The organism is Pseudomonas sp. GD03944 (assembly GCF_029839275.1).
Lineage (GTDB): Bacteria > Pseudomonadota > Gammaproteobacteria > Pseudomonadales > Pseudomonadaceae > Aquipseudomonas.
Genome location: NZ_JAOCAH010000011.1, coordinates 1 through 55,257, shown reverse-complemented (window position 1 = coordinate 55,257; position 55,257 = coordinate 1). Strand labels below are relative to the sequence as shown.

Below are 55,257 nucleotides of genomic sequence, written 5' to 3'. Positions count from 1 at the left end.
AGCTCAACGGCGCGGCCAGCAGGATCAGCAGCGCCGTGGCCGGGCCGATGAAGCGCAGCCGGGCACCGGGCGGCGTGCCGGCCAGGGCAGGCAGGCTGAGGACCAGGTGATTGACCAGCGCGGCGCCGATCAGGACGAAAATGAACTCGCTCATGCGCGTGGGGCGTCGCTGCTGATGGATCGTGTACGTAATGTGGCTGGAAAGCATGCGCCGGAGCCATCGGGCTCCGGCGCAGGTCAGCGTATCCAGCGGCGGGCGGCTTACTTGACGCGCTGGCCCGGCTTGGCACCGCTGTCCGGGCTGAGCAGGTAGATTTCCTCGCCGCCAGGGCCGGCTGCCAGCACCATGCCTTCCGACACGCCGAACTTCATCTTGCGCGCGGCCAGGTTGGCCACGTACAGGGTCAGGCGGCCTTCCAGTTTGCTCGGGTCCGGGTACGCCGACTTGATGCCGGAGAACACATTGCGCTTCTCGTCGCCGATATCCAGGGTCAGGCGCAGCAGCTTGTCGGCGCCTTCCACGAACTCGCATTTCTCGATCAGGGCAATGCGCAGGTCGACGGCCGCGAAGGCGTCGAAGGCGATTTCGGCGGCCAGCGGGTCTTTGACCAGTTCGCCATTGCCTTTGGGGGCGCTGGCTTCGGCGGCCAGGTCTTCCTTGGACGCTTCGATCATGGCGTCGACTTTCGCTGGCTCGATACGGGTCAGCAGCGGGTTGAACGGGTTGAGCTGGTGGTCGGCCAGCGGTGTGCTCAGGTCGTTCCAGGTCAGAGCCGGCACGTTGAGGAAGGCCTCGGCGTCGGCCGCCAGGTTCGGCAGAACCGGCTTGAGCAGGATGATCAGCTGGCGGAACAGGTTGATGCCCAGGGCGCAGATTTCCTGCACCTCGGCCTGCTTGCCGTCGACCTTGTTCAGCGCCCACGGTGCCTTGTCTGCGATCCAGGCGTTGGCACGGTCGGCCAGGGCCATGATTTCGCGCATGGCACGGGAGAAGTCGCGTGCCTCATAGGCGTCGGCGATGCTCGGTGCGGCGGCCTGGAAGGCTTCCCACAGCTCCGGTTCCGGACTGGCGGCGACCAGCACGCCGGCGTTGCCCTTGTGGATGAAGCCCGCGCAGCGGCTGGCGATGTTGACCACCTTGCCGACCAGGTCGGAGTTGACCTTCTGCACGAAGTCCTCGAGGTTCAGGTCGAGGTCGTCCACGCCGCGGCCGAGCTTGGCTGCGTAGTAGTAACGCAGGTACTCGGGGTTCAGGTGCTCGAGGTAGGTGCGGGCCTTGATGAAGGTGCCGCGGGATTTCGACATCTTCTGGCCGTTGACGGTCAGGTAGCCGTGCACGTTGATCGCGGTCGGCTTGCGGTAGCCCGCGCCTTCGAGCATGGCGGGCCAGAACAGGGCGTGGAAGTTGACGATGTCCTTGCCGATGAAGTGGTACAGCTCGGCGGTGGAGTCCTTGTTCCAGAACGCATCGAAGTCCAGGTCCGGGCGGCGGGCGCAGAGGTTCTTGAAGCTGGCCATGTAGCCGATCGGCGCGTCCAGCCAGACGTAGAAGTACTTGCCTGGCTCGTCGGGAATCTCGAAGCCGAAGTAGGGCGCATCGCGGGAGATGTCCCACTCCTGCAGGCCGCTGTCCAGCCACTCGGAAAGCTTGTTGGCCACGGCGTCCTGCAGGGTGCCGCTGCGGGTCCACTGCTTGAGCATGGCTTCGAAGTCGGGGAGCTTGAAGAAGAAGTGCTTGGAGTCACGCAGCTCCGGCACTGCGCCGGAAATGGTCGAGCGCGGGTTCTTCAGGTCGGTCGGCTCGTAGGTGGCACCGCACTTCTCGCAGTTGTCACCGTACTGGTCCTCGGACGCGCATTTCGGGCAGGTGCCCTTGATGAAACGGTCGGCCAGGAACATGCCCTTCTCGGGGTCGAAATACTGGGTGACCGAGCGGGTGGTGATGTGGCCGGCGTCGCGCAGCTTGAGGTAGATCGCGGCGGACAGCTCGCGGTTCTCCTCGGAGTGGGTCGAATGGTAGTTGTCGAAATCGACCAGGAAGTCCGCGAAGTCGGCGCTGTGCTCGGCCTTGAGGCCGTCGATCAGCTGCTCCGGCGTGATGCCTTCCTTTTCCGCCCGCAGCATGATCGCCGAGCCGTGGGCGTCGTCGCCGCAAACATAAACGGCCTGGTGGCCACGCAGTTTCTGGAAGCGCACCCACATGTCGGTCTGCACGTACTCGAGCATATGGCCGATATGGATCGAACCGTTGGCATAGGGGAGGGCGCTGGTAACGAGAATCTTGCGGGCTTCGGTCATGGGGATCGGCTGCACTGGGTAACTCGGGAAGCCGCTAACTATATAGGCCTGAGGCTTTTTTTTCACCCTTGGCGGCAAACCCGTGCTCTGGGCCGCGAGCGACGCCGGGCGGCCGGATGTTGCCCTGCGGTCCCATGCCTCAGCGGCGCCGCTGCGCTTTCCGGGGCAGGCCTGGGGTAACATGGGCACCTGCCTTGTTCGGCCTTTCGGAGCTATTCATGACTGTGGTTACCCGCGCAGCGATCGAAGCTGTTCTGTCGCAATACACCGACCCCCACCTGAACCAGGATCCGGTCAGCGCCGGCTGCCTGCGCGAGGTGGACATCCAGGGCGGCACGGTGCGCGTGCGCCTGGTGCTGGGTTATGCCGCCGACCTGTTCAAGAACGGCTGGGCGCAGATGCTGCAGATGGCCCTGGAGGGCGTCGCCGGCGTCGAACGCGCCCAGGTGCAGATCGACTGCGAGATCGAGGCCCACAAGGCGCAGGACCAGGTGCCAGCGCTGGCCAACGTGAAGAACGTGATTGCCGTGGCGTCGGGCAAGGGCGGGGTCGGCAAGTCGACCACTGCTGCCAACCTGGCTCTGGCCCTGGCGCGCGAAGGCGCACGGGTCGGCATTCTCGATGCGGATATCTACGGACCGAGCCAGGGCATCATGTTCGGCATTCCCGAGGGCACCCGGCCACAGGTCAAGGACCAGAAGTGGTTCGTGCCGCTCAAGGCCCATGGTGTGGAGGTCATGTCGATGGCCTTCCTCACCGACGAAAACACCCCGGTGGTCTGGCGTGGCCCGATGGTGTCCGGGGCGCTGATCCAACTGATTACCCAGACCGCCTGGAATGACCTGGATTACCTGGTGGTGGACATGCCGCCGGGCACCGGCGATATCCAGCTCACCCTGGCGCAGAAGGTGCCAGTGGCCGGCGCGGTGATCGTGACCACGCCCCAGGACTTGGCCCTGCTGGACGCCAAGAAGGGCGTGGAGATGTTCCGCAAGGTGAACATCCCGGTGCTCGGCGTGGTGGAGAACATGGCGGTGCACATCTGCTCGAACTGCGGCCATGCCGAGCACCTGTTCGGCGAAGGGGGTGGCGAGCGGCTGGCGGCGCAGTTCGATGTCGACCTGCTGGCCTCGCTGCCGCTGTCCATGGCCATCCGGCAGCAATCGGACGGCGGCAAGCCGACCACCGTGGCCGACCCGGAAAGCCAGATCGCCATGATCTACCAGGCGACTGCCCGCAGCGTGGGTGCGCGTATCGCGCAGGGTGGGGCGCAGCAGGCGATGCCGACCATCATGGTTAGCGACGACTGAAGCCTGCGTGTGGTGCCGGACCTGGCGGTTCGGCACCCATGGCCCGCCAGGTTATCGCAGGCATAAAAAAGCCCCGCACGAAGCGGGGCTCTTTTTTCAAGCAGTCAGTGCAGGTTAGATAACCTGAACTTCCTCAGCTTGCATGCCTTTCTGACCACGGGTGGCCACGAAGGAAACTTGCTGGCCTTCTTTCAGGCTCTTGAAGCCGTCGCTCTGGATGGCTTTGAAGTGTACGAAGAGATCGTCACCGGATTGCGGGGTGATGAAGCCGTAGCCTTTCTCATCGTTGAACCACTTAACGGTGCCAGTCTGACGATTGGACATGTGATGTCTCCTAACAAAAGTAATAGCAGCCCTGGAAAAGCCCAGGCCGGGACTGAGTGCAACGAGTACTAGGAGTCGGACGATGTTTGGATCGAAATCTAGGCATCTGGTAGCGATTCGCGGTGACACATGCAGCACAGTGGAAACACCATACTCGCTTTTAACGCTAAGCGCGAATGCTCTGTGCACCTTTCTGTTATTTATCGTTTGTCGCCGCGAATGCAGGCTGCGCGACCGCCCCGGACAACAGGCTTTGAACCCTGTGGCCGGCCCCGGTAAGATGCGCTCACTTTTTCACCTTCAGCCCAATCAGGACGCCCGCCATGAGCATCAAATCGGATAAATGGATTCGCCGCATGGCCCTCGAGCACGGCATGATCGAGCCGTTCGTGGAGCGCCAGGTGCGTACCGAAGGTAACGAGCGTCTGATCTCGTACGGGGTCTCCAGCTACGGCTACGACGTGCGCTGCGCCGACGAATTCAAGGTGTTCACCAACATCAACTCGGCCACGGTGGACCCGAAGAATTTCGATGAAAAGAGCTTCGTCGACATCAAAAGCGATGTCTGCATCATCCCGCCGAACTCCTTTGCCCTGGCCCGCACCGTCGAGTATTTCCGCATTCCCCGCGACGTACTGACCATCTGCCTGGGCAAGAGCACCTATGCCCGTTGCGGCATCATCGTCAACGTGACCCCGCTGGAGCCGGAATGGGAAGGGCACGTGACCCTGGAGTTCTCCAACACCACCACACTGCCGGCAAAGATCTACGCCAACGAGGGCGTTGCGCAGATGCTGTTCTTGCAGTCCGATGAGGCTTGTGAAGTGTCGTACGCGGATCGCGGCGGCAAGTACCAGGGCCAGTTGGGCGTGACCCTGCCCAAGGCGTGAGTCGGGCGATGTGAAAAAAACCGGGCCATGGCCCGGTTTTTTTGTGCCCGTGCTTTCAGGTGGGCAAAAAAATAGGCGCCTGAGGCGCCTGGAGAATCAATCGATGCACAGTCTCTGAGTGCCACCAGCCGCAGAAGTTCACGGCGGTGATATTTTTTTGCCAGTATTCGGCGCTTGGGTTTCGATCGGTTTTGCCGGTTCATCGAGAACGGCTCGCCAAATTGCGGGCAAAAGAAAGGGCACCAAAGGCGCCCTTAAATCGATGATCTATGGAGTAAGTCCACTTTCTCAGAGCCGGCCCGGACGGGTTTGGTTCATTCGAAGCCGACGAACGGTCGTTATTTGCCCGGTGTGAGCAGCAGGCGTTTGGTGCCGTAGGCTTTCTCCAGGTTCTGCGACTGGAAGGGGAAGGTCATGTATTGCCCCTTTATCCAGGCGTCGATGCCGTCGGCGTAGTGCTTGCTGGCCGGGTTGCCGGACTGGCCAGAGCTGTTGAGGCCGATCAGCGGCTCGGCACGGCCGAAGTCCACGATGATGCGCATGGCCGGAATCAGCCAGGTGTCGAAATCCTGCCCCCACTGATACGCCGAGACGTTCAGGGTGGTGTGGTCGCCGCCGGCGGGGAAGGGGCCGCGGTCCAGGTAACCCTGCAGCGAGTTGATGGTCGCACGCTGGCTGGCGCTCATGTACGGCGCCAACTGGGTGGTCTCGGTGCGCCAGTTATAGGTGTGCAGCTTGCCCCACTGCCAGGCGTTGCGATCGGCACCCAGGCGGCTTTCGAGGTGGGTCACGGCGGCCGCCAGGCTGCGCGCCAGAATCGCGGGCTTGTCGTCGGTGCCGGGCGTGCGCACGTCGTTCCAGAACGGGCTGTCTTCACGGCCCAGCAGGTGATCGGCCTGGGCCGAGTAGGAACTGTTGGCGGTCTCCACCAGGGCCTTCCAGGCAGGGCTGGTTTCCGGACCCAGCTCGTCGAGGAAGATAGCCCGGGCGCTTTCATGCAGGAAGGCACCGTACAGCGCAGCATTGGCCGAGGTGGCAGCCAGGTTGCCGTCGAAGGCCATCAGGCGACTGAGGGCTTCGCGGGCCTTGGCCCGGTCCAGCTCGGGCAGGGCGTCGATGGCCTTCTTCAGCGGTTCGGCCATGCCGGGGGCTTCGAACATGGCCTGCAGCTTGGCGACGAAGGGTGAGGTCTGGTCGTACTGCATGGCGATCATGCTTTTGGTGTCGTGCTTGCCGCTGCCGGCCAATTGCGCCAGGCGCTCGTAGCGCTCCGGGTAGTACCAGGAATTGGACAGCTGCATGCCGTAGCCGCGTGGCGCCGTGCGGTGGTTGGCGGTGCCCAGCCAGCCTTGTGGAGGATCCTGGTCGTAGGGGTGCAGCATCGGGTCGGCGAAGCCATCCCAGTCGAAGCGGCCCTCCCAGCCCGGAGAGGGCACCAGGCCCAACCCTTCGCGGCGGTTGGGGAAGCGGCCGGTCACCTGCCAGCCGATGTGCTGGGCGTCGGCGAAGACGATGTTCAACGCCATGGCGCGGACATCGCGCGTCGCCTCGAAGGCCTGCTCCACCGATTGCGCGCGGGACAGGTCGAAGAACGCGTCCAGGGTCTTGTCCGCTTCGAACTGCGCGGTTTTCAGCGCCAGGCCATAACCACTGCCGAGTTGCAGCGGCTGCAGCATGTGCTTGCGTTCGCCCAGCACGGAGTTGAGCAGCGGGCCGTGGCGGGTTTCGTACACGGTTTCGCGAATCGGCCGCTGGCCCTTGATGAAGAAGGTTTCCTGACGCTCCTGGGCGGCCTGCCATTTGCCGTCGGCGAGGTAGTAGAGACGGCCGTTTTCGCGTTTGACCTTCTCCAGGAACAGGTCCTGGTTGTCGCCCATGACCATGGTCATGCCCCAGCCCAGCTTGCCATTGAAGCCGGCCACCACGGCAGGCACGCCGGCGATGGACACGCCAGCCGCCTGGAATTTCGGGGCGCGGATGTGCACGAAGTTCCAGGCCGAGGGCATCGACAGCGGCAGGTGGGTGTCGTTGGCCATCAGGCTCTTGCCGCTGCGGCTGCGTTGCGGGGCGATGGCCCAGTTGTTGGACGCGGCGACACCCAGCATGTGGGCCTGGGCGAACTGGCTGGTGGCCTGACTCACGGCATTCAGGCCGGCGATCTGGCCACCCAGCGCCAGGCCCTTGAGCTTGTCCGCTTCATCGAAGGGCAGAGGCTCGTCCGAGTAGGTCGGCAGCAGCCAGGCGAGCTTGTCGCTGCCCACTTTCTGCGCCATGACCAGGGCGGCGATTTCTTCCTGCAGGTTGACCGCCAGGCCGAAGTTCAGCAGGCAGAAGATCAGCACCGAATCTTCGGGTTTCCAGTAGGCCGGGCGATAGCCGGATTCGGCGATGTCCATCGGCAGCTTGTCCCGGTACTGGAACAGGTAGGCGTTGACGCCGCGGGCGTAGACCTCGAAGAAACGCTTCAGGCGCGGCGAGGCGTCCTTGTACAGCACCTCGGCGCTTTTCTTCAGGTTGACCGCGCGCATGAAACGGTCCATCTCCAGCACGCCGGGGCCGGCCATTTCCGCCAGGCGGCCTTCGGCCATCAGGCGCATGCCGACCATCTGGCTCAGGCGATCGCCCGCGTGCACGTAGCCGAGGGCGAACAGCGCGTCATGGAAGGTGGTGGTTTCGATCAGGGGCATGCCGAGCGGGTTGCGCCGCACCACCACGCTCTGGGCCAGGCCCTGGACCCGCACGATGCCCTGGTCCGGCAACACGCTGCTGCTGTAGCGGCTGTTGAGAAACGACTGGCAGCCACTCAGGGTCAGCGCGCCGGTGAGGGCAGCGGCGAGGCTCAGGAGGGCCGTGGGGCGAAGCGCGCGCAATAGCATGCAACTGACTCCTTGCAGAACGCAGGGCAAAAGAATGGGGAAAAGCATAGTGCCGCTCGACAGCCTGGCAACGCCGGAGGGCTCGACGGCGGGCGTCGATGCTCTTGGGCGTGGCGTAAGGTAGTGAGCGGCAAGGCGCCTGGCAAGAGGCTCAGGCGCGTTGGGCGGGGTGCTGCAGGCCTTCGTCGATCAGCCAGCGGGCGGCGCTGCGGGCAGCGGCCTTGTGCTGCAGTTCGAGCTCGTTGAAGTGTTTTTCGTGGCGCCGCCGCTCGGTCTTTTCCAGCGCTTTCCAGTCGGCATGGGTCGGCACGTGGGCGGTGGCCTCGAACAACAGGTGGAACACCTGGCAGCGTTGATCCTGGCTCAACTGGCTGTCGTAGTTGTCGAGCAGCACCTTGATGCGGATGGCCCCTTCGATCAGCGGCAGTTGGCCGTCGAGCAGGCAACTGGCAAGGATCTGCAAATCGCTGCCGAGCCGTTCGTGGCGCTCCTGGTCGTGTTGCTGCCGGGCCCGTTGCCGCGCCCAGACGCGCCGCCACAGGTGCAGCGCATAAAGCGCGAGGCCCGCGATCAGGGCAATGCCGAGCACGGCCAGTATCCATGCACTCATGGGCGGATCAGGCGCCGTGGCACTTCTTGAATTTCTTTTCGCTGCCACAGGGGCACGGGTCGTTGCGGCCAACGTCCTTCAGGGCGTTGCGCACCGGCTCCTGGTGGCCGTGGTTGCAGTGCGGGCCGTGCACATGGCCGTTGTCATGATCATGCGCGTGGTCGTGATCATGGTTGCAGTCAGGGCCGTGGACGTGGGGTTGCTGGGTCATGCGAGTTACTCCGGGATGAATTCTCCGGGAATTATCTCGCCATTGCGCGACATGTGCACGTTGCGGCCGAACATTAAACCGGTTTTCACCTCACCTTCGAGGCGATAGCGAATGGGTTCGTCGGGGTGCTCGAGGAGTTTCACGATCTGCCGCACGTGGCGCCACAGGTTGGTGCGCACCGGCACATCGAAGACATGATGGCCATGGGCAGGAACGGTGAACCAGGTATCGGATTCGCCTTCGGCCAGCAGCACTTCGTTGAGATGCACCCTATAGTCGAGGCCGCGCACCGGCAGGCTCATGCCGTTGGGGTTGTCGATACGAAAACGCAGGACGAAACGTTGCTCCAGCAGTTTGGCCTTGACGACGTCGACCTTGAGCAAGCGGACATCCGGGTCTTCGAACCCACCGGTGAGCCAGGTAGAACATCCGCCGAGGCCTGAAAGCAGGCCCAAAACCATCAGTAGGCTGAGAATTCTTATCGTTTGCGCCTGAGAAAACATTTGATACTCCAAAGGACGCGTCAGTGTAACAAGCAACTGCTTGGCTGCAATGTGTTGTAGACGCAAAAAAACCTGCGCCATACTGAAGATCGATTAGGACAGGAGTGTGAACATGGCTAGTTACGAGATCGCCTTTGCCGGCCAATTGGTGCCCGGAGCCCAGTTGGAACTGGTCAAGGCCAACCTGGCCAAGCTGTTCCAGGCCGATGCCCAGCGCATCGCCTTGCTGTTCTCGGGCCGTCGCATCGTCATCAAGAATAATCTGGACGCGGCGGGGGCGGAGAAATACCGCTCGACCCTGGAGCGGGCTGGTGCCCTGGTCGAAGTGGCGGCCATGCCCGAGGAAATCGAAGAGATCGAACTGGCGCCACCGCCTCCTGTCGCGCCGCCTGTTCCGGTTGTTTCGCCTGCACCGGCCGCCGCCGTTTCCGAGGGTGGGCAGCGTCGTCTGAAGGTCGCGCCCCGGGATGAGTACATGGCGGCGTTCGCTGATGTCGATGCCCCGGATTTCGGCATTGCCCCGCTGGGCAATGACCTGCAGGACCGCAAGGCCGAGCCCCAGGCGCCTCAGCTCGACCTGTCCAGCCTCAGCCTGGCGCCGGTTGGCAGCGACATGGGCCAGGCCAAGTCCGGCCCGGCTGCGCCGCCACCGGACATCTCGCACCTCAAGTTGCAGGACTGAGGCCGCCGCGCGGGCCTCAGAGGAAGCCCGCGCAACACTTCTTGAATTTCTGACCCCCGCCGCACGGGCAAGGGTCGTTGCGCCCGGCTTTCAGCTCCACGGTCGGGTCGATGAAATACCAGTGATCCCCCTGTTGCACGAAGGCCGACCGCTCCCGGTGGCTGTGCTCGCCCTGTTCATCGTGCCAGCGTGCGGTGAAGGTGACGAAGGCGTGCTCGGGCTTGCCGCCCAGTACCTCGGCGCCCTCCACCTCCAGGCCGAGCCAGGTGCTCTGCTGGCTCCAGGCGGTGATGGCGTCGCGGTCGAGCCCAGGCTGCTGCGCCGGCAGGGTGGTGCTCAGCAGGTAGTCGATCTGGCCCAGTACATAGGCACTGTAGCGCGAACGCATGAGGAGTTCCGCGCTGGGGGCAGGTGTCCCGGCGTGAAAGTGCCCGCAGCAGGTGTCCAGGGTGCTGCCGCTGCCGCACGGGCAGATGGGCCCGTTGGGGTTCGTGACCATATCCATTACCACCAGTACTTTCCGAAGTTTTCCGGGTTGGCCCAGAACTGGGAGGAGGCTGGCGGCAGACCAAGCGTAGCGGGCTTCATAGGGGGGACTCAAGTGGTTCTGGTGACATGATGGTGACAGGCTTGGTGACAGTGTCGGGGACAGCGGGCGAACCTTCAAGCCACAGGCGATCTGTGTTGGTACAGAATGCTCCCAAGGGTAGGGAGATTTTCAAAAGGCTTCCCAATAGAATGGGGGCTCGATTTTCTCTGTTTTCGATGGGTAACGGATCGGAGATGGCGCGTCTTTATCTCGCTGTGAGGGGGCGCCATGTGCCGTAAGGAGTGCGGGCTGCGATGAATCCGACAGAAAAGAAGATGCTTGCAAGGTTAATGTTTCAAGTGAAAGTTCATCGAGCTGAAGGTTTCGAGTTTGAGAATTTTTTTGGTCAGATTATGTCGTATTCTCGCCCTGGCTTCGTGAAAGTTCAGCCTTACGGGAATCAAGGAGATAGAGGGAATGATGGATATGAAGCAGCCTTCGGTCGTTATTATCAGGTTTATGCCCCTCAAAATCCAAGTGTTACAAAAGTAGCGGCTATTAAGAAGGCGCAGGAAGATTTTCAAGACAAATTAATACCCTATTGGAGTAAAATATGCGTTCCGCAGGAGTATATTTTTGTCTTTAATGATAAGTACAAAGGGACGAATATAGAAATTGATGGAGCGTTGGCTTCGATAAAAGCTTCGCATGGATTGAAAGGGGCTAATGTTTTTTTGAATAAGAATCTGGAGGATGAGTTTATCGCTCTCTCCGAAGATCAGATGATGATGATTATTGGAGGCGTTCCAGATTTTAATAGCGGGGAGTTTTTGGATTATGGGGTTTTAGGGGAGGTCATTGGTCATATCTTAAACTCGCCGCCTGAGATGGATCTTGGTTCAAAGCTAATAAGTCCCGATTTTGAAGATAAAATAAAATTTAATCAGTTAGGGTTGTGCGGGGCTTGGCTTAGAGGGAAGCAGGTTGAGGTCTGGCAGGTAGATGACTATTTGTCGAAGAATAGTGATTTTGCAAAGCAAAGTCTGCGCGACCATCTGGCAGGGTACTATGCGGAAAGCATTGCGTTGATTACAAGCTCTCAGTCGGGTTCCTCCATCGGAGATTTGCGGTTTGCTTATATATTGGATCGTATGGCTCCATTGAGTGGTAATGGTGCAAAAGATAGGTTAAAAAAAGATGCGGCACTTGTCGTGATGTCAAAGTACTTTGAGACTTGTGATATTTTTGAGGAGCCCGCGTATGTTAATGCCTGCTAAACATATAAGCTTTGCAGAGTCGCTCTTAGGGTTTGGCTCTTTTATTCTTGAAAAAGTGGTCGAGCCTATTACGTTGGATCAGTTGTGGCGCGCGTTTGAGCGGGAGTCATCCAAGTATCCGGCCTATCAGAGTTTTGATAATATGTTACTTGCTCTCGATGCCTTGTATGCCTTTGGGGCGATTGATCTTAATGCGCATGGCGAGATTGTAAGGCTAAGAAAGGATGTGGTGTCATGCGCTTAGTTGAGTTGTATGCAAATCGCGAAAGTTTTAAGAGGGTAAGGTTTAATGATGTTGGTATCTCTCTTATTATGGGGTCGAGGCAGGATGCCTCTTCTGTTGATAATGACAATAAGTCATATAATGGCGTTGGTAAATCTCTACTTGTTGAAATTGTCCATTTCTGTCTGGGCTCCAATTCAAATAAAGCATTCAAGGAGCATCTTCCTGGGTGGGAATTCCACCTGGTTTTTACTCTTAAGGGGCGCCTTTTCCACGTTATTCGTTCGACGGATAAACAGGGAGAGGTTTTGCTTAACGAGGAAGTGCTAAAGCTAAAGGCTTTCAATGAGGTCCTTGAAAAAGGGACATTTGAAATTCCGGCGTTTGCAACGGGAGGACAGCTAAGCTTCAGGTCTTTGATTCCTCGTTTTATCCGCCGAACAAAGGCCGATTATAACGACCCTAAGGTTACAAGCTCTGATCGTGAGCCATATACTACGCTGTTGAGGAATGTCTTTCTTCTTGGGCTGGATATATCCTTGGTGGAGAAAAAATATAATCTTCGCAGTCGGCAGGTACAAGTTGAGCAGTTTGAGAAAAACTTCAAGGCTGATCCGTTCATAAAAGAGTATTACACTGGTAACAAAGATGCTTCTTTGCAAGCTAAGCTTCTGCAGGAGCAAGTAGATCGTTACGTTGCGGATCTTGAGGGGTTTAGAGTTGCTGAGGATTATTACGAGATAGAAAAGGTTGCGAATCGACTTGCTTCTGAGCTGAGAGAGTTAAAGAATAAGAAGATTATATACGAGAGCTCGGTTGAAAATATAAAGCGCAGCATGGAGACTCGTGGAGATATATCTCTTGATAAAATTAAAGTGGTATACGGCGAACTGCTTAGCTCCTTCAAGGCAGAGGCTCTGAAGTCGCTTTCGGATGTTGAAAATTTCCATAAGAAAATTTTGAGCAATCGACTTACTCGTCTTAGTCAGGAAAGGAGAAAGGCCGAATTAGAAATATCGGCAGCCGCTAAAGCAATTGCTGAGAAAGGTGCGGAGCTCGATAGGAAGCTATCTTACCTGTCTGACAAGAGGGCTCTTGATCAGTATGCGGCTGTAAGTGCTCAACTTTCGGATTCCAAGGCTAAGCTACAAAAGCTTCTTGACTATCAGCAGTTATTACATAAAAGTCGAGAGGAAGCTGCTCAGATAAAACTTCAGCTTGCTGAGGAAAATTTAAAAGCTAATGAATATCTTGATGAGACAGAGTTGGAGCGGTCTGAGAGACTGTCTATCTTCTCGGAGTTGGCAAGAGAGTTTTACCCAGATTCGCCCTGTGGTATCACCCTTGGAAACAATTCTGGTGAGAATAAAGTGCGATACGACTTCGATGTGAGGATTGAAGCGGATGGCTCAGATGGAATTAATGCGGTTAAATTGTTTTGCTATGACTTAAGCGTTGCTTACTTGCGCTCGAATCATGATGTAAGATTTATCTGGCATGATAGTCGGTTGTTTAGTGATATTGACCCGCGGCAGCGAGCAATCCTATTTAAGGTGGCTGCAGCTTTGTCGGAAGAGCTCGGTTTTCAATATATTGCTTCCGTAAATGAGGATCAGCTCAATGCGGTGCGTCCTTTAATGGATGACGAAGACTATGACTTATTAAGTCAGAAGGTTGTACTTAAGCTTGATGATCGTGGTCCGGAAGGTAAGGTTTTGGGGGTTCAAGTGGATATGCATTATGAAAGCTAATTTTAGCTTCGACTTTTAGCTGTTTGTGGTCGTCGTTTGGGCTTATTTCGAGTTTGAAGACGGTGCGTTTTTTTCATAACCACTTCTTGCATTTAAAAGTAAAAAATCTGGTGCGAAGATTAGGATCTAAGGATCTAAGGATCTAAGGTCTGAGGCCCTTCATCGCACGTTGTACAGTACTCAGACTCACGCCGAGACTTTCTGCGGCCTTTCGGAAGCTCAATCCTCCACGAATAGCACTTTGGATTGCCCTGTCGTCCACGGTCTTGCTTCGGCCTTTATAGACCCCCGCTGCCTTGGCTTTAGCGATTCCCTCGGCCTGCCTCTCACGAATCATGCTGCGCTCAAACTGAGCCACTGCTCCCATCATGCTCAGCATCAGGTCTTGGGTGTGATTCTTCTCGCTGGTGAAAAGCAGTCCCTCCCTGTGGAAGTGGAGTTGTACGCCGCGAGCCTTGAGGTCTTCCACCAACTCCAGCAGATCCTTGAGGCTGCGTGCGAGGCGGTCGATGCTGTGGACGTGGATGGTGTCTCCCTTGCGGACGTACCGGAGCATCTCTTGGAGTGCAGGGCGATCTGTGGTCGCTCCACTTAGCTGATCCTCGAAGACCTCATCCAGTGCTATGCCATCCAATTGGCGAGCAGTGTTCTGGTCCGTTGAGCTAACTCGTTTGTAGCCGACCTGTGCCATCTATAGCCTCCCTTTTGTGTTCATTAGGGTTTAGATGCACTGATGATCGTTGTATTCAAGGCTAAAGTAAACCCTAATGAATACGATAGTGAGTGGTCAGGCGTATTCACGGAGCTGTGGTCTTGAGGGTGTACCCAATTGAGGTCGGTGAGGTCGTTCTCGTGGCAACGATCCGTCAGCACAAGTGAGCAGGAGATGTTGGCTATTGACGACCGGGTGAATATCCCAAGCAGGGGACGGGGCGGGCACGGGGGGAGTGTCTGTATCGAGCTTGATTGCATGGGGGCTCGAAAATTTCTATCGGTTTTTCATTAGGGGCTCCAAGGGCCTGAAGCTCCCAGTTATGAACTGCCGTACTGGGCTAACCCGCCAGCTTGGCTAAGACCTTCTGCTGTTCACGCCGAGACTTGGCTACCCGCCTGTTTCGCTCTTGGATTGCTGCGTTGATCTCGTCGGCCCGGTTTTCAAGCCAGTTAACGCCTCTATCAGACACTTTCCAGCCTTCCATGCTTCCGTACGGTCCTACGTGGCGCTTGAAGTAGCCAAGCTCGAACGCCTGTGGGTTAGGGCGGATAACATCGACCCCCAGGACATGGTCGAACCTCTTACAAAACTTCTTGATTGCCAGCAGGTACTGCTTGGCGAGCCCTGGTTGTTTGATCTTTGCGGCCCGGCATGCGTCTGTCCAAGAGATGCCATGACCCGCAGCCTTGAGCATCAGCGCGCTTGCCTTGGGCATGTTGTCGGCCAGGAGCTTGTCTTTCTCGGCCAAAGCCAGAGAAGCCATTCGAGCGGACAAGATGGCGTCATTGCGCATGATGACAAAGGCATCCACGACCATGACATAGAAGTCCAAAGAACAGGCCATCGCATAAGCAATGGTGGCGCGTTCAGTTGCCCAGGTGCCGCCTTGGTCACCGTGGACGATATGCAAATTTGCACATCGCTCAAAGTAGTCACGTTCACGGCCACGCCACTGGGCTGGCGGTTTGGTCAGCTCAGGTAGCGCCTTGTAGATCTCGGTAAGAGACCATAGGCCTTCCGAGTTGGGCTGGAAGGTTATTCCTTCGATCACGATGGGCAGTTGTTCGGACGGCTCAGCGTCCATGCTTGCGATACTCATAATGTCGTATTTCCTTTCGATTGCTCCCCGCGTTCGCTTCCCATGGCCAGCACACAGACCCACGACACGAGGGACTGGCAGTAGGCACGAGGAGCAATCGGAAGAACTGTGTTGGTGGGGATGCCCAGCGACGGGCGAGGGTGGTGATTCGTTGCTGATGCTCAGCTCAGAAGAACTGCTGATCACCAATTACAACGAAGAGAAGCAGGCAGGGAGCTTTAAGTAGAGAGCTTTGGGGCCCCCTTCCCTAAAAGTGAGGGTTTTTGGCTGTGGCGCCATATCTCTGGTGTCGCCTCTTTGCTCGATGGCGTTTAGCTGCGGTCCAACTGGCGGCTCCCTGCTGATCCAAGAGGTTCGTCCAGGCAGCCGCAGTGTCGTCCTAAAGTTACCCCTTCTATACCCTGCGCTAATTCCCGGTCCCGCTGGCAGGGTCGATTTCCGCTTCCAGTCGTGCCCGTACTTGTGGGTGCCGGTGCAGATAGTGCTCGACGCCCCTCAAGCAATGTCTCGCAGCCTGGGCGACCGACTGTAGCCCTCTGCTCGAATTACCTTGCTGCCCAAGTGTGGCCACTGAAATTGTCCTGAGGTGAAGGGCAGCGATGACTTGCCCAGGCTGTACATTCAATCGCCCCTGGCTTGTGCTGACGGACGTGGCTATCGAGCCGTAAACGATATCGTCGAACCATCGAGGCCGGCTAAGCGAGAGGAACGGTATGAGATTCACCAGCGGGTTTTCTGTTTTCAGTGCCGGGCGCCCCCTCCTGGGCCCGGTTGGCTCTGAATGCTTCGGAGCAGCGTTTGGTATTCGATGCATTGAGTTGGCCGCTGTAGCAGCGTCGGTGATTAGGTGGGGGCAAGTGCGTCGCCGGGCTGCCCACCGCTTGTACTGAGAATTGCTGGTTGAAAGGTCGCCGGTAATAGGTTGCATGCTCCACCTCCTGGGAAACGTTGTGCCGTCTCCCAGTGAGGGGATTTGCTTGGCTTAAAGCGCTTTCGCTTCGTGAAAATAGGCCCGAAGGGTGTGTTTCACCTGCCACTCAAATGATGTTGTAGTGCCCGTGGAGTTTAGATACTGCTCAAACTGGCATGAGGATACGCTGGCTTTCCACGCTTTATGAATTGAACGATAAGAGCTATCAAGAGCGCGAGGGGAGGCCTTCGCCATTTCCCGAAGCTCGCCAATCGAGAAGACCTCATCGTCGTCTACAACGCCATATTCGCGCTCAAGCTCTTCAGCCAGCAGAGCAAGCTTCTGTCCGCCGCGATGGGCAATGGTGTCTTCCAGCTCCTCACGCAGAGCTGCAAAGTGTCCCTTAGTGTTCTGCACAGCGAACGCTAATTCTTCGCGCTCTGTCTCGACTCGAATTAGGTCAAGGGCATGGCGTAAGTCGTTGAGCAGGATGATGGTTTGGGCCAAGACTTCATCATGAGTGGTATTTGCTGTAATTGGCATGATCTCTCCTTGATTCAAATAGTGGGGGCGCACCCAGACTCCCAGGCGCGGGTATATGCGTCTATTTCGGGGTGTGCAGTCAGGCAACTGCGGTGAGGGGCGTGACGCTGAGATTGCGTACAGCGTTCGGAGGTCGAGCCAAAGCGCACCACGGATTAAGTACGGTGGTGTGTGGTTCGGGTGAGTTGTATATGGATGACCAACGATATGGCAGGCACAGTAAAGCTCCTCTTGCTGAGGTCCGAGGGTCCGGGTTCTTTACATTGCGTTGCGTTGGGTGAAGCGGAGGGGGTGTTGCTTGCGTTTTGCCCGGAGGCAATTTGCGGCGGATGGTAGTGATACAGGGCAGCGGCGTCAACAGCTCGATCACATTGCTGCCCTAAGTTCAGCTACGAGTTCTTTTCTCCATGGTGCCGCAGTAGCCTGCGCTTCCAGTCAGTGTCCAGCATGCAAACGAATATCACGATGGCCAGGGTGAGGACACCAATGAACTCCCAGATGCTCATCGTATAAATGCCTCGAAGGCATTGCGCAGCGCAGCATGCAGGGTCTTCACCGGAACCCGCTGAGAGCCTGCGTAGAGATCGTAGGTGATGTTGCCCGAGCTATGTCCAGTGATGCTCTGTGCGACCACTTCAGGCGTCGCGGCGGCTTTCAGCAGACCCGATAGAGAATGCCGGAGCGAGTGGAACGACTGGTCGCTACCTGCGGCAAGACCCAGTGGTTCGCGCAGCGCATCATTGAGCGGCTTGTTGAAGTAGTGGGCCTTGGCCTTGAACAGCTTCCCTGGCTCCCCGGCGACCCATTCGAGGAATGCACCGAGGGAGAACCCGTGTACCCCATCGACGAGCGGGACCTGTCGCACCGAGAAATCATTCTTCAGCTTCTTGCCTCTCTCATCCTTGTTGATATCGATGACGGTGATTCCGCCAATCTGCTTAACATCGGCCTGGGTGAGCTGATAAAGCTCGCCAATTCGGGCACCTGTAAGGACGCCAAGGGAAAGCGCCCAGCGTTTCCAGTCGTCTGCTGGCAAGCCGTTAGCGTAGGCCATGATGGTAGCCACTTGGTCCCTTGAAAAGGGCTTGCGGTCGCTCTCTGCGCCCCGTTCGATCTTCAGGCCCTTATCGAAGGCCCGCTCGATATGGCCGTTGTTCTTTGCCCAGTCCATTACGGTCGAGAGCTGAGTCAGTAGCTTATTGACGGTCAGCGGCTTGCGGCCATCTGTGACTTTTTCCTTGAGTGCCACCATGTCAGCCCTTGTGTGGGTCCTGATATCGAGGTCACCCAGCAGGCTGGATAGGGTCCGGCAGTTCGACTGGATGGCCCGAAGGGTCGAATCCTCGACGTTGCCGCGACGTTCACTGATGAACAGCTCAGCGAGAGCCTCGAAGGTGATTGGGCCAGTGGGGGAGCCTACAGATAGGGAGGAGGACTCGTGAGGCAGTGCGCTACCCGAATCCGGGCCCTCCAGGCGCTCGATAACTCCCATGAGGGGCTTGGTGTTGCCCTTCAGGCGGGCTTGCGCGGCCTTTACGATCTCTCGCCCAATGTCCAGTGCCTTGTGTTGATCCACATTCAACGGTGCTTTGGCTGCTGCCTGTGCGAGCGATATGGAGAGGTCGTCATAGATCATGTCGTAGGCCGACAGGCAGCTATCGCTGTTTGCACCACTCAGGGCGTCATGTGCGATCTCCAGCAGGCGCTCTTTGAGAATCGGCCAGTCTGCCTCGGGGCGATCAAGATGAAAGATAGCCAGGGCCTGAAGGATGTCCTGGGAAAGCGTCATTGCTGTAGGCCTATCGGTGGTGCGGAGGGAAACTGCGAGGCTGCGGATTGCACAGCCCCGAGGGCGGACTCTGAGGTAGTAGATGCCGTTACGGCGATAGTGCCATACAGACAGGCGCTGAGGCCGTTTCTGGTGACAGCGCTGGTGACTGGCTGGTGACACTTGGCCCTGCTCGGGCATCGCTTCGCTGGATGTCATTGTGAGGTAAGCCCTTGATATTCATCGGGTTACCACCAGTACTTGCCAAAATTTTCCGGGTTGGCCCAGAACTTCGCATTGAGCCAATCCGGCACCTGCTTGTAGTCGAGCAGGTCGTAGGTGAACAGGCTGAGCACCTGCTCCTCGCGCTGGAAGCGCTCGCTGGCTTGCAGCGCCAGGGAGAAGAAGTCGGTGTCCTGCCACTGGCTCGCCTGCAGGTCGACCAGCACCGCCAGGCGATTGGCATTGAGATTGCGGATGCCGCCCAGCAGTTCCAGTCCGGTGCGCCGCGGCAGGTGTTCCAGGCAATCGACCACCAGGGCCAGGTCGAAACGTTGGGCGGCCAGCTCGGCCGGCAGCACGCCCGCCGGGGCATGGGCGATCACGCAGTCCGCGTGGGCGGCCTTGAAGGCGCTCAGCGCGGGCAGCTCGCTGGCTCCCACCAGCAGCAGGCGATTGGGCAGGTAACGGGCGAGCAGGGCGGCCACGGCTTGCTGTGGCGTGCGCGAAGACAGGCGGTCGGTCATCGAAAATCCTCGATCAGGGGACGAAAGACTAACGCGCTGCTGCGTGATGGCCTAGCACGGAACGATTTTCGTCGACGATCAATCCAATCTGGCGGATTTTAAAACTGCCGTCTTTAATCCATAAGTGTCGGTATAGGCCGATTCCTACAGGAGAACTTGTATATGAGCATCACAAGGAAAGCAGTACCCCTGATCCTGGCGACCAGCTTCCTCACCGGTTGCGCCGGCCTGCAGAAAAGCGATTGGCCAACCTGTGCCGCTGTCGGCGGTGTCGGTGGCGCGGCTTTGGGTGCTATCGAAAGCTCCAGCTGGGCAGCTGGTGGCGCAGCAGTGGGTGCCGGTATGGCGGCCGCCTATTGCTGGGTGCATGGTGCCCAGGCTGAAGAAGTGGTTGTGGTCGAAGAAGTGGTTGTCGAGCAACCGGTTCCTGAGCCGGCCGCTGAAGCGGTCCGTGTGGAACTGGATGTCAAATTCGATTTCGACAAGTCTCAAGTCAAAGAAGAAAGCTATGGCGATATCAAGAGCCTGGCTGATTTCATGAAGCAATATCCGCAGACCACCACCGTGGTTGAAGGGCACACCGACTCCGTCGGTTCCGATGCCTACAACCAGGGCCTGTCCGAGCGCCGCGCCAATGCCGTTCGCGATGTACTGGTCAATCAGTACGGCGTCGAAGGTGGCCGCGTGAATGCGGTGGGTTATGGTGAAGCCCAGCCGGTGGCCGACAACGCCACGGATGCAGGCCGCGCCATCAACCGTCGCGTGGAAGCAGAAGTCGAAGCCCAACCGTAACGGTTGATCGCTCAGGCTGCCTGTCGGCAGTGACCGGCAGCTTGTAGCGCTTCGAGGGTAGGTCTTTACTCCTGTGTTACCGGTGCTTTCACCGGTGACACAGGAGATACCTGCCATGAGAGTTCCTTTCCCGAGGGCCCTGGTGCCCTTTCTCTTGGTCAGCAGTGTTCTTTCCGGTTGTGCCTCGACTTCCAGTACGGGAGACGCGGCGCTCAACCAGGGGAACTGGCCCCTGTGCAGTGCGATGGGTGGCTTGGCCGGTGGCGGCCTTGGCGCAATCGAGAGTTCGGCCTGGGCCGCAGGCGGTGCCGTTGCAGGCGCCGTGATCGGTGGCCTGATCTGTTACGCCCAGGATGGTGACGACGACGGTGATGGTGTCCATGACCGGCGTGACCGCTGCCCCAATACCCCGTCTGGTTTGCAGGTTCATCACGATGGCTGTCCGCCCAAGGTCTACCCGGACCGTGAGGTGGCACCTGCGCCTGCGCCCATGCCGGTGGAGGAAGACGAAGTGATCGTGCTCAGCGACCTGGGCAGCGTGCTGTTCGCCTTCGATTCGGCGACGTTGACCGGCGAGGCCCAGGCGCAGCTCGCGCAGATCAGCAACCGGCTCACGGACGCCCGGGTGGTCAGCGTGAAAGTGGCCGGGCATACCGATAGCGTCGGTTCAGACGCATACAACCAGGGTCTGTCGGAGCGCCGCGCGCAAAGCGTGGTGGATTTCCTGATCGCTCAGGGTGTGGTTGCGAACAAGTTGAGCAGCCAGGGTTATGGCGAACAGCAGCCTGTGGCGGATAACGCCAGCGATGCCGGGCGTGCGCAGAACCGTCGTGTCGAGCTGCACGTCGACCGATAACCGTCCGTTGTGTGGAGCGGGGGCCCAGGCCCCCGAATTTTTTTGCCATCGTCGGCGCATTCCCCATTGCCGGCAAAGCGGTTAAGGTGCGGCAAAACAAAAATCGGCTAGGGGCGGGGGCATGAAACTTTTCTTGAATATCGGCAAGGCAGCAGGGGTGCTGTTCTGGGGGGTGGTGCTGGCCAATCTGGCCGGGCCGTTCGCCCAACCGTTCGACCTGCTGCTCAACCTGGCGGGTGGTGGCCTGCTGGCGCTGCACGTGCTGGAACTGATGTTGTTCAAGGCTCGCTGGCAGGCGCAGCCGGCGGCAGCGCTGCACGCGGTGCAGATTCTCCTGTTCGGCATCTTTCACCTGCTGTGCCTGCCGCAAGCGCTGGCCAAGGTCGAGGAACCAGCCGCCGAGCCGGTCGCTGCCGGGGTGCTGGAGGTCGAACATGCGTAAGGCAATCCTTCTGGCCGCGCTGTTGAGTCCGCTGGCCATGGCACAGACCGTGGTCGACGTAAATTCCCACACCATGTTGCGCCTGCCGACCACCAGCAGCGTGCTGGTGCTGGAGCGCTTGCAGATCGCCGACCACGGCACATTGCTGGTGCCGGCCGGCTTGACCGAGATCCGTATCACCGAGCTGCGCCTGGGCCGCGATGCACGCATCGCCATCGCGCCGAGCGAGCAGACCCTGCACTTGAACGTGGTGCAAGGCGACATCGCCGAAGGGGCGCAGATCACCGCCCGTGGCGCACCGGGCACGCACGAGAAGGCGGCGCTACCGGGGCGTACCCTGAACATCCGCCTGGAAAAGGTGGTGACCCAGACGTTGTTGATCGACGCCCGCGGCGGTGCCGGTGTGCCGGGGTTCCATGGCCTGGACGGCGCCGACGGCAAGCCGGGCGGGTGTGCCTGGGGCGACGCAAGTCGCGGGCATGACGGCCTGGATGGTGCGGACGGCCAGACCGGCGCGGCAGGCGGCAAGGTGCGCCTGGAAGTGCCGCAGGACTTCCCCATCGAGCGCATGCAGGTTCGGGTCGAGGGCGGCGAAGGCGGCCCGGCCGGCAAGGGCGGCAAGCCGGGTGCAGGCGGGGCGAGCACCGGTTGCTGGCTTTACAGCACGGACGGCGCACGGGACGGACGACCGGGCCAGCCGGGTCTGGTCGGCGGCCAGGGTGCCCACGGTTCGGTGGATATCGTTCGTTTCTGATACCGGCGGGACGGGCGCAAGGCCCGTCCCTTGAACCGCGTTAGAAGGTCGGGCGGGCGGCGGCGATGCTCACCAGCGCCAGGCCGATGATCAGGTTGATCCCCACCAGGCGGCGAATCCGGCCGAGTGCAGCACCCGCGCCAGGCCAGTCCTGGGCCTCGACGGCCTTGCGCAGCTCCGGCAGTTGCAGAGCCTGCACGCGGATGAACAGCGCCAGCATGGCGATGTACAGGCCGATCATGATGTGCACGTAGCGCGGCGCGGTGTCGAAGCCGGAAAAACCCAGGTGCAGCATGCCGACCCCGGTGATCGGCAGCACCAGCACGGCGATCCAGACCCAGAGAAAGAACCGGCGGAACACCTCGACCCACAGGGTCAGGCGCGCCGAGGCGTCCAGCGCGCCCACCGCAGCCGGGCGCAGGATCATCCAGGCGAAGAACATCCCGCCGACCCAGACCAGGGCCGCCAGCAGGTGCAGGGTGTAGATCAACGCATAAGGGGTCATTCGGGTCCTCCAGGCTTTTTATTGGATGCGGCTTATCGGATGGTGCGGGCAACACGGTTTTGCCCCCGCTGAGCAGGCTTCCCTGCGCAACGGCGATTAGCGCGCTATGATAGCGGCCGATTGCAAACACTGAAAATTTATCCAGCCTTTTCCGCACCCCAGATCCCCATGCTCAGTACCGAACTCAAGTCCCAGATCCAGGGCGCCTATTCCCGTTTCCTCGAATCCAAGTCGCTCAAGCCGCGTTACGGCCAGCGCCTGATGATCGCGGAAATCGCCAAGGTGCTCGGGGCGATCAAGGCCAACGACGAAGGGCAGCGTGATGGCGAGCCGGCCGTGGTCGCGGTGGAGGCCGGTACCGGTACCGGCAAGACCGTCGCCTACAGCCTGGCGGCGATTCCCACGGCCAAGGCGGCGGGCAAGCGGCTGGTCATCGCCACGGCGACCGTGGCCCTGCAGGAACAGATCGTGCACAAGGACCTGCCGGACCTAATGCGCAACAGCGGCCTGAACTTCAGCTTCGCCCTGGCCAAGGGGCGCGGCCGCTACCTGTGCCTGTCCAAGCTCGACGTGCTGTTGCAGGAAGGCCAGGCGCAAAGCGCCACGGCCCAGCTGTTCGAGGAGGAAGGCTTCAAGATCGATGTCGACGAACAGAGCCAGAAGCTGTTCACCGCGATGATCGAGAAGCTCGCCGGCAACAAGTGGGACGGCGATCGCGACAGCTGGCCCGAGGAACTGGAAGACAGCCGCTGGTCGCAACTGACCACCGACCACAGCCAGTGCACCGGCCGTCATTGCCCCAACTTCCAGCAGTGCACCTTCTACAAGGCCCGCGAAGGCATGGGCAAGGTCGACGTGATCGTCACCAACCACGACATGGTGCTGGCCGACCTGGCCCTGGGCGGCGGGGCCGTATTGCCCGACCCGCGGGAAACCCTATACGTGTTCGACGAAGGCCACCACCTGCCGGACAAGGCCATCGGCCATTTCGCCCATTTCACCCGCTTGCGTTCCACTGCCGAGTGGCTGGAGCAGACCGCGAAGAATCTCACCAAACTGCTGGCCCAGCACCCGCTGCCCGGTGACCTCGGTCGGCTGATCGAGCAGGTGCCGGAGCTGGCGCGTGAAATCCGCACCCAGCAGCAGTTCATGTTCAGCGCCTGCGAGCAGATCGCCGAGTTCAAGCCGGGCGAAGACATGGAGGGCCGCGAGCGGCCGCGCCACCGGTTCGTTGGCGGGCTGGTGCCCGAGCACATGGTGGAGCTGGGGCTGGAGCTGAAGAAGGGTTTCTCCAAGCTCAACGATCTGTTCACCGGCATCACCGAGCAACTCAAGGAAGCCATGGACGGCGAGGCCACCATCGGCATCGCCAGCCACCAGGCGGAAGAGTGGTACCCGCTGTTCGGCAGCCTGCTGGCGCGGGCCAAGGGCAACTGGGAGCTGTGGCTGGCTTTCACCACCGAAGACCCGGACGAGAGTCCGCCCATGGCCCGCTGGCTGACCCTGGCCGAGAGCGGTGCGCTGTTCGACATCGAGGTCAACGCCAGCCCGATCCTGGCGGCGGAGACCCTGCGCCGCAACCTGTGGAACGTCGCCTACGGCGCCCTGGTCACCTCGGCCACCCTCACCGCCCTGGGCACCTTCGACCGCTACCGCATGCGCGCCGGCCTGCCCCGGGTGGCGGTGACGGCGGTGGTGCCGAGCCCCTTCCACCATGCCGATGCCGGCGTGCTGCGGGTGCCGGACCTCAAGGCCGACCCGCGGGACGCGGCCGTGCACACGGCGGCCATCGTGCGCGAGCTGCCGGGGCTGGTCGAAGGCTCCCGTGGCACGCTGGTGCTGTTTTCCTCGCGCAAACAGATGCAGGATGTGTTCGAAGGCCTGGAGCGCGACTGGCGCAAGCGGGTGTTCATCCAGGGCAACCTGTCCAAGCAGGAAACCCTGAACAAGCACAAGGCCCGGGTCGACAGCGGCGAGGAAAGCGTGCTGTTCGGCCTGGCCAGTTTTGCCGAGGGGGTCGACCTGCCGGGGGCCTATTGCGAACACGTGGTGATCGCCAAGATTCCCTTCGCCGTGCCGGATGACCCGGTGGAGGCGGCCCTGGCCGAGTGGATCGAGGCGCGCGGCGGCAACCCCTTCATGGAAATTGCCGTGCCGGATGCGTCGCTGCGTCTGGTGCAGGCGTGCGGTCGGTTGCTGCGCACCGAGCAGGATCGCGGCATTATCACGCTGCTCGATCGACGGGTAGTGACCCAGCGTTACGGCAAGGCCATTCTCAATGCGCTGCCACCGTTCCGCCGTGAGGTCAGCTGACGGGCCGCGCGTTGCGGCCCGAACAATGAACAGGTTTTGCCCGTTGGCCGCCTGTGGCCAACATGGGATCTAGGAGTGCTTGTAGATGATGTTTCGTGCGTTGCCTGCTGTGCTGGTCTGGTTCGTTGCCGCGCCCCTGTTCGCCGCGCCCGAGGGGCAACACACGCTGTTCAATTTCGTCAGCCCCACTGACGTGGTGCAGGTCGAGACGGCAGACGCCTACTTTCCCGAAGTCACCGGTGAGCCCACGGCCGAAGGCGCCGTGCTGCGCCGGGTGACCTTCAACCCGGCGGCGCGCCCGACCCTGAACCTGACGCCCCAGGAAGGGCAGTGGGACTGGTCCGCCGCCGCCGCCATGACCCTGCACCTGCAGAACGCCATGGACTGGGCCCTGACCCTGGACGTCGAGATCGAGAGCCGCGATGGCAAGCGCCTGAACAGCCGCATCGCGCTCCCTGCTGGGCCGGGCCAGATCCTGATGGTGCCGTTGCATGCGGTGTCCCCGCGGGCCCAGGGCATGCGCGCGGCGCCGCCCATGCCGTGGTCCCACGAGGGCCAGTCGGTGCTGTTGGCGACTCAGGTCGACGGCGAGCTGGACGCCAGCCAGGTGGTCCGCGTCAGCCTGTCCCTGACCCAGCCGGACGTGGCCCAGAGCATCCTGGTCGGCCGCTTTGGCGTGCGTGACGGCAACGCGGTGGAGCAGGCGGCCTACACCGGCATCGTCGACGGCTTCGGTCAGTTCACCCGCAGCCAGTGGCCGGAGAAGGTGCGCGATGCCGAGCAGCTCAAGGCCGCCGCGATCAAGGAGCAGGCGCAGCTGGAGAAGTGGCTGGCCGAGCGGCCGCAACTGGACCGTTTCGGCGGCTTGCTGGGCGGCCCGACGTTCGAGGCGTCCGGCTTTTTCCGCACCGAGAAGCGTGACGGCCGCTGGTTCCTGGTCACGCCCGAGGGCCACCCGTTCTTCTCCCTCGGGGTGAACGCGGTCAGCGCCAAGCAGAGCCAGACCTACATCGAAGGCCGGGAGCAGATGTTCGCCGAGCTGCCCAAGGACGGCGATCCCCTGGCGGCGTACTACGGCAATGCCGACAGCCGCCGCGACACCGGCGCGGCCAAGGGCCGTGGCTTCGGCCATGGCCGCTGGTTCGACTTCTACCAGGCCAACTTGCACCGCACTTACGCCAACGCCGCCTGCCAGGACGCGAAGGTCGCCGAGCCGGCACCTGCCGCGCCCGCCGGCGCAGGGCCTGCACCTGCTCCCGCCCCGGCAGCTACGCCGGAGAAGGCGTGCGAGCCGGCGGCGTTCGACGAGCCGCGCTGGGTCAAGCACACACTCGATCGCCTGCAGGCCTGGGGTTTCAACACCATCGGCAACTGGAGCGAACTGCCGCTGGGGCAGGCCGAGCGCGTGCCCTACACCCTGCCGCTGTCGATCAGTGGCGACTACCAGACCATCAGCACCGGCCTGGACTGGTGGGGCGGCATGCCCGATCCGTTCGACCCGCGCTTTGCCATGGCCACCGAGCGGGCCGTGGCGATCACCGCCCGCGATCACCGTGATGACCCCTGGCTGATGGGCTATTTCGCCGACAACGAACTGGCCTGGGCACACCCGGAGCCGGGGCCGCGTGGGCGTTACGCCCTGGCCTATGGCACGCTGCGCCTGACCACCGATGTACCGGCCAAGCGCGCCTTCCTCAAGCAGCTGCGCGACAAGTACCGCAATCACCAAGGCCTGTCCAAGGCCTGGGGGATCGAACTGGCGGCCTGGGAACTGATGGAGGACCCGGGCTTCGAGGCGCCGCTGCCGAGCGAGCAGTACCCGGCCATCGAAAAGGATCTGCAGCGCTTCCAGCAGCTGTTCGCCGACACCTATTTCAAGACCATCGCCGATTCGCTCAAGTGGCACGCGCCCAACCACCTGCTGCTGGGCGGTCGCTTCGCCATCAGCACGCCGGAAGCGGTGGCTGCCTGCGCGCAGTACTGCGATGTCATGAGCTTCAACTTCTACACCCGCGAACCGCAGCACGGCTATGACTTCGCCGCCCTGCGGGCGCTGGACAAACCGCTGCTGATCGGCGAATTCCACTTCGGCTCCCGTGACCGCGGGCCGTTCTGGGGCGGCGTCAGCGAGGTGTACGATGAATCGCAGCGTGCCCCGGCCTACGCCCACTTCCTCAAGCAGGCGCTGGCCGAGCCGTCGATTGTCGGCGCGCACTGGTTCCAGTACCTCGACCAGCCCGTGACCGGCCGCCTGCTCGACGGCGAGAACGGTCATTTCGGCCTGGTGGGCATCACCGACCGGCCGTTCGGCACGTTCGTCGGCGCGGTGCGCAAGACCAACATCGACCTGGGCACCTGGTTTCTCGAGGCTGTTGCCGCGCAGGCCGGCAGTGCCGCAGAACCGGCGAAGGCCACCGGCAACGAAAAGAAGGATTGAGGCATGCAGATTCAGGGCTATTTCGACCTCCGCTTCGAGGCGGTCAAGGACGCGTTCGCCGCCTTGTTCGAGGACCCGCAGGAGCGGGGCGCCGCGTTGTGCGTCCAGGTCGGCGGGGAGACGGTCCTGGATATCTGGGCCGGCACGGCCGACAAGGACGGCCAGCAGGCCTGGCACAGCGACACCATCCTGAATCTGTTTTCCTGCACCAAGACCTTCACGGCCGTTACCGCGCTGCAGCTGGTGGGGGAGGGCAAGCTGGAACTCGATGCCCCGGTGGCGCGCTACTGGCCGGAATTCGCCGCTGCCGGCAAGGAACGCATCACCCTGCGCCACCTGCTGTGCCACCAAGCAGGCCTGCCGGCGCTGCATGAGCTGCTGCCGGCCGAGGCGCTGTACGACTGGGAGGCGATGACCACCGCGCTGGCGGCGGAAACGCCCTGGTGGTCCTTGGGCGAAGGCCACGGTTATGCGCCGATCACCTACGGCTGGCTGGTGGGCGAGGTGCTGCGTCGGGTCGAAGGCCGTGGCCCGGGCGAATCCATCGTGGCCCGCACCGCCAGGCCCCTGGGACTGGACTTCCATGTGGGCCTGGCGGACGACGAATTCCACCGGGTGGCGATGATCTCCCGGGGCAAGGGCAACGTCGGCGATGCCGCGGCCCAGCGCCTGCTCAAGGTGACCATGAGCGACGCCACGGCGCTCAGCACCCGTGCCTTCACCAACCCGCCGTCGATCATGACCAGCACCAACAAGCCGGAATGGCGGCGCATGCAGCAGCCGGCGGCCAACGGCCACGGCAACGCCCGCAGCCTGGCGGGGTTCTACAGCGGCCTGCTGGACGGTCGCCTGCTGGAGAGCGAACTGCTGGATGAGCTGACCCGCGAGCACTGCGTGGGCGAGGACAAGACCCTGCTGACCCGCACCCGCTTCGGCCTGGGCTGCATGCTCGACCAGCCGGATGTGCCCAACGCCACCTACGGCATGGGGCCGCGTGCGTTCGGTCACCCGGGGGCCGGGGGCTCCATCGGTTTTGCCGATCCCGAGCGCGACGTCGCTTTTGGGTTTGTAATCAACAATCTAGGACCGTTCGTCTTAATGGACCCCCGTGCGCAGAAACTTGCGCGCGTATTGGCTGATTGTTTGTAGAAAGCTCGGCTAAACTCCGGCCACTGTTGCAGGTTTCGCCTGCAAGCTGGCCATTTGCTGGCTTTTCCAAGATTGTCTACGTGTGGATGACCGATGCTCGCTAACAAAACGATCGCCCTTGCCCTTTGTTTGCTGGTCGCAGGTTGCGCCGGTTCCGAGAAATCCAAACCCAAGCCCGTTCCCATGCCGCCTCCAGAAGTGACCCAGGCGTGGCTGGACGATTACGAGCCGCAAGTGCGCGACGCCATCAAGGACAGCCATTTCGAGCTGGAGCGTCGGGAAAACGTACTGGTCATCACCGCCCCGGTGAAAGGCACCTTCAACCCGGACCGCCCGAGCATGCTGATGCCGGTGACCCTGGGTCCGATCAGCCGCGTGGCCAAGCTGCTGGAACACGACAAGAAGATCGCCGTGCTGGTCATCGGCCATGCCGACAGCAGCGGTGCGGCTGCCCTGAACCGTGAGCTGAGCCACGAGCGCGCCCGCGCCTTCACCGCCATCTTCCGCCTGAGCGGCCTCAAGCAGGATCGCCTGATGGTCCAGGGCATGGGGTCGGACATGCCTCGCGCGGCCAACGACAGCCTCGAAGGCCGTGAACTCAACCGCCGGGTCGAGATCATCATGACCGCCCAGAACACCATGAAGGCCCTGGTCGCCCAGTACAGCCAGCCGGCGCCCGCCACCACCCCGGTGGTGGCCAAGGCCGACGAGACCAAACCCGAGAAGGGCAAGTCCGCGAAAACCACGGCTGACAAGGGCAAGGCCATTGCCGGCAAGCAAGTGGTTGTCGCAGATCAACCCAAGTAATTCGCGGCGGGGTAAGCTAGGGTCTGCCTGACTTCGAGAGCTCAGCCATGACCCAGACCCTGGCCGATATGCGCCGTGATTACACCCGCGACGGTTTGAGCGAAGCCGATGCACCGCTCGAGCCGTTCGCCCTGTTCCAGCGGTGGTTCGCTGATGCGGTGAAGACCGAGCAGCTGCCCGTCGAACCCAACGCCATGACCCTCGCCACCGTCGATGCCGACGGTCGCCCGCACTGCCGGGTGCTGCTGCTCAAGGGCCTGGATGCTCGGGGCTTCACCTTCTTCAGCAACTATGACGGCGCCAAGGGCCAGCAACTGGCGGCCCGTCCGTTCGCCGCCATGACTTTCTTCTGGCCCAGCCTGGAGCGCCAGGTGCGCATCGAAGGGGCGGTCGAGCGGGTTTCCCCGGCCGAGTCCGATGCCTATTTCCAGGTCCGCCCCCTGGGCAGCCGCCTGGGCGCCTGGGCGTCGCCCCAGAGCCGGGTGATTACCGGGCGGGAAGAGCTCGAGGAACTGCTGGCGCAGACTGAACGGCGCTTCCTGGACCAGACCCCGCATTGCCCTCCCCACTGGGGCGGCTACCGCTTGCTGCCGGACCGCATCGAGTTCTGGCAGGGGCGCCCGAGCCGCCTGCATGACCGCCTCAACTATCGCCTGCAGGGCGATACCTGGAGCCGGGAGCGCCTGGCGCCCTGATCGCCGGGTCCCTGGTTCCCGCCTGACAGGCCTACAATGGCGGCCTCGTTTTGGAGGCCGCCTGCATGCTCGAGCTCGATTCCACCCTGGCGCAGCATATCGTTGACCGCGCCATGGCCATCCTGCCCCACAACATCAATGTGATGGATGCCCAGGGCATGATCATCGGCAGCGGTGATCGTGCGCGCCTGCACACGCGTCACGAGGGGGCCCAGCTGGTGCTGGCCAACCGCCGTGTGGTGGAGATCGACGAGCAGGCCGCCGCCTGCCTGCGTGGCGTCAGGCCGGGGGTCAACCTGCCGTTGCTGCATGCCGAGCAGTTGATCGGCGTGCTCGGCATCACCGGCGCGCCGGAGACCGTCAGGCCCTATGCCGAACTGGTGCGCATGGCCGCCGAGATGCTGGTGGAGCAGCGCCAGCTCCAGGCCGAGCGGCACTGGCAGCGGCACCAACTGGAAGCCTGGTTGCGCCAGCTGTTCGATGCCGGCGTGCCGCTGGCCGCCCTCGGAGCTGAGGCCGAGCGCCTCGGTGTGCCGCTGGCCTGGCCGCGGCAGGTGTGCCTGCTGGAACTGTGTGAGGAGGGTGACCCACTGCCGCGCCAGGCGCGCCTGTTGTCCGCCTTGGCGGGCAAGAGCGAACACCTGTGCGCGCCGTTGGGGGCGCGCGAACTACTCTGGTGCCGGCCGCTGCTTTCAGGGCGCGGCGACGGCGCCTGGCTGGCCCAGGCCGACGAGCGTGACTGGGGCGTGCATCGCCTGCTGGTCAGCGACCCGCTGCACAGCTTGAGCGATCTGCGCGAGGCCTGTCTGGCGCTGCGTGACCTGCAGGCCTACGGCCGGGCGCGTCACCCCGAGGTGCGCCTGCTGCGCCTGGAGGAACAGCGCCTGCCCACGCTGCTGTATGCGCAGCGCCACAGCTGGCTGCTGCAGGGGTGGCTGGCACCGCTCAAGCAGATGCTGGCCCAGGACAGCAACGGCAGCCTGCGCGAAACCCTGGAAGCCTGGTGCCTGCACGACGGCCAGGTACAGGCCTGTGCCCAGGCCCTGGGTATCCACCGCAACACCCTGCGTTATCGCCTGGAACGCATCGCGGAGCTGAGCGGCGTCGACCTGACGCGGCTCGACCAGCGCCTGCAGCTGTCTCTGGGTGTCGGGTTGCTGGAGCGCTGATGGCAGGTTGACTGTGCGTGCGCACAGGAAATCGGTCTTTTGCTACTGTCCGTTGGTGCGCAGGCACAGAGCGTTGCCGTTGGGCCTGAGTGACAATGGGCCGCCAACTGGCACTTCACACCCATAACAACAACGAGGAGACCGGCATGCTTCTGGTCCTGATTCTGGTGGCGCTGATCGCGTTCATCGTGCTGTCCACTACCCGCCTCAAATTGCACCCCTTCCTCGCCCTGCTGGCCGCTGCCTTCATCGCCGGCTTCGCGTACCAGGTTCCCCACGGCGAAATCGTCAAGACCATCACCGCCGGCTTTGGCGGCATCCTGGGTTACATCGGCATCGTCATCGTGCTCGGCACCATCATCGGGGTGATCCTCGAGCGCAGCGGCGCGGCGATCACCATGGCGGAGACCGTGATCAAGTTGCTCGGCGAGCGTTTCCCGACCCTGACCATGTCGATCATCGGCTACCTGGTCTCGATCCCGGTGTTCTGCGATTCCGGCTACGTGATCCTCAACTCCCTGAAGAACGCGCTGGCGGCCCGGATGAAGATTTCCGTGGTGGCGATGAGCGTGGCCCTGGCCACCGGCCTGTACGCCACCCACACCTTCGTGCCGCCGACGCCGGGTCCGATTGCTGCCGCGGGCAACCTGGGGCTGGATTCCAGCCTGGGCCTGGTGATCGCCGTGGGCTTGCTGGTGTCGTTCGTCACCGCGCTGGCGGGGATGTGGTGGGCGAACCGTTTTGTCGGCAAGGACATTGCCCTGGAAGACGACGGCCTACCTCTGCCGGCCGAGGAAGATTTCGCCGAACTCAAGGCGCGCTACGGCACCCTGCCGACGGCGTTCCAGGCGTTTGCTCCCATCTTCGTACCGATCGCGCTGATCTGCCTGGGTTCGGTGGCAGCGTTCCCCAGCAAGCCGCTGGGAGAGGGCGCGTTCTTCTCCATGCTGGCGTTCCTTGGCCAACCGGTCGTCGCGCTGCTGGTCGGTCTGGCGCTGGCTTGCACATTGCTCAAGGGCAAAGGCAAGCGTCAGCAACTGCATGATCGGGTGGCCGAGGGGATTCTTTCTGCCGCGCCGATTCTCCTGATCACCGGTGCCGGTGGTGCGTTCGGCGCCATGCTGAAGATCACCCCGCTGGGCGATTACCTGGGGACCACGCTGTCGGCGCTGGGCATTGGCCTGTTCATGCCGTTCGTGGTCGCCGCTGCGCTGAAGACCGCCCAGGGTTCCACCACTGTGGCCCTGGTGACCACCTCGGCCCTGGTGGCGCCGCTGCTCGGCCAGCTGGGCCTGGACAGCGAAATGGGCCGTGTGCTGACCGTCATGGCGATCGGTGCGGGCGCGATGACTGTTTCCCACGCCAACGACAGCTTCTTCTGGGTGGTGACCCAGTTCAGCCGCATGACCGTCGCCACGGCCTATCGCGCGCAGACCGTTGCTACGCTGATTCAGGGCGTGGTCGGTATCCTCACCGTCTGGCTGCTGAGCCTGGTGCTGCTGTAATCCGCTCTATCGCGGGGCGCCTGCGGGCGCCTCGCTGCCTCCGAGGTCGATCTATGAAAATCGTTATTGCCCCTGATTCGTTCAAGGAAAGCCTGAGCGCCCCGGATGTGGCTGCGGCCATCGCCAAGGGCTGGGCCCAGGTGTTTCCCGAGGCCGAGCTGTGCTTGCGGCCGATGGCGGACGGCGGCGAAGGCACCGTGGATGCCTTGCTTGCCGCCACCGGCGGCGAGCGCCGCGAGTTGCAGGTCAGCGGCCCGCTGGGCGCGCCGGTCCAGGCGCACTGGGGCTGGCTCGACGGCCAGACCGCAGTCATCGAGATGGCCGCGGCCAGCGGCCTGCACTGGGTGCCGCGTGAGCAGCGCGACGCCACCATCACCAGCAGTTTCGGCACCGGTGAACTGATCCGCGCCGCGCTGGACGAAGGCGCCCAGCGCATCATCCTCGGCCTGGGCGGCAGCGCCACCAACGACGGCGGCGCCGGCCTGTTACAGGCCCTGGGCGCGCGCTTCCTCGATGCCGACGGACAGGTACTGGCACCCGGTGGTGCGGCGCTGGCCGGTCTGGCCCGGGTCGATCTGTCGCAACTCGATGCGCGTCTGGGCACGGTGCAGGTGGACGTGGCGGCGGATGTCGACAACCCGCTGTGCGGGCCGCGCGGTGCGTCGGCGGTGTTCGGGCCGCAGAAGGGCGCCGATGCCCGTCAGGTCGAGCTGCTGGATGCCGCCCTGGGGCACATGGCCAAGGTGGTGGCCGCGGCCCTGGGCAAGGATGTCAGCGAAGAGCCGGGTGCTGGTGCTGCCGGCGGCCTGGGTTTTGCTGCCAAGGCGTTCTTCGGCGCGCGTTTCCGTCCTGGCATCGAACTGGTGGCCGAACTCTCCGGCCTGGCCGAGAGCATGGCGGGTGCCGACCTGGTGATCACCGGCGAAGGCCGGCTCGATGCCCAGAGCCTGCACGGCAAGACGCCGGTGGGTGTCGCCCGGGTGGCCCGGGCTGCCGGCGTTCCGGTGATCGCCCTGGCGGGCAGCCTGGGCGAGGGTTACCAGCGTGTGTACGAGGTCGGTATCGAGGCCGCGTTCAGCCTGACGCCCGGTCCCGTGACCCTGGAGCAGGCCTGTGCGACCGCCGCCGACGAGTTGCAGGCGCGAGCCGCCGATATCGCCCGGGTCTGGAACATGGCGCAACAGCTTCGTCCCTGAGGATCGGAACCCGAATCGTCTATTGTTTTCTACAGTCGTGACATCTCGGGCCGCGGCCGGTCTAATGGAATCATATCCACTGGAGGAATCACTATGCGTAAACCCTCTCTGCTCCTCGTCTCCTTCGCGGCTATGGCTCTGTTGCTAAGCGGGTGCCAGTCCAGCCTGACGGGCGATACCTATACGCGCGACGAAGCGCGCACTGTCCAGACCGTGCGCATGGGCACCATCGAGTCGTTGCGACCGGTGAAAATCGAGGGCACCAAGACGCCCATCGGCGCCGGTGCCGGTGCGGTGGTCGGCGGCGTGGCCGGTAGCGGTATCGGCGGTGGGCGCGGCAGTGCCGTGGCAGCGGTGATCGGTGCCGTGGCCGGTGGCCTGCTCGGTGCCGCGACAGAAGAGGGCATCACCCGCACCCAGGGCGTGGAAATCACCGTGCGCGAAGACGACGGCACCATGCGCGCCTACGTCCAGGAAGTCGAAGAGAACCAGGTGTTCCGTGTCGGCGAGCGGGTTCGCATCCTGACCGTGAACGGCACCAGCCGCGTCTCTCACTGACCGGTGAACGAGCCGGATCAGCGCAGGCTGATCCGGCTTTTTATTGCCCGTATTTTTTCAGTCGCTCGGGCCGTCGAGAACGCCATGCGAAAAAAGCCGGGAGTTTTTCGTAATAGTTCTATTCATGACCTTAGATTGATAGGTATGGATAATCGTCGATTGACTCGATTCCAGGAACGGCATCGAGCAGGTTGCAGTCAACTGAGCTGCGCTGAAACGAGGGTGCGCCAACAGAGGTGTACAGGCTAACGGACCGCCGCAACAGACCGGTGGGCATACAGAGGAGTTACGTGTATGACGCTTGCGCTGATCGTCGCCTTGCCATTTCTGGGCATGTTTTTGCCACTGCTGGTCGAGCGTCAGGGACGCCTGGCCTGTGGCGCAGCGGCGGCGGTCGCACCCCTGGCGGCGCTGATCCTGTTGCTGATGCAACTGCCGAGCGTGTTCGAGGGCGAGGTGCTGCTGGCCAGGGTCGACTGGCTGCCTGCCCTGGGCCTCAACCTCAGCCTGCGCCTGGATGGCCTGGGTTTCCTGTTCGCGCTGCTGATCCTCGGCATTGGTCTGCTGGTCATTCTCTACGCCCGCTACTACCTCTCCCAGCAGGAGGCCATGGGGCGCTTCTTCGCCTTCCTGCTGCTGTTCATGGGTGCCATGCTGGGTGTGGTCCTCTCGGAAAACCTGCTGCTGCTGCTGATGTTCTGGGAGCTGACCAGCCTCTCCTCGTTCCTGCTGATCGGTTTCTGGAGCGGCCGCTCGGATGCTCGCCGCGGTGCGCGCATGGCCCTGGCGGTGACCGGAGGAGGGGGCCTGGCGCTGCTGGCAGGCATCCTGCTGGTGGGGCATATCGTCGGCAGCTTCGAGCTGAGCGAGGTGCTCGCCGCCGGTGACCTGATCCGCGCCCACGACCTGTACCCGGTGGCGTTGGTGCTGATACTGCTGGGGGTATTCACCAAGTCCGCGCAGTTCCCGTTCCACTTCTGGCTGCCCTACGCAATGGCGGCGCCCACGCCGGTCTCGGCCTATCTGCACTCGGCGACCATGGTCAAGGCCGGGGTCTTCCTGCTGGCGCGGCTGTACCCGGCACTCGCCGGCTCGGAGTGGTGGTTCTACCTGGTCAGCATGACCGGCCTGCTGACCCTGGTGGTGGGCGCCTGCATGGCGCTGTTCCAGCACGACCTCAAGGGGTTGCTGGCGTACTCGACCATCAGCCACCTGGGGCTGATCACCCTATTGTTCGGCCTCGACACCCAGCTGGCGGCGGTGGCCGCAGTGTTCCATATCATCAACCACGCCACCTTCAAGGCTTCCCTGTTCATGGCCGCCGGGATCATCGACCACGAGACGGGCAGCCGCGACATGCGGGTCATACGCGGCCTGTGGCGCTACATGCCACACACCGCCTTGCTGGCGATGGTCGCGGCCTCGGCGATGGCCGGGGTGCCGTTGCTCAACGGCTTCCTGAGCAAGGAGATGTTCTTCAACGAGACCCTCAACCAGGACCTGCTCGGCGGCTTCAACTGGGTGATCCCGGCGGCCGCGACCCTGGCCGGGGTGTTCTCGGTGGCCTATTCGCTGCGCTTCATCCATGACGTGTTCTTCAATGGCCAGACTACCGACCTGCCGGTCTACCCGCCCCACGAGCCGCCGCGCTACATGAAGATCCCGGTGGAAATCCTGGTCTTCCTCTGCCTGCTGGTGGGGGTGGTGCCGGTCTATACCATCGCCCCGTTGCTGGCGGCCGCGGCCTCGGCCAGCCTGGGCGGCGAGCTGCCGGCATACAGCCTGGCGATCTGGCACGGTTTCAACCTGCCGCTGATGATGAGCTTCGTGGCCCTGGCCGGCGGCGTGCTCCTGTACGTGTTCCGCACCCCGCTGTTCCGCTGGTACGAAGGGCTGCCGGACATCGATTCGACCGAGGTCTTCGAGCGGGTCATGACCCGTCTGGGTAACGCCTCCCGTGGTCTTACCGGTCACCTGGAAAACGGCTCCCTGCAACGCTACCTGGCCTGGATGCTGGGCGGCGCGGCGGTGCTGGTGATCGTCGCCCTGGGGCCTCTGCGGCCGTTGACCGGCAGCGCCGGGCTGACGCCCCTGGACGGGATCACCGCGCTCGGCATGTTCATCCTGATGGCCACCGCCGTGTGCACGGTGATCTTCCACCGCCAGCGCCTGGTGGCCCTGCTGATCTTCAGCGGCGCCGGGCTGATGGTGGCCCTGCTGTTCGCACGTTTCTCCGCACCGGACCTGGCCCTGACCCAGGTGTCGGTGGAGGTGGTGACCATCATCCTGCTGATGCTGGCGGTGTTCTTCACCCCCGACATGACCCCCGTGGAGTCCAGCAGCCTGCGCGCCCTGCGTGATTTCCTGCTGGCCGGCGCCACGGGCATCCTGGTGGCCCTGCTGGTCTATGCGGTGCTCACCCGGCCCTACGACAGCATCGCCTCGTTCTTCCTCGAAAACAGCGTGTCGGGCGGTGGCGGGACCAACGTGGTGAACGTGATCCTGGTGGACTTCCGCGGCTTCGATACCCTGGGCGAGATCTGCGTCCTGGCGATCGCCGCGGTCGGCATCTACGCCTTGCTGCATGGCCTGCACCTGCCGCACCCGGACCGCGACCTGAACGGCCGCCCCTGGTCGCCCGACAGCCACCCGATGATTCTCGACAAGCTGTCGCGGGTGATCCTGCCCCTGGCGCTGATGGTCTCGGCGTTCATCTTCCTGCGCGGGCACAACCTGCCCGGCGGCGGCTTCATCGCCGGCCTGATCACTGCGGTCGCGCTGATCCTGCAGTACATCTCCCACGGCGTGACCTGGACCGAGACCCGCCAGCCATTCAGTTACCACGGCATCGCCGGCAGCGGCATCCTCATCGCCGGGCTCACCGGCCTGGGCAGCTGGGTGTTCGGCTTCCCGTTCCTGACCTCGGCCTTCGATCATTTCCACATTCCGCTGATCGGCGAGATCGAACTGGCCACGGCGCTGCTTTTCGACCTGGGGGTCTACCTGGCGGTAGTCGGGGCGACCTTGCTGATCCTGTCCAACATCGGTCACGTCGGGCAGGACGAATCCTTCAAGGAGGTGGAGTGATATGGAAGCGTTATATGCCATCACCCTGGGCGTGCTGAGTGCCAGTGGGGTCTACCTGTTGTTGCGCGCCCGGGTGTTCCCCGTGGTGCTCGGCCTGACCCTGATTTCCTACGCGGTGAACCTGTTCCTGTTCGCCATGGGGCGCCTGGGCAGCGGCGGCGCGGCGGTGATCGGCGTGAGCCGCGAATACGCCGACCCGTTGCCCCAGGCCCTGGTGCTGACCGCCATCGTCATCGGCTTCGCCATGACTGCGTTCGTGGTGGTGCTGTCTCTGCGTGGGCAGGGTGAGTTGAAGACGGATCACGTCGACGGCGAGGAGCCTCGCGGATGAATCATGTGTTGATCCTGCCCGTCCTCCTGCCGATGTTCATGGGCGCGCTGCTGCTGGTTGCCCACCGCCTGGGCAAGCCGGCCAAGCGCGTCCTGTCGCTGGCGGCGACCTTCGCGCTGCTACCGATTGCCGCCTACCTGGCCCTGCTGGCAGGGGACGGCGAGCTGCGGGTGTACGCCCTCGGCAACTGGCAGCCGCCGTTCGGCATCATCCTGGTGCTCGACCGCCTGAGCGCCGTGCTGTTGCTGGTCACCTCGGTGCTGGCGGGGTTCTCGGCGCTGTACGCGACCCGCGGGGACGATGAGCGCGGCCCCAATTTCCATGCGCTGTTGCAGTTCCAGCTCCTGGGCATCAACGGCTCGTTCCTCACCGGTGACCTGTTCAACCTGTTCGTGTTCTTCGAAATCCTGCTGATTTCCTCCTACGCCCTGCTGGTGCATGGCAACGGTGCGGCGCGGATCAAGGCGGGCCTGCACTACGTGGTACTGAACCTGTTGGGCTCGTCGTTCTTCCTGATCGGCGTGGGCCTGCTCTACGGCCTCACCGGCACGCTGAACATGGCCGACCTGGCGCAACGCGTGGCCGCCGCCGATCCCGAGCAGGCGCCGTTGCTGGCCGCGGCCGCCTACCTGCTGCTGATAGTGTTCGGCCTCAAGGCGGCGATCCTGCCGTTGTACTTCTGGTTGCCCAGGGCTTACGCCGCTGCCAGCGCACCGGTGGCAGCGCTGTTCGCGGTCATGACCAAGGTCGGCCTGTACGCGATCCTGCGGGTGTTCACCCTGGTCTTCGGCGCGGAGGCGGGGGCCCTGGCCAACCTGGCCCACGGGCTGCTCTGGTGGATGGCGGCCCTGACCATCATCGCCGGGGTGATCGGTGCCCTGGCGGCGCAGCAGCTCCAGCCACTGCTGGGGTATCTGGTGGTGGTGTCGGTAGGCACGCTGCTGGCGGGCATCGCCCTGGGCAGCGCCGATGGCCTGGCAGCCGCGCTCTATTACCTGGTGCACAGCACGCTGATCACTGGGGCGCTGTTCCTGCTCGCCGACCTGGTGGTACGCCAGCGGGGCGAGGTGGGCGGTGACCTGACCCAGGCACGGGCGGTGAGCCAGCCGTTGCTGCTGGGGACTCTGTTCTTCGCCGCGGCGATTTCCGTGGCCGGCCTGCCGCCGTTCTCCGGCTTCATCGGCAAGCTGCTGTTGCTCACTGCCGTGCCCTCCGGTCCGCAGGCGCTGGTGCTGTGGCCGATCCTGCTGATCGGCGGCCTGGGCATGCTGATCGCCCTCAGCCGGGCGGGCAGCACCCTGTTCTGGCGGGGCGATACACCGCCTGCGGAGGCGAGCGGCATCCGCTGCGACGGTGGGCGCCTGCTGGCAGCCGGTGGCCTGTTGCTGGCCAGCGTGGCCCTGGTGGTCGCTGCACAGCCGGTGCTGGCGTACCTGCAGGCCACGGCCGAGCAATTGCTGACGCTGCAACCCTATCTGTCCATCGTTCGTGGAGGTGGCGAATGAAGCGCTGGTTACCGCACCCGGTCCTGAGCCTCCTGCTGCTCCTGCTCTGGCTGCTGCTGGTCAATACCGTCAACCCGGGGCAACTGCTGCTGGGGGCCTTTCTCGGCTGGCTGATTCCGCTGGTCACGCGCCATTTCCTGCTCGACGTGCCGCCGGTGCGCAAGCCGATCGCCCTGTGCCTGTTCATGGCCAAGGTGTTCTACGACATCGTGGTGGCCAACCTGCATGTCGCCCGCCTGGTGCTCGGGCCGCCGCACCGGCTGCGCCCGGCGTTCGTCGAAGTGCCGATGGCGATCGAGCACAACTTCGTGCTGGCGGTGCTGACCAGCATCCTCTCGCTGACCCCCGGCACCGTCTCGGCCGGGCTCAGCGCCGACCACAAGACCCTGCTGCTGCACGGCCTGGACATCCCGGACGAAGACGCGCTGATCGCCGCGCTGAAGGAGCGCTACGAAACCCCGCTGCTGGAGATATTCGAATGCTCGCCTACGTGATTCCCTTCGCCCTGTGCCTGCTCGGTCTCGCCGCGGTGCTGAACGTCCTGCGCCTGATTCGCGGGCCGAGCCTGCCGGACCGGGTGCTGGCGCTGGACACGCTGTACATCAACGGCCTGGCGCTGATCGTGCTGTACGGCATCTGGCTGCAATCGGACCTGTTCTTCGAAATCGCCCTGCTGATCGCGGTCATGGGCTTCGTCAGTACCGTGGCGGTGTGCAAGCACATGCTGCACGGCGACATCATCGATTGAGGAGCGCCCCATGCCATTGTGGATCGAACTGCTGGTTTCCCTGTTCCTGATCATCGGCAGCGTGTTCGCGCTGATCGGTGCCATCGGCCTGTACCGCCTGCCGGATTTCTACACCCGCCTGCACGGCCCAACCAAGGCTACAACGCTCGGCGTGGGAGGCGTGCTGATCGCCTCGATGATCTTCTTCGCCGGCAAGGACGGCAGCGTCAGCCTGCATGAACTGCTGATCACCCTGTTCCTGTTCATCACCGCGCCGGTCAGCGCGCACATGCTGGCCAAGGCCGCGATCCAGCAACAGGTGCGCCTGGACAAGCGCACCCGCGGGCAGCCCTGGGACTCCTGACCCGTTCAGTTTTGCTCGGTCACTGTGCCTGTCTGTACCGAGCATCTCGCTCTAGACTGATGGTTTGAACGGCGAGTGGTGACTATGAGCGGGCAGGGAAGAACACTGGCGGTCGTCTGCCTGGTGGTGGCCATGGCCCTGTGGGGCAGCTCGTTCATCGCCCTGAAGCTGGCCTTCGCCGAACTGCCACCGCTGTGGGTGATCTTCGGGCGCATGCTGCTCGGCAGCCTGATCTTCCTCCTGGCCTGGCCTGGCGCTGGCGCGGCCGCATCGAGTACCGCCGCGGCGACTGGAAGTACCTGCTGGCCCTGGCGGCCTGCGAACCCTGCCTGTATTTCATCTTCGAAGCCCTGGCGCTGCAGAACACCAGCGCTTCCCAGGCCGGCATGATCACCGCGCTGCTGCCGCTGCTGGTGGCGGTGGGCGCTTTCGTCTGCCTGCGCGAGCGCATCAGCCGCACCACCCTGGCGGGTTTCCTGCTGGCGGTGGTGGGGGCGGTCTGGCTGAGCCTGTCGGGGGAGGCGGACGAACACGCCCGCAACCCGCTGCTGGGCAACTTCTACGAATTCCTCGCGATGCTCTGCGCCACCGGCTACACCCTGCTGCTCAAGCGCCTGTCCGAACGCTATTCGGCGTTCTTCCTGACAGCGATGGTGGCGTTCGTCGGCAGCGTATTCTTCTTGCCCCTGGCGGCCTGGACCGCACCGTTCCCCACGCAGATCAGCCCACTGGCCCTGGGCGCGGTGATCTACCTGGGCGTGATCGTCACCGTGGGCGCCTATGGTCTGTACAACTACGGCGTGAGCCGGATGCCGGCTAGCCAGGCGTCCGGGTTCGTCAACCTGATTACGGTGTTCACCCTGCTGTTCGCCATGCTGCTGCTCGGCGAAAGCCTGAACACCGTGCAACTGCTGGCGGCCGCCCTGGTGTTCGCTGGGGTGGCCCTGAGCCAGTGGCGCAGCGCGCCGCCGGTACCGGCCGGTATTCTGGATTGAGGGAGGCATGACCATGATCTGTTCGCGTACCTGGGCCCGTGAGGCGGTGCGTATCATCGAGGCGGATTTCCAGCGTAGCGCCGATACCCACCTGATTCCCCTGGCCTTGCCCGGTTTTCCGGGCGTCGAGCTGTATTTCAAGGACGAGTCGAGCCACCCTACGGGCAGCCTCAAACACCGACTGGCGCGCTCGCTGTTCCTCTACGCACTATGCAACGGCTGGCTCAAGCCCGGTGCGCCGGTGATCGAGGCCTCCAGCGGCTCCACGGCGATTTCCGAGGCGTACTTCGCGCGGCTGCTGGGCCTGCCGTTCATCGCGGTGATGCCGGCCACCACGTCCCAGGAGAAGATCGCCCAGATCGCCTTCTACGGCGGCCAGAGCCACCTGGTGCAGGACCCGACGCAGATCTACGCCGAGTCCGAGCGCCTGGCCCGGGAAACCGGCGGCCACTTCATGGACCAGTTCACCTACGCCGAACGGGCGACCGATTGGCGCGCGAACAACAACATCGCCGAATCGATCTTCCAGCAATTGCGCTGCGAGCGTTACCCCGAGCCGGCGTGGCTGGTGTCCAGCCCCGGCACCGGCGGCACCCTGGCGACGCTGGGGCGTTACGTGCGCTACCGCCAGCACGGCACCCGGGTGTTCTGCGCCGATGCCGAACGCTCGGTGTTCTTCGATTACTACCGCAACGGTGACGCCAGCCTGACCCTGGCCTGCGGATCACGGATCGAGGGCATTGGCCGGCCACGGGTCGAAGCCTCGTTCCTGCCGTCGGTGATCGATGCCATGTGCAAGGTACCGGATGCCTGGTCCCTGGCGGCCATGCAGTACCTGGCCCAGCGCCTGGGGCGGCGCGTGGGCGGCTCCAGCGGCACCAACCTGATCGGCGCCCTGCGGGTCGCCCAGCACATGCAGGCCGCGGGCGAATCGGGCTCGGTGGTGGCGATTCTCTGCGACAGCGGCGAGCGCTACGCCACCACCTATTACGATGACCACTGGCTGCACAGCCACGGTTTCGCCCTCGCACCCCTGACGGCAGCGGTGGCCAATTGCGCGGAGCGGGGCGTGGCCTTGCCGGTCGAACTGGCCACCGCGGGCTTGGGAGAGCAGGCGTGAGTGAGTTGAACATTCGGATGGCGGTGCCGGGCGATATCGAGCGCCTGTGCAGCCTGATCCTGGAACACGGGCCCAACCCCTGGAATCACCTGCCGCCCGACGAGGTGAGGGCGCACCTGAACGGCATCGCCGATGGCGGCGTGCAGGCCGTGCTGGCGGAGCGGGACGGGGAAATCGTGGGCTTCGTCAGCTACCAGCGTTCCCGTCATTTCGCGCGTTATCAGCCGCCGACGCGGCGGGACAGCGAACATGCCTATATCTGCGAGGCGGTCACGCACCGGGCCGTGGCCGGGCAGGGGTTGGGTTCGCGCTTGCTGAACCAGGCAGTGGCAGGCTTGGTCGAGCAGGGTATCGCCGACATCTACATCGACCGCCATGAAGAGAATGCCGCCTCGGCCGGCATGATGCGCAAGGCCGGCTTCGTCGCGATCGACACCTATACTGACCTGCAGCGCCGGCCCAACGGTTCGCGCCGGACCACGGTGTGCTGCTTCCGCGTGGCCTGAGCTTCTGGCCGGCACCCCAGGGTCAGGAGGACGGATGATTCGATGCAAGCGGGTATACGAGGCGCCGGAGCCCGAGGATGGGCAGCGGGTGCTGGTGGATCGCCTATGGCCACGGGGCATCGCCAAAGCGGCGGCGCACCTGGATGACTGGGTGCCGGCAGTGGCACCCTCGACGGCATTGCGTCGCCAGTTTGGTCATGACCCGGCCGCGTTCGACACCTTTCGCACCCGCTACCGCAGCGAGCTGGCAGGGCACCCTGAGCATTGGCAGGGGCTGCTGGCGCGGGCCCGAAACGGTACGCTGACCCTGCTGTACGCCGCCCGGGACACCCGCCTGAACAACGCCCAGGTGCTGGCCGACTTCCTCGAAGACGAGCTGGACCGCAGTGGCGAGTCCAGCTCGCCGGTGTGCTACGCCGACCGCTTCCCGTAACATCCCGGCCAGTCCGGGCGAGCGGGGCTCAGTCTTCGGCGATGCCCAGCATGTCCCGCGCCACGGCTTCGGCTACGCGGATGCCGTCGACGCCGGCGGAAAGGATGCCGCCGGCATAACCCGCCCCTTCACCCGCCGGGAACAGGCCCTTGACGTTGAGGCTCTGCAGGCTCGCATCACGGGTGATGCGCAGCGGCGACGAGGTGCGGGTCTCGATACCCGTCAGCACTGCATCGTGCAGGTCGAAGCCCTTGATCTGCTTGCCGAAGGCCGGCAGCGCTTCGCGGATCGCCTCGATGGCGAAGTCCGGCAGCGACGGCGCCAGGTCACCCAGCTTCACCCCCGGCTTGTACGAAGGCTCGACGCTGCCCCACTTGCTGGATGGCCGGCCGGCGATGAAGTCGCCCACCAGTTGCCCCGGCGCCTCGTAGGTGCTGCCGCCGAGGATGTAGGCATGGGATTCCAGGCGCTCCTGCAGCTCGACACCGGCCAGCGGGCCACCCGGGTAATCCTGCTCGGGGGTGATGCCGACCACGATGCCGGCGTTGGCGTTGCGCTCGTTGCGCGAGTACTGGCTCATGCCGTTGGTGACGACCCGGTTTGGCTCGGAGGTCGCCGCCACCACCGTACCGCCCGGGCACATGCAGAAGCTGTAGACCGAGCGGCCGTTCTTGGCGTGGTGCACCAGCTTGTAGTCGGCCGCGCCCAGTTTCGGGTGGCCGGCGTACTTGCCCAGGCGCGCGCGGTCGATCAGCGACTGCGGGTGCTCGATGCGGAAACCCACCGAGAACGGCTTGGCCTCCATGAACACGCCTCGGGCATGGAGCATGCGGAAGGTGTCGCGGGAGCTGTGGCCCAGGGCCAGGATCACGTGGCGGCTGAGGATCTGCTCATCGTTGTCGAGCACCACGCCGCGCAGTTGGCCGTCTTCGATCAGCACATCGCTGACCCGCTGCTCGAAGCGCACTTCACCGCCCAGGGCCTTGATCTCTTCACGCATGGTGGCGACCACGCCGGTGAGGCGGAAGGTGCCGATGTGCGGCTTGCTGACGTAGATGATTTCCTCCGGCGCACCGGCCTTGACGAACTCCTGCAGCACCTTGCGACCCAGGTGCTTGGGGTCCTTGATCTGGCTGTACAGCTTGCCGTCGGAGAAGGTCCCGGCGCCGCCCTCGCCGAACTGCACGTTGGACTCGGGGTTGAGCACGTTCTTGCGCCACAGGCCCCAGGTGTCCTTGGTGCGCTGGCGCACTTCCTTGCCGCGCTCCAGCACGATGGGCTTGAGCCCGGCCTGGGCCAGGATCAGCGCGGCGAAGATGCCGCACGGGCCGAAACCCACCACCAGCGGCCGCTCCTCGAAACCGGCAGGCGCCTGGCCCACCGGCTTGTAGGCGATGTCCGGGGCGACGGCGAGGTGGCGGTCGTTGCTCAGGCGGGCGAGCAGGGCGGCTTCGTCGCGCACCTCGAAATCGATGGTGTAGATGAACTGCAGCTCGCTGGACTTCTTGCGCGCGTCGTAGCTGCGCTTGAACAGGGTGAAGGCCAGCAGTTCGCTGTCGTCGATGCCCAGGCGTTCGACCAGGGCCGGGCGCAGGGCATCGTCAGGGTGATCGAGGGGCAGTTTCAGTTCGGTGATGCGCAGCATGGGACGGTTCTCTCAGGGCCGGTGGCAACCCGGCAATGGGTAAAAAGGCGGCGATTATACGCGCGATTGCCGGGTGGGCGGCGAGCAGAACCGTCAGGGGTGCAGCCAGGCCTGGGTGACATCCAGCATGCGGTTGGCGAAGCCCCACTCGTTGTCGTACCAGGCCAGCATCTTCACCAGCTCGCCCTGGACCCGGGTGTGGTTGAGGTCGACCACGCAGGACAGCGGGTAGCCATTGAAGTCGCAGGACACCAGCGGCAGCTCGTTGCACTCCATCACGCCGTCCGGCAGGGCTTTCGCGCCGTCCTGCACCAGGGCGTTGAGGGCCTCGCGGCTGCACGGCCGCTCGGCGGTGAAGGTCAGGTCCAGCAGCGACACGTTGGGCGTGGGCACGCGCACCGACAGGCCGTCCAGGCGCCCGGCCAGCTCCGGCAGCACCAGGCCGATGGTCTTCGCCGCGCCGGTGCTGGTGGGGATCATCGACACCGCGGCCGCGCGGGCGCGGTAGAGGTCACTATGGGTCTTGTCGAGCAGGTTCTGGTCGTTGGTGTAGGCATGCACCGTGTTGACCAGGCCCTGGCGGATGCCGACGCCCTCGTGCAGCACCTTGGCCAGGGGCGCCAGGCAGTTGGTGGTGCAGGAAGCATTGGACACGATCTGCTGGCTGCCGAGTTGTTCATGGTTCACGCCGTAGACCACCGTCAGGTCGGCGCTGTCCAGCGGGTGCGAGAGCAGCACGCGCTGGGCGCCGGCGGTCAGGTGCTGTTCGACCTGGGCGCGGCTCTTGAGCTTGCCCGAGCATTCCAGCACCAGGTCGATACCCAGCCGGTTCCAGGGCAGATCGATCACTTCGCGCTGGTTGAGCAGGTGGATCGGCTGGCCGTTCACCTGCAGCAGGTCGTCGTGCAGGCTGATGTGGCCGCCGAAGCGGCCGAAGGTGGAGTCGAAGCGGGTCAGGTGGGTGAGGGTCGGGTAATCGCCCAGGTCGTTGATCGCGACCAGGTGGATCTTCTGTTCCAGCTGGCGCTCGAACAGGGCCCGCAGCACTGCACGGCCGATACGGCCATAGCCATTGATTGCAACGCGTAGCATCTGTCATTCCCCCGTGTCTTTTCTTCAAGCGTAGGACGGCAGGGGAGCGGGTGCGGCGGCAAACTGTGTAAGGGTGTGTAGGCGCCTCGCTGGAGGCGCCGCGGATTACTCGTTGCGGGCGCCACCGAAGTAGGCGCAACCGCGCATGACTTCGCCGTTCAGGCGCAGCTCGGCGGACAGGTGCTGCACCGCGCCGCTCATGTCATTGACGCAGCGCTGCGGCGCCACCCACAACTCCAGGCGCTGGCCATTGGCTTCGCTGGTGAGGTTGAAGCGGCTGTCGGGCAGCTGTTCTTCCAGGTAGGGCAGGGCGAGCGGTGCCTGGCCAGGGCGGTTGAGCACCAGGCCCTTGCCGCTGACCGACACGCTCCAGAACGGCTCCTGGCCGCCGGCTTGCAGGGTGGTGCGTTTGAAGTTCGGATCATCGCAGCCCTGGCCTTCGGCCTGCACGCGGTAGACCTGGGTGAGGGCCAGCTGGCCGTCCACGTTGGACTGCTTGCTGGCAGTCATGCGCCCACGCACATCGGCGAACAGCACGTCGGCACCGTCGGCGAACAGCCCCGCCGCTTCCCGCGCGATACCGGTGGTGCCGTCGTTGGCGATCAGGAAAGTGCGCTGCTCCAGGCACGGGCGGAACAGCAGTTGTCCGGCTTGCAGGCGCAGCTCGCCTTGCTGACGGATCAGATCGGCCGACGCCGTGTCCGGTTGGTCCTTGAAAACCTGGCAGCCAGCGAACACGGGCAGCAGGGCGATGATGAGCGGGCGGTACAGGCGCATCGGGGAAGGTCTCCTGGCAAGAGCGGCCACGTTACCGGCCCCCGGAAGCGATCACAAGTCAGTGCGCGCAGGTGCCGGCCAGTTGCGCAGCACCAGGTACAGCAGCGGGCCGACCGACACGAACACCAGGGTCAACAGCAGGTACGGCACGACGGCCAGGGTGGGTTTGCCCCGGCCCCGGTTGTCCTGAACCATCCACGCGCAGGCCAGGCCGGCCATGATGTACAGGTCGATCACCACCTGGGCGGTGTCCGCGCTGGCCATGAGCTGCAGGCCGAATTGCAACAACGACTGGTCGGCCTGGGCCATGACCAGCAGGGTATACGCGCTGAAAGCGATCAGGATCGCCAGCGGCAGCAGGACGTTTTTCATGGGTCTTCCTTGATGGGTAAACGGAGGATCAGTCGCGGCAGAAGCCTTCGCCCAGCTGGATCACCAGGCAGTTCTGCTTGTCCAGCAGCCACTTCATGCCGGTGGCCTCGCCATCGCCGGCCCGAATCGTCTCGGTCTTGCCGTCACGCACGAACTGGATGCCGTCCGCCTGCTCGGTGCCCTGGTAGGTGGCTGGCCCGTCCAGCGAGTGAACGGTGACCTCCACGCCGCCGGCGTTGGGCGTCAGGTCCAGCAGCGTGCCTTCCGGTCCGGTCCAGCGGCCCTGCCATTGGCTGGCGAGCGGTGGAGTGTCAGGCGTGGCTTCGGGGTTCGGTGGTGTGGATTGTTGGCAGGCGGCCAATGTGCTCAGGCTCAGAATGGCCAGGAGGCGGGAGGGCTTAAGTTGCATGAGGGCTCCTTGGAGGGCGATCAGGCGATGGGTTAACGCTGATCCTGTTCGACGACCATTAAACATAGGGCGCTGTCGTAGACAAGGCCGACGATTTCCTCTGGATTGCCGTGTTTCCGGTACCAGTCCGAGGAATCCCTGGTGTTCGTGACAGGCACATAGTCATTGAAACTGCCCATGCCACCGAAGACCTGTCGAACCGAACAAGACAGGCTGTTGAGCGTGCTCTGATCAAAGCCGTTGGTAAGCAAGTGGTCGGTGGTATGCAGGCAGCGCTCGAAGTGGTCCCGCCAGTGGGTGGGCTTGTCGAGTCGTAGCAGTTCGCACAGCGAAGCAAGGGCTGCCTGTAGTGATTCGAGTTGTTGGGGACGGAGGTTTGTTGCCATCGATGATCTGGTACACCGTGTACAGCACTTAGTGTGGGCGAGTGTTTTCGTTGAGTCTAATCCGCGATGCAGAAGGCTGGCTCCATTCCATTGGAAATGGATGAACCAAGCCATACTCCAGGTCCGCACCCGTAAAAACGGCCTGAAGTTACCCATCCCTCATCCAGAGTAGTGGGTTCATTATTCTGGAAATTCACTTTTTCGTATTCTTTACATACGGGCAGTTTTAATGGAATTGGTACTATTGCCCATAAGGTAGCACCACACCACTTGCGCTCTGACTTCAACGTTATATCGCCATTGACAGGATGGTCGCTTTCGCTCCAGCGGTGCTTGACTCCGTTGGTGTAATAAATATCGGAGGCTTTTGATGTTTTTGATTGCTGGGCGTCCGTGTGAATACCTACGCACCCGCCAATACTTATTAGGAGAGCAAGTAATGTTAGGGTTTTCATGATGATCCAGTTCTTTGATCTGAAGCAAACCTCGATCAGCAAATTTGCACTCAGGAACGGTCTGGGTGATGCGATCAGGACGTTCAGTGGGAGGGGCATGTTCAACATCCTTGTGGGTCGGTACGAGGTTGATCGAGGCGGGCTCCAGCCCACCTCAACGTAAGAAAGAGGCGTCGATAGTTTGAATACGGTGGCAGCGCGTTATAACGCCGGCTTTTCTTCCAGTGTTTTCAGGTCGTCGATCGCGTACATAAAGCCGCTGATCTTGCCTTGTTGATAGCTGGATTCCTGGCAATAGTTGTAATCATTGCGCGTCGCCGGGTCTTCATCCAGCACTGCCCGGGTGTTTGGCTTGGCGTTGAAGAACAGCGTCGAATAGTGGTCGGCGGTGCGCTGTTCTGGCTGCTTCTCGAGAATGGCCTCCAAGTGGCTGTTCCACATGCTCATGTACGTGTATTTGAAGCCGTCTTCAAAGGCGGTGAGGTCGCACGCATTGGCAATGTCCTGCTGTTTCAGTGCAACGACCTGGGTGTGTCCCGATGGGTCTCCAATCGTCACTGCTTTTTCATTCTTGTTCGGTTGCGCAGCACAGCCCGTCAGAAGGACTGCAGCCAGTAGAAGGGGGATGGTTTTCTTGAACATGTGAACGATTTCTCCTTGAGTGGCAATTAAGCACATGATCTTCGGCGCTGTGTGGTTGTTGCCGAGATCTCCTGGTGGGGCGGCAGTATGCCATTGGGCGGGGCGCTCAGTTCCGCTTTATACCGTGGTCGTAGTCTGAAACGCGCGTGGGCAAGACCATTCCTACAGAGATATGCCGTCCTGGGGGCATAAAAAAGCCCCGCATGGGCGGGGCTTCTTGTCGTGCACGAGCGGGTCAGACCAGCTCTGCCCACATGTCGTATTCGTCGGCGTCGACGATCCGTACGCGCACTTTGTCGCCGGGGGTGAGGTCGGTGCTGGGGATGAAGACGCTGCCGTCGATTTCCGGGGCATCGGCGTAGCAGCGGGCCACGGCGCCCTGGTCGTCGACTTCGTCGATCAGGACGTCCATTTCCTTGCCGACCTTCAGTTGCAGGCGGGCGGTGCTGATGGCTTGCTGGTGGGCCATGAAGCGGTCCCAGCGGTCCTGCTTGACGTCGTCCGGGACGATGTCCACGTCCAGGTCATTGGCAGGCGCGCCTTCAACCGGCGAGTACTGGAAGCAGCCGACGCGGTCGAGCTGGGCTTCGGTCAGCCAGTCGAGCAGGTACTGGAAGTCTTCTTCGGTCTCGCCGGGGAAGCCGACGATGAAAGTCGAGCGGATGGTCAGTTCCGGGCACTGCTCGCGCCAGGACTTGATGCGCGCCAGGGTGCGGTCTTCGAAGGCCGGGCGCTTCATCAGCTTGAGGACGCGCGGGCTGGCGTGCTGGAACGGGATATCCAGGTACGGCAGGATCTTGCCGGCGGCCATCAGCGGGATCAGCTCGTCGACGTGCGGGTAGGGGTAGACGTAGTGCAGGCGGACCCAGACGCCCATGCTGGAGAGTGCTTCGCACATCTCGGTCATGCGGGTTTTCACCGGGCGGCCGTTCCAGAAGTCGGTCTTGTACTTCACGTCGACGCCATAGGCGCTGGTGTCCTGGGAGATGACCAGCAGCTCCTTGACCCCGGCCTTGACCAGGCGCTCGGCTTCGCTGAGCACTTCACCCACCGGGCGGCTGACCAGCTTGCCGCGCATGGACGGGATGATGCAGAAGCTGCAGCTGTGGTTGCAGCCTTCGGAAATCTTCAGGTAGGCGTAGTGGCGCGGGGTCAGCTTGACGCCTTGCGGCGGCACCAGGTCGATCAGCGGGTTGTGGTCCTGGCGCGGCGGCACGACTTCGTGCACGGCGTTGACCACCTGCTCGTACTGCTGCGGGCCGGTGACCGACAGTACGCTGGGGTGCACGTCACGGATGCTCCCTTCTTCGACGCCCATGCAGCCGGTGACGATAACCTTGCCGTTTTCCTTGATGGCTTCACCGATCACTTCCAGGGACTCGGCCTTGGCGCTGTCGATGAAGCCGCAGGTGTTGACCACCACGACGTCGGCGTCCTGGTAGGTCGGGACCACCTGGTAACCTTCCATGCGCAGTTGCGTCAGGATGCGTTCGGAGTCCACAAGGGCCTTGGGGCAGCCAAGTGAAACGAATCCGACTTTGGGCGTGGCGGGGGTGGACATGCGGCGAACCTCGGGGCGTATACGGTGGATGCCGGGCGCTAGGGGCGCCTCTGATCAAAAAGTGCGCAATTCTAGCGGCGGATTGCCGGCTTGACCAGTGCCATCGTGCAGCCTGGTGGCCGGGGCAATTCCTTCTATATTGAGGAAGAGTCGCCCCCCGACCCTCTCTGGCGGAGCAGGATGCGACGAAATCCGGCGAGAGGGCTGCCAACCGATGTCAGGGATTGCCGAAGAGCATGCAGGACAGGCGCCCGAGCGCCATGTGCGGTCGCCCGTCGCCTTGCTGGTGGCGGCGGTGGGGGTGGTGTACGGCGACATCGGCACCAGCCCGCTGTATACCCTCAAGGAGGTGTTCATCGGTGGCTATGGCGTGCCGGTGAACCACGACGGCGTGCTGGGTGTGCTGTCGCTGATCTTCTGGGCGCTGCTGTGGGTGGTGTCGCTCAAGTACGTGCTGTTCGTGCTGCGCGCCGACAACCAGGGCGAGGGCGGGGTGATGGCGCTGACCACCCTGGCGTTGCGCTCGACCCTGGCCTACCCGCGGCTGCGTGCGGTGCTGGTGGTTGTGGGCCTGTGCGGCGCCGCGCTGTTCTATGGCGACAGCATGATCACTCCGGCGATTTCCGTGCTGTCGGCGGTGGAGGGGCTGCAGATCGCCTTCGACGGCATCGATCACTGGGTGGTGCCGATCTCTTTGGTGGTGCTGATTGGCCTGTTCCTGATCCAGAAGCACGGCACCGAGCGCATTGGCATCATCTTCGGCCCGGTGATGGTGCTCTGGTTCGGCGTGCTGGCGGGGCTGGGCCTCTATGGCATCTGGCAGCAGCCGGAAGTCCTGCGGGCGATGAACCCCGGCTGGGCCGTCGGCTTCTTCATCGCCCACCCGGGTATCGGCATGGTCATTCTCGGCGCGGTGGTGCTGGCGTTGACCGGTGCCGAAGCGCTGTATGCCGACATGGGGCACTTCGGGCGCAAGCCGATCGCCCGGGCCTGGTTCATCCTGGTGCTGCCGGCGCTGCTGCTGAATTACTTCGGCCAGGGCGCGGTGATCCTCGGCAATCCCGAGGCGGCGCGTAACCCGTTCTATCTGTTGGCTCCGGCCTGGGCATTGCTGCCCTTGGTGGGGCTGGCGACCCTGGCCACGGTGATCGCCTCGCAGGCGGTGATTTCCGGGGCGTTTTCCCTGACCCAGCAGGCAATCCAGCTGGGCTACGTGCCGCGCATGTTCATCCAGCACACCTCCCGCCACGAGCAGGGGCAGATCTACATCGCTGGGGTCAACTGGGGGCTGATGGTCGGGGTGGTGGCCCTGGTGCTGGGCTTCGGTTCGTCCGGGGCGCTGGCCTCGGCCTACGGGGTGGCCGTGACCGGCACCATGCTGGCGACCTCGGTACTGATGAGCGTGGTCGTGGTGCTGCTGTGGAAGTGGCCGCCGCTGTTGGCCGTGCCGTTGATGGCCTGCTTTATCCTGGTGGATGCGCTGTTCTTCGCCGCCAGCCTGCCCAAGGTGGTGCAGGGCGGGGCGTTTCCGGTGCTGGCCGGGATCGTGCTGTTCGTCCTGATGACCACCTGGAAGCGCGGTCGCCAGTTGCTGGTGGAGCGTCTCGACGAGTCCAGCTTGTCCTTGCCGGACTTCATCGCCAGCCTGCGGGTGCAGCCGCCGCACCGGGTGAAGGGCACGGCGGTGTTCCTGACGGCCCGCAGCGACGCGGTGCCCCGGGCGCTGCTGCATAACCTGTTGCACAACCAGGTGCTGCACGAGCAGGTGGTGCTGCTCACGGTGCTCAGCGAGGACACGCCTCGGGTGGAGCCGCAGCGCCGTTTCGAGGTGGACGCCTATGGCGACGGCTTCTTCCGGGTGGTGCTGCACTTCGGGTTCATGGAGGAGCCGGATGTGCCCGAGGCGCTCAGGCTCTGCCACCTCAATGAGCTGGTCTTTACCGCTTCGACCAGCACCTACTTCCTCAGCCGTGAAACGGTGATCCCGTCGAAGGTGGTCGGCATGGCCATCTGGCGCGAGGCACTGTTCGCCTTCCTGTTGAAGAACGCCAACGGCAACCTGCGCTATTTCAGGCTGCCGCTGAACCGGGTGATCGAGCTGGGCACCCAGGTGGAAATCTGAAGGGCTGCCCGGGACGCCTCTTTATGCCTCGGTCGCCGTTCGTCTGGCGGCCAGCAAGCCAGGTAGTTCCAGTGCCAAAGCCAGCATCAGGGCGACCATCGCCACGCCGAACAGCCAGGCGTAGTGCCCGCCACTGGCGGCGAACAGCGCGGAATAGCCATAGCCGGCCAGCGCCTGGCAGGTGGCGAACGACACCGTGGCGCGACTCCAGGTCGCGTTCTGTTGCTGAGGCACGGCGATCAGTTGGTGCACCCGGGCCAGGCCCAGTGGCACGATGCCGGGCGGGAACGAGCCGATCACCACCGCCGCCATGCCCAGGACGTACAGGTTGCTCGCTTCCAGCAGCACGCCGAGCGCGGCGAGCTGGGCCAGCAACAGCAGGCGAATGGCCCGCTGCGCACCCAGCCTGTCGGCCAGAAAGCCATAGACCACCGGCCCGGCGATGGCGCCGATGCCGTACAGCGTCCAGATCACCGCCCCGCTGTGGGTGCCGGCACCCAGGCCGCGGCTGACGTAGTCGACCAGGAAGATCATCGGTGCCACCAGCCCCACCGCCATCAACCCGTATTGGGCGAACAGCAGCCGCACCCCGTTCGATGGCGGTGCTGGGGGCGCGTCCGGTGCAGCCAGGTGTGGCGTGTGATCGGCCGGCCAGCCGCGCCAACTGCTTGCGGTCAGCAGCAAGGCCACCAGGCCGAGTCCGATCCAGGCGTGCAGCAGGCCGAAGGACAGCAGCAACGGCACCAGGGTGCCAGAGCCGGCAATGCCCAGGCCGAGGCCGAGAAAGATGGCGCCGCTGGCCAGGCCGCGTCGGCTCGCGCTCACGTAAGGCAGGATGGCGCCCGCGGTCAGCACCATGATCGTGCCGCCGGCGACCCCCGACAGCAGGCGCCAGGCAAAGAACCAGGCCACCGACAGCGGCGTGGCGCAGGCAAAGAACGACAGGGTCACCAGCAGCATCATGCCGCGCAGCACCGTGGCGTTCGACGCGCGTGCCGCGAGTGGGCGCCCGACCAGGGCGCCGATCAGGTAGCCCACCAGGTTGGCAGCGCCCAGGTAGATCACGGTCGAGGCGGAAAACCAGTGGGCCTCGATAAGGGCCGGCACCAGGGGGGTGTAGGCAAAGCGGGCCAGGCCGATGCCGATCAGGCTGGCGCACAGGCCGGCCCAGAGCGGCAGCCATAAGGAAACCGGGGTGGTGCCGGTGGTGGATGCCTCGCTGTTCATGTCGCCCCTTGCGCCCGCTGCACGGGCCTTGATCGATTCTCGGGGCGATCATAAGTGGCTTGACCGCTGAAGTAGTGCAGCGTTATCAAGGCTCACGGATGCAAATTTGCATCACTGCCGGAGCGCTGCGATGAACTGGGACGATGCACGGATATTCCTCGCCCTCTGCCGTGAAACCACGCTGCGTGGCGCAGCCCGGGTATTGGGCGTGGACCAGGCTACGGTCGGCCGCCGGCTGCTGTCGCTGGAGCAGGGGCTCGGTGCCACGCTGTTCGTGCGCACCTCCAGTGGCTACAGCCTCACCGCCGCGGGCGAGGTGGCGATGGCGGCCGCTCTTAATATGGAGGCCTCGGCCGCCGAGCTGCAGCGGCAACTCCTCGGCATGGACGAGCGCATGAGCGGCGAGGTGCGGATCACCACCACCGAATCCTTTGCCCTGGCCTTCGTGATTCCTGCTATCGCCGAGCTGCGGCAGCAGCACCCGGGCATCGAAGTAAAACTGCACGCCTCGGTGCAGATGCTCAACCTGAACAAACGCGAAGCCGATATCGCCGTGCGCAACCTCAAGCCGGAAAACCCCGACCTGATCGTGCGACGTGTGGCGCGCTGGAGCAGCGCCATCTTCGCGTCGGCCGGTTACGTGGCGGCGCGGGGCATTCCCGAGCCGGGTACGGCATTCAGCGGTCACGACCTGGTGCTCTACCAGCCGTACCTCGACAGCGGCAAGGACGTGACCCTGGCCAACGAACCGATTACCCACGGACGGGTGGCCATGACCTGCACATCGGGCCTGCTGGTGCGCAGCGCACTGGGTGCCGGTGTCGGCATTGGCGAGCTGCCGGTGCCGCTGGGGGAGCGGGACGGCCTGACCAGGCTGTGGCCCGAGCGCGAGCGCTTTCCCTATGACATCTGGCTGGTCACCCACAAGGACGTGCGGCACACCGCTCGGGTGCGGGTGGTGATCGAGGCGATTGCCGCTGCCTTTGCCGCGGCCACGGCGCAGCCCTGAACCTGTTCCGGAAGAGAGCTGGGAAGGGGGCTGGACGTTTTTTGGGGCG

At 63.2% G+C, this 55,257-nt stretch carries 52 protein-coding genes and 3 pseudogenes (1 of these 55 only partly in view); 31 read left to right on the top strand and 24 right to left on the bottom strand.

Going from position 1 to position 55,257, the window contains the following annotated elements; genetic code table 11:
- On the bottom strand, positions 1-154 hold the start of the coding sequence (locus N5C28_RS17150) for an Rnf-Nqr domain containing protein (RefSeq protein WP_279824220.1). 404 nt of this gene lie to the left of the window's left edge; 154 of the gene's 558 nt are visible here — the first part of the coding sequence; it begins with the start codon at positions 152-154; its stop codon lies off the left edge, out of view.
- Between the two features lie 107 nt (positions 155-261).
- The gene (metG, locus tag N5C28_RS17145; RefSeq protein ID WP_279824217.1) at positions 262-2,298 is read right to left on the bottom strand and encodes a methionine--tRNA ligase; all 2,037 of its coding nucleotides are present in this window, start codon (positions 2,296-2,298) and stop codon (positions 262-264) included.
- A gap of 218 nt (positions 2,299-2,516) precedes the next feature.
- Between metG and apbC the strand changes: the two genes are divergently transcribed.
- Positions 2,517-3,608, top strand: a complete 1,092-nt coding sequence (apbC, locus tag N5C28_RS17140; RefSeq protein ID WP_279824215.1) for an iron-sulfur cluster carrier protein ApbC — start codon at positions 2,517-2,519, stop codon at positions 3,606-3,608.
- Positions 3,609-3,722: 114 nt separating this feature from the next.
- On the opposite strand, the gene N5C28_RS17135 is transcribed toward apbC, so the two are convergent.
- Positions 3,723-3,932, bottom strand: a complete 210-nt coding sequence (locus N5C28_RS17135; RefSeq protein WP_003245585.1) for a cold-shock protein — start codon at positions 3,930-3,932, stop codon at positions 3,723-3,725.
- Positions 3,933-4,255: 323 nt separating this feature from the next.
- Between N5C28_RS17135 and dcd the strand changes: the two genes are divergently transcribed.
- Positions 4,256-4,822 (top strand): dCTP deaminase, encoded by a 567-nt coding sequence (gene dcd, locus N5C28_RS17130; protein ID WP_279824213.1) that lies wholly within the window; start codon positions 4,256-4,258, stop codon positions 4,820-4,822.
- A gap of 338 nt (positions 4,823-5,160) precedes the next feature.
- Here the strand turns inward: dcd and N5C28_RS17125 are convergent, their stop codons facing one another.
- The 4 genes from N5C28_RS17125 to N5C28_RS17110 all read right to left on the bottom strand — a co-directional run bounded on the left by N5C28_RS17125 (position 5,161) and on the right by N5C28_RS17110 (position 9,022).
- Positions 5,161-7,698 (bottom strand): penicillin acylase family protein, encoded by a 2,538-nt coding sequence (locus N5C28_RS17125; protein WP_279824210.1) that lies wholly within the window; start codon positions 7,696-7,698, stop codon positions 5,161-5,163.
- A 151-nt stretch (positions 7,699-7,849) separates the two neighbouring features.
- Positions 7,850-8,308 carry a DUF2489 domain-containing protein gene (locus N5C28_RS17120; protein ID WP_279824208.1) on the bottom strand — a complete coding sequence of 153 codons (459 nt, stop codon included), beginning with the start codon at positions 8,306-8,308 and terminating at the stop codon, positions 7,850-7,852.
- 7 nt (positions 8,309-8,315) lie between these two features.
- Positions 8,316-8,519, bottom strand: coding sequence for an SEC-C metal-binding domain-containing protein (locus tag N5C28_RS17115; RefSeq protein ID WP_279824206.1), 204 nt, complete (start codon positions 8,517-8,519; stop codon positions 8,316-8,318).
- 5 nt (positions 8,520-8,524) lie between these two features.
- A complete protein-coding gene (locus N5C28_RS17110) occupies positions 8,525-9,022 on the bottom strand; it encodes an LEA type 2 family protein (RefSeq protein WP_279824406.1) in 498 nt (165 codons plus the stop codon).
- Positions 9,023-9,134: 112 nt separating this feature from the next.
- On the opposite strand from N5C28_RS17110, the gene N5C28_RS17105 reads away from it, so the two are divergent.
- Complete coding sequence (locus N5C28_RS17105; protein ID WP_279824204.1) at positions 9,135-9,704, top strand: hypothetical protein; 570 nt, start codon at positions 9,135-9,137, stop codon at positions 9,702-9,704.
- 16 nt (positions 9,705-9,720) lie between these two features.
- On the opposite strand, the gene N5C28_RS17100 is transcribed toward N5C28_RS17105, so the two are convergent.
- On the bottom strand, positions 9,721-10,203 hold the full coding sequence (locus N5C28_RS17100; protein ID WP_279824405.1) for a YchJ family protein: 483 nt from the start codon (positions 10,201-10,203) through the stop codon (positions 9,721-9,723).
- A gap of 344 nt (positions 10,204-10,547) precedes the next feature.
- Between N5C28_RS17100 and N5C28_RS17095 the strand changes: the two genes are divergently transcribed.
- Genes N5C28_RS17095 through N5C28_RS17085 form a run of 3 tightly spaced genes read left to right on the top strand, consistent with a single transcriptional unit; the run spans position 10,548 to position 13,484 of the window.
- Positions 10,548-11,510 carry an ABC-three component system protein gene (locus N5C28_RS17095; protein ID WP_279824202.1) on the top strand — a complete coding sequence of 321 codons (963 nt, stop codon included), beginning with the start codon at positions 10,548-10,550 and terminating at the stop codon, positions 11,508-11,510.
- Positions 11,494-11,754 carry an ABC-three component system middle component 6 gene (locus N5C28_RS17090; protein ID WP_279824200.1) on the top strand — a complete coding sequence of 87 codons (261 nt, stop codon included), beginning with the start codon at positions 11,494-11,496 and terminating at the stop codon, positions 11,752-11,754. The genes N5C28_RS17095 and N5C28_RS17090 overlap by 17 nt, the downstream gene beginning before the upstream one ends.
- Positions 11,745-13,484 (top strand): DUF2326 domain-containing protein, encoded by a 1,740-nt coding sequence (locus tag N5C28_RS17085; protein ID WP_279824198.1) that lies wholly within the window; start codon positions 11,745-11,747, stop codon positions 13,482-13,484. Before N5C28_RS17090 ends, N5C28_RS17085 begins: the two co-directional genes overlap by 10 nt.
- A 142-nt stretch (positions 13,485-13,626) precedes the next feature.
- On the opposite strand, the gene N5C28_RS17080 is transcribed toward N5C28_RS17085, so the two are convergent.
- The 5 genes from N5C28_RS17080 to N5C28_RS17060 form a co-directional block, all read right to left on the bottom strand.
- The gene (locus tag N5C28_RS17080; RefSeq protein ID WP_279824196.1) at positions 13,627-14,175 is read right to left on the bottom strand and encodes a recombinase family protein; all 549 of its coding nucleotides are present in this window, start codon (positions 14,173-14,175) and stop codon (positions 13,627-13,629) included.
- A gap of 361 nt (positions 14,176-14,536) precedes the next feature.
- The gene (locus tag N5C28_RS17075; protein ID WP_279824193.1) at positions 14,537-15,298 is read right to left on the bottom strand and encodes a hypothetical protein; all 762 of its coding nucleotides are present in this window, start codon (positions 15,296-15,298) and stop codon (positions 14,537-14,539) included.
- A 982-nt stretch (positions 15,299-16,280) separates the two neighbouring features.
- Entirely contained in the window at positions 16,281-16,751 is a 471-nt protein-coding gene (locus N5C28_RS17070; protein ID WP_279824191.1) for a hypothetical protein, read from the bottom strand.
- A gap of 502 nt (positions 16,752-17,253) precedes the next feature.
- Positions 17,254-18,540 carry a site-specific integrase gene (locus tag N5C28_RS17065; RefSeq protein ID WP_279824189.1) on the bottom strand — a complete coding sequence of 429 codons (1,287 nt, stop codon included), beginning with the start codon at positions 18,538-18,540 and terminating at the stop codon, positions 17,254-17,256.
- Between the two features lie 227 nt (positions 18,541-18,767).
- A complete protein-coding gene (locus N5C28_RS17060; RefSeq protein ID WP_279824186.1) occupies positions 18,768-19,265 on the bottom strand; it encodes a DUF6231 family protein in 498 nt (165 codons plus the stop codon).
- Between the two features lie 438 nt (positions 19,266-19,703).
- Here N5C28_RS17060 and N5C28_RS17055 point away from each other — a divergent pair.
- From N5C28_RS17055 to N5C28_RS17040, 4 genes and pseudogenes are all read left to right on the top strand, one after another.
- A pseudogene (locus tag N5C28_RS17055) lies at positions 19,704-20,057 on the top strand (OmpA family protein); the annotation flags it as partial.
- Positions 20,058-20,172: 115 nt separating this feature from the next.
- On the top strand, positions 20,173-20,913 hold the full coding sequence (locus tag N5C28_RS17050; RefSeq protein ID WP_279824183.1) for an OmpA family protein: 741 nt from the start codon (positions 20,173-20,175) through the stop codon (positions 20,911-20,913).
- A gap of 121 nt (positions 20,914-21,034) precedes the next feature.
- The gene (locus N5C28_RS17045; protein WP_279824180.1) at positions 21,035-21,355 is read left to right on the top strand and encodes a DUF1145 domain-containing protein; all 321 of its coding nucleotides are present in this window, start codon (positions 21,035-21,037) and stop codon (positions 21,353-21,355) included.
- On the top strand, positions 21,348-22,109 hold the full coding sequence (locus N5C28_RS17040) for a collagen-like protein (protein WP_279824178.1): 762 nt from the start codon (positions 21,348-21,350) through the stop codon (positions 22,107-22,109). Before N5C28_RS17045 ends, N5C28_RS17040 begins: the two co-directional genes overlap by 8 nt.
- Before the next feature lie 40 nt (positions 22,110-22,149).
- Here the strand turns inward: N5C28_RS17040 and N5C28_RS17035 are convergent, their stop codons facing one another.
- A complete protein-coding gene (locus N5C28_RS17035) occupies positions 22,150-22,614 on the bottom strand; it encodes a DUF2269 family protein (RefSeq protein WP_279824176.1) in 465 nt (154 codons plus the stop codon).
- A gap of 168 nt (positions 22,615-22,782) precedes the next feature.
- Between N5C28_RS17035 and dinG the strand changes: the two genes are divergently transcribed.
- The 19 genes and pseudogenes from dinG to N5C28_RS16940 all read left to right on the top strand — a co-directional run bounded on the left by dinG (position 22,783) and on the right by N5C28_RS16940 (position 43,511).
- Complete coding sequence (gene dinG, locus N5C28_RS17030; protein WP_279824174.1) at positions 22,783-24,927, top strand: ATP-dependent DNA helicase DinG; 2,145 nt, start codon at positions 22,783-22,785, stop codon at positions 24,925-24,927.
- An 85-nt stretch (positions 24,928-25,012) separates the two neighbouring features.
- Positions 25,013-27,364 (top strand): beta-agarase, encoded by a 2,352-nt coding sequence (locus tag N5C28_RS17025; RefSeq protein ID WP_279824172.1) that lies wholly within the window; start codon positions 25,013-25,015, stop codon positions 27,362-27,364.
- A 3-nt stretch (positions 27,365-27,367) separates the two neighbouring features.
- Entirely contained in the window at positions 27,368-28,513 is a 1,146-nt protein-coding gene (locus N5C28_RS17020) for a serine hydrolase (protein WP_279824171.1), read from the top strand.
- Positions 28,514-28,606: 93 nt separating this feature from the next.
- Positions 28,607-29,212: pseudogene (locus tag N5C28_RS17015) on the top strand (OmpA family protein); the annotation flags it as partial.
- Positions 29,213-29,367: 155 nt separating this feature from the next.
- The gene (gene pdxH / locus N5C28_RS17010; RefSeq protein WP_279824166.1) at positions 29,368-30,015 is read left to right on the top strand and encodes a pyridoxamine 5'-phosphate oxidase; all 648 of its coding nucleotides are present in this window, start codon (positions 29,368-29,370) and stop codon (positions 30,013-30,015) included.
- 65 nt (positions 30,016-30,080) lie between these two features.
- Positions 30,081-31,184: a sugar diacid recognition domain-containing protein gene (locus N5C28_RS17005; RefSeq protein ID WP_279824164.1), complete on the top strand. Its 1,104-nt coding sequence runs from the start codon at positions 30,081-30,083 to the stop codon at positions 31,182-31,184.
- 146 nt (positions 31,185-31,330) lie between these two features.
- Entirely contained in the window at positions 31,331-32,689 is a 1,359-nt protein-coding gene (locus N5C28_RS17000) for a GntP family permease (RefSeq protein ID WP_279824161.1), read from the top strand.
- Positions 32,690-32,742: 53 nt separating this feature from the next.
- Positions 32,743-33,885: a glycerate kinase gene (locus tag N5C28_RS16995; RefSeq protein WP_279824159.1), complete on the top strand. Its 1,143-nt coding sequence runs from the start codon at positions 32,743-32,745 to the stop codon at positions 33,883-33,885.
- 93 nt (positions 33,886-33,978) lie between these two features.
- A complete protein-coding gene (locus N5C28_RS16990) occupies positions 33,979-34,443 on the top strand; it encodes a glycine zipper 2TM domain-containing protein (protein ID WP_279824157.1) in 465 nt (154 codons plus the stop codon).
- A 294-nt stretch (positions 34,444-34,737) separates the two neighbouring features.
- Entirely contained in the window at positions 34,738-37,530 is a 2,793-nt protein-coding gene (locus N5C28_RS16985; RefSeq protein WP_279824156.1) for a monovalent cation/H+ antiporter subunit A, read from the top strand.
- A 1-nt stretch (position 37,531) separates the two neighbouring features.
- Positions 37,532-37,861, top strand: coding sequence for a Na+/H+ antiporter subunit C (locus N5C28_RS16980; protein ID WP_279824152.1), 330 nt, complete (start codon positions 37,532-37,534; stop codon positions 37,859-37,861).
- Positions 37,858-39,366, top strand: coding sequence for a monovalent cation/H+ antiporter subunit D (locus N5C28_RS16975; protein ID WP_279824149.1), 1,509 nt, complete (start codon positions 37,858-37,860; stop codon positions 39,364-39,366). Before N5C28_RS16980 ends, N5C28_RS16975 begins: the two co-directional genes overlap by 4 nt.
- Positions 39,363-39,860 carry a Na+/H+ antiporter subunit E gene (locus N5C28_RS16970; protein ID WP_279824146.1) on the top strand — a complete coding sequence of 166 codons (498 nt, stop codon included), beginning with the start codon at positions 39,363-39,365 and terminating at the stop codon, positions 39,858-39,860. The genes N5C28_RS16975 and N5C28_RS16970 overlap by 4 nt, the downstream gene beginning before the upstream one ends.
- Positions 39,845-40,114 carry a K+/H+ antiporter subunit F gene (locus N5C28_RS16965; protein ID WP_279824145.1) on the top strand — a complete coding sequence of 90 codons (270 nt, stop codon included), beginning with the start codon at positions 39,845-39,847 and terminating at the stop codon, positions 40,112-40,114. The genes N5C28_RS16970 and N5C28_RS16965 overlap by 16 nt, the downstream gene beginning before the upstream one ends.
- Before the next feature lie 10 nt (positions 40,115-40,124).
- Positions 40,125-40,457 carry a Na+/H+ antiporter subunit G gene (locus tag N5C28_RS16960; protein ID WP_279824144.1) on the top strand — a complete coding sequence of 111 codons (333 nt, stop codon included), beginning with the start codon at positions 40,125-40,127 and terminating at the stop codon, positions 40,455-40,457.
- An 84-nt stretch (positions 40,458-40,541) separates the two neighbouring features.
- Positions 40,542-41,452: pseudogene (locus N5C28_RS16955) on the top strand (DMT family transporter).
- Between the two features lie 7 nt (positions 41,453-41,459).
- Complete coding sequence (locus N5C28_RS16950; RefSeq protein ID WP_279824141.1) at positions 41,460-42,572, top strand: PLP-dependent cysteine synthase family protein; 1,113 nt, start codon at positions 41,460-41,462, stop codon at positions 42,570-42,572.
- 17 nt (positions 42,573-42,589) lie between these two features.
- Positions 42,590-43,078 carry a GNAT family N-acetyltransferase gene (locus N5C28_RS16945; protein ID WP_279824403.1) on the top strand — a complete coding sequence of 163 codons (489 nt, stop codon included), beginning with the start codon at positions 42,590-42,592 and terminating at the stop codon, positions 43,076-43,078.
- A gap of 34 nt (positions 43,079-43,112) precedes the next feature.
- Positions 43,113-43,511 (top strand): DUF488 domain-containing protein, encoded by a 399-nt coding sequence (locus N5C28_RS16940; RefSeq protein ID WP_279824139.1) that lies wholly within the window; start codon positions 43,113-43,115, stop codon positions 43,509-43,511.
- Positions 43,512-43,539: 28 nt separating this feature from the next.
- On the opposite strand, the gene N5C28_RS16935 is transcribed toward N5C28_RS16940, so the two are convergent.
- The 9 genes from N5C28_RS16935 to rimO all read right to left on the bottom strand — a co-directional run bounded on the left by N5C28_RS16935 (position 43,540) and on the right by rimO (position 50,850).
- Positions 43,540-45,156: an NAD(P)/FAD-dependent oxidoreductase gene (locus N5C28_RS16935; RefSeq protein ID WP_279824137.1), complete on the bottom strand. Its 1,617-nt coding sequence runs from the start codon at positions 45,154-45,156 to the stop codon at positions 43,540-43,542.
- Positions 45,157-45,249: 93 nt separating this feature from the next.
- The gene (gene gap, locus N5C28_RS16930) at positions 45,250-46,248 is read right to left on the bottom strand and encodes a type I glyceraldehyde-3-phosphate dehydrogenase (protein ID WP_279824135.1); all 999 of its coding nucleotides are present in this window, start codon (positions 46,246-46,248) and stop codon (positions 45,250-45,252) included.
- A gap of 105 nt (positions 46,249-46,353) precedes the next feature.
- Positions 46,354-47,025, bottom strand: a complete 672-nt coding sequence (locus N5C28_RS16925) for a hypothetical protein (RefSeq protein WP_279824133.1) — start codon at positions 47,023-47,025, stop codon at positions 46,354-46,356.
- Between the two features lie 51 nt (positions 47,026-47,076).
- Entirely contained in the window at positions 47,077-47,397 is a 321-nt protein-coding gene (locus N5C28_RS16920; protein ID WP_279824132.1) for a DUF2834 domain-containing protein, read from the bottom strand.
- A gap of 28 nt (positions 47,398-47,425) precedes the next feature.
- A complete protein-coding gene (locus N5C28_RS16915; RefSeq protein WP_279824131.1) occupies positions 47,426-47,806 on the bottom strand; it encodes a hypothetical protein in 381 nt (126 codons plus the stop codon).
- 32 nt (positions 47,807-47,838) lie between these two features.
- The gene (locus N5C28_RS16910) at positions 47,839-48,192 is read right to left on the bottom strand and encodes a hypothetical protein (protein WP_279824129.1); all 354 of its coding nucleotides are present in this window, start codon (positions 48,190-48,192) and stop codon (positions 47,839-47,841) included.
- Between the two features lie 56 nt (positions 48,193-48,248).
- Positions 48,249-48,746 carry a hypothetical protein gene (locus tag N5C28_RS16905; protein WP_279824128.1) on the bottom strand — a complete coding sequence of 166 codons (498 nt, stop codon included), beginning with the start codon at positions 48,744-48,746 and terminating at the stop codon, positions 48,249-48,251.
- A 102-nt stretch (positions 48,747-48,848) separates the two neighbouring features.
- Positions 48,849-49,289 carry a hypothetical protein gene (locus N5C28_RS16900; RefSeq protein WP_279824127.1) on the bottom strand — a complete coding sequence of 147 codons (441 nt, stop codon included), beginning with the start codon at positions 49,287-49,289 and terminating at the stop codon, positions 48,849-48,851.
- Between the two features lie 235 nt (positions 49,290-49,524).
- A complete protein-coding gene (rimO, locus tag N5C28_RS16895; RefSeq protein ID WP_279824125.1) occupies positions 49,525-50,850 on the bottom strand; it encodes a 30S ribosomal protein S12 methylthiotransferase RimO in 1,326 nt (441 codons plus the stop codon).
- A gap of 262 nt (positions 50,851-51,112) precedes the next feature.
- On the opposite strand from rimO, the gene N5C28_RS16890 reads away from it, so the two are divergent.
- A complete protein-coding gene (locus tag N5C28_RS16890; RefSeq protein WP_279824124.1) occupies positions 51,113-52,972 on the top strand; it encodes a potassium transporter Kup in 1,860 nt (619 codons plus the stop codon).
- A gap of 21 nt (positions 52,973-52,993) precedes the next feature.
- On the opposite strand, the gene N5C28_RS16885 is transcribed toward N5C28_RS16890, so the two are convergent.
- Positions 52,994-54,199, bottom strand: coding sequence for a YbfB/YjiJ family MFS transporter (locus N5C28_RS16885; RefSeq protein WP_279824122.1), 1,206 nt, complete (start codon positions 54,197-54,199; stop codon positions 52,994-52,996).
- 130 nt (positions 54,200-54,329) lie between these two features.
- Between N5C28_RS16885 and N5C28_RS16880 the strand changes: the two genes are divergently transcribed.
- Complete coding sequence (locus N5C28_RS16880) at positions 54,330-55,208, top strand: LysR family transcriptional regulator (RefSeq protein WP_279824121.1); 879 nt, start codon at positions 54,330-54,332, stop codon at positions 55,206-55,208.
- Positions 55,209-55,257 lie beyond the last annotated feature (49 nt).

Bases quoted from the DNA above. Each gene is read 5' to 3' on its own strand.
- N5C28_RS16990 (WP_279824157.1), top strand. From the start codon at position 33,979: ATGCGTAAACCCTCTCTGCTCCTCGTCTCCTTCGCGGCTATGGCTCTG.
- N5C28_RS16940 (WP_279824139.1), top strand. From the start codon at position 43,113: ATGATTCGATGCAAGCGGGTATACGAGGCGCCGGAGCCCGAGGATGGG.
- N5C28_RS17060 (WP_279824186.1), bottom strand. From the start codon at position 19,265: ATGACCGACCGCCTGTCTTCGCGCACGCCACAGCAAGCCGTGGCCGCC.
- dcd (WP_279824213.1), top strand. From the start codon at position 4,256: ATGAGCATCAAATCGGATAAATGGATTCGCCGCATGGCCCTCGAGCAC.
- N5C28_RS17110 (WP_279824406.1), bottom strand. From the start codon at position 9,022: ATGTTTTCTCAGGCGCAAACGATAAGAATTCTCAGCCTACTGATGGTT.
- N5C28_RS16925 (WP_279824133.1), bottom strand. From the start codon at position 47,025: ATGCGCCTGTACCGCCCGCTCATCATCGCCCTGCTGCCCGTGTTCGCT.
- N5C28_RS17040 (WP_279824178.1), top strand. From the start codon at position 21,348: ATGCGTAAGGCAATCCTTCTGGCCGCGCTGTTGAGTCCGCTGGCCATG.
- N5C28_RS17135 (WP_003245585.1), bottom strand. From the start codon at position 3,932: ATGTCCAATCGTCAGACTGGCACCGTTAAGTGGTTCAACGATGAGAAA.
- N5C28_RS17065 (WP_279824189.1), bottom strand. From the start codon at position 18,540: ATGACGCTTTCCCAGGACATCCTTCAGGCCCTGGCTATCTTTCATCTT.
- N5C28_RS17125 (WP_279824210.1), bottom strand. From the start codon at position 7,698: ATGCTATTGCGCGCGCTTCGCCCCACGGCCCTCCTGAGCCTCGCCGCT.
- N5C28_RS16885 (WP_279824122.1), bottom strand. From the start codon at position 54,199: ATGAACAGCGAGGCATCCACCACCGGCACCACCCCGGTTTCCTTATGG.
- N5C28_RS17115 (WP_279824206.1), bottom strand. From the start codon at position 8,519: ATGACCCAGCAACCCCACGTCCACGGCCCTGACTGCAACCATGATCAC.
- N5C28_RS17045 (WP_279824180.1), top strand. From the start codon at position 21,035: ATGAAACTTTTCTTGAATATCGGCAAGGCAGCAGGGGTGCTGTTCTGG.
- N5C28_RS16920 (WP_279824132.1), bottom strand. From the start codon at position 47,397: ATGAAAAACGTCCTGCTGCCGCTGGCGATCCTGATCGCTTTCAGCGCG.
- N5C28_RS17120 (WP_279824208.1), bottom strand. From the start codon at position 8,308: ATGAGTGCATGGATACTGGCCGTGCTCGGCATTGCCCTGATCGCGGGC.
- N5C28_RS16970 (WP_279824146.1), top strand. From the start codon at position 39,363: ATGAAGCGCTGGTTACCGCACCCGGTCCTGAGCCTCCTGCTGCTCCTG.
- dinG (WP_279824174.1), top strand. From the start codon at position 22,783: ATGCTCAGTACCGAACTCAAGTCCCAGATCCAGGGCGCCTATTCCCGT.
- N5C28_RS16880 (WP_279824121.1), top strand. From the start codon at position 54,330: ATGAACTGGGACGATGCACGGATATTCCTCGCCCTCTGCCGTGAAACC.
- N5C28_RS16995 (WP_279824159.1), top strand. From the start codon at position 32,743: ATGAAAATCGTTATTGCCCCTGATTCGTTCAAGGAAAGCCTGAGCGCC.
- N5C28_RS17025 (WP_279824172.1), top strand. From the start codon at position 25,013: ATGATGTTTCGTGCGTTGCCTGCTGTGCTGGTCTGGTTCGTTGCCGCG.
- N5C28_RS16960 (WP_279824144.1), top strand. From the start codon at position 40,125: ATGCCATTGTGGATCGAACTGCTGGTTTCCCTGTTCCTGATCATCGGC.
- N5C28_RS17095 (WP_279824202.1), top strand. From the start codon at position 10,548: ATGAATCCGACAGAAAAGAAGATGCTTGCAAGGTTAATGTTTCAAGTG.
- N5C28_RS16935 (WP_279824137.1), bottom strand. From the start codon at position 45,156: ATGCTGCGCATCACCGAACTGAAACTGCCCCTCGATCACCCTGACGAT.
- N5C28_RS16980 (WP_279824152.1), top strand. From the start codon at position 37,532: ATGGAAGCGTTATATGCCATCACCCTGGGCGTGCTGAGTGCCAGTGGG.
- N5C28_RS16900 (WP_279824127.1), bottom strand. From the start codon at position 49,289: ATGTTCAAGAAAACCATCCCCCTTCTACTGGCTGCAGTCCTTCTGACG.
- N5C28_RS16910 (WP_279824129.1), bottom strand. From the start codon at position 48,192: ATGGCAACAAACCTCCGTCCCCAACAACTCGAATCACTACAGGCAGCC.
- metG (WP_279824217.1), bottom strand. From the start codon at position 2,298: ATGACCGAAGCCCGCAAGATTCTCGTTACCAGCGCCCTCCCCTATGCC.
- pdxH (WP_279824166.1), top strand. From the start codon at position 29,368: ATGACCCAGACCCTGGCCGATATGCGCCGTGATTACACCCGCGACGGT.
- N5C28_RS17050 (WP_279824183.1), top strand. From the start codon at position 20,173: ATGAGAGTTCCTTTCCCGAGGGCCCTGGTGCCCTTTCTCTTGGTCAGC.
- N5C28_RS17105 (WP_279824204.1), top strand. From the start codon at position 9,135: ATGGCTAGTTACGAGATCGCCTTTGCCGGCCAATTGGTGCCCGGAGCC.
- N5C28_RS16965 (WP_279824145.1), top strand. From the start codon at position 39,845: ATGCTCGCCTACGTGATTCCCTTCGCCCTGTGCCTGCTCGGTCTCGCC.
- N5C28_RS16985 (WP_279824156.1), top strand. From the start codon at position 34,738: ATGACGCTTGCGCTGATCGTCGCCTTGCCATTTCTGGGCATGTTTTTG.
- N5C28_RS16975 (WP_279824149.1), top strand. From the start codon at position 37,858: ATGAATCATGTGTTGATCCTGCCCGTCCTCCTGCCGATGTTCATGGGC.
- N5C28_RS16905 (WP_279824128.1), bottom strand. From the start codon at position 48,746: ATGCCCCTCCCACTGAACGTCCTGATCGCATCACCCAGACCGTTCCTG.
- N5C28_RS17000 (WP_279824161.1), top strand. From the start codon at position 31,331: ATGCTTCTGGTCCTGATTCTGGTGGCGCTGATCGCGTTCATCGTGCTG.
- apbC (WP_279824215.1), top strand. From the start codon at position 2,517: ATGACTGTGGTTACCCGCGCAGCGATCGAAGCTGTTCTGTCGCAATAC.
- N5C28_RS16950 (WP_279824141.1), top strand. From the start codon at position 41,460: ATGACCATGATCTGTTCGCGTACCTGGGCCCGTGAGGCGGTGCGTATC.
- gap (WP_279824135.1), bottom strand. From the start codon at position 46,248: ATGCTACGCGTTGCAATCAATGGCTATGGCCGTATCGGCCGTGCAGTG.
- N5C28_RS17020 (WP_279824171.1), top strand. From the start codon at position 27,368: ATGCAGATTCAGGGCTATTTCGACCTCCGCTTCGAGGCGGTCAAGGAC.
- rimO (WP_279824125.1), bottom strand. From the start codon at position 50,850: ATGTCCACCCCCGCCACGCCCAAAGTCGGATTCGTTTCACTTGGCTGC.
- N5C28_RS17100 (WP_279824405.1), bottom strand. From the start codon at position 10,203: ATGGTCACGAACCCCAACGGGCCCATCTGCCCGTGCGGCAGCGGCAGC.
- N5C28_RS17080 (WP_279824196.1), bottom strand. From the start codon at position 14,175: ATGGCACAGGTCGGCTACAAACGAGTTAGCTCAACGGACCAGAACACT.
- N5C28_RS16945 (WP_279824403.1), top strand. From the start codon at position 42,590: ATGGCGGTGCCGGGCGATATCGAGCGCCTGTGCAGCCTGATCCTGGAA.
- N5C28_RS17070 (WP_279824191.1), bottom strand. From the start codon at position 16,751: ATGCCAATTACAGCAAATACCACTCATGATGAAGTCTTGGCCCAAACC.
- N5C28_RS17085 (WP_279824198.1), top strand. From the start codon at position 11,745: ATGCGCTTAGTTGAGTTGTATGCAAATCGCGAAAGTTTTAAGAGGGTA.
- N5C28_RS17075 (WP_279824193.1), bottom strand. From the start codon at position 15,298: ATGAGTATCGCAAGCATGGACGCTGAGCCGTCCGAACAACTGCCCATC.
- N5C28_RS16915 (WP_279824131.1), bottom strand. From the start codon at position 47,806: ATGCAACTTAAGCCCTCCCGCCTCCTGGCCATTCTGAGCCTGAGCACA.
- N5C28_RS17090 (WP_279824200.1), top strand. From the start codon at position 11,494: ATGTTAATGCCTGCTAAACATATAAGCTTTGCAGAGTCGCTCTTAGGG.
- N5C28_RS17005 (WP_279824164.1), top strand. From the start codon at position 30,081: ATGCTCGAGCTCGATTCCACCCTGGCGCAGCATATCGTTGACCGCGCC.
- N5C28_RS17035 (WP_279824176.1), bottom strand. From the start codon at position 22,614: ATGACCCCTTATGCGTTGATCTACACCCTGCACCTGCTGGCGGCCCTG.